Source organism: Tropicibacter oceani (assembly GCF_029958925.1).
GTDB lineage: Bacteria > Pseudomonadota > Alphaproteobacteria > Rhodobacterales > Rhodobacteraceae > Pacificoceanicola > Pacificoceanicola oceani.
Genome location: NZ_CP124616.1, coordinates 3,432,073 through 3,486,867, shown reverse-complemented (window position 1 = coordinate 3,486,867; position 54,795 = coordinate 3,432,073). Strand labels below are relative to the sequence as shown.

The following is a 54,795-nucleotide window of genomic DNA, read 5'->3' as shown; positions in this document are numbered from 1 at the left end:
AGAAGTTCGGCCGCAGCGAGCGGTGGCAAGCCGAGCGCGTGCCCAAGCGCGAGCGCTGCCGACATGTCCCAGCCGATGACCGCGCCCGGCAGAACGCGGAGCTGGCCGCCGAGACGGTCGACCAGGTCCCAGACCTGCCAGCCTTCAATGGTGGTGGGTCGGTTCAGCCGCGCCGGGCAGTCTTTGCACGCTTCCGCGCAGGCTTGGCAGTATCGGTCGCCCCCGCCGAAGGACCACTCGGCAAGGACGCGGAGACGTTTTTTTCCTGTTCCAGCAGCAGGCCCTTCGAGACATAGGTTAGCTGGAAGGCCTCGAAGATCGGCCAGACGTCGAGCAATGCGTCGATGGCCTCGGGGCTCGGGCCTATCGCGTTGCCGTCGGCATCGCCGATGCCGTCCCAAGCGAGCACGGCCCTCCGCGCCAGCGCCTTGGCGAAGGCGACTGCGCGCTCCTCGTCGGAAGCGTCCTCTGGCACGGCCTCGACGGCGGGATCGCTGCGCGTCGCGACCATCAGCGCGGTAGTGAGCGGGCGCAGCTGCACCCGGACGCCGGGCGCGAGGTCATGCCAGCGGGGCGCGTTCGTCAGGTCGAGCGTCAGCATCAGTACGTCTCCACATCGTTCACGAGGGTGGCGGTGCACATCCGGCCGACGGTGCTGTCGCGGGCCGCCTGCCAGTCGAAAGTGGCCTGCACGCCCTGCGGCCCGGAAATTTCGATGCGCGGGCGCGGCAGGTAGACGGCGTGTACGGTGAAGGTGAAGCTCTCACCTGAAGGCAGCGCGTAGGCGAACTCAAGCTCACAGGGATCGCCGTTGATCGCCTGCGTCACCAGTGTGCTGTCGGCAAAGCGCACTTCAATGGAGCCGGTGAGCGCCGCGATGGACGGATCCGCGCCGTCGATGCGGCCGTCACTTCGGATGGTTTCGATGCGGTCGAGATTGTTGGCATAGGTGATGTCGGCCGAGACGACGTTGCCGAGGGCCGTGCTGTTCCGGGTAATGGATCCATTGAAATGGCCGAAGCGCTGTAGTTCGAGGGCGGCTGGCGTGCCTGCGCTGGTCGTCGTTCCGACAGTCTCTCCTTGCGCCACCAGCCGGGCCGTCGCGGTCAGCAGGCCAGACCGCTGCATCTGCCAATTGATCTGGTCGAGCACGCAGCCGGAATACATCGCAAATCGGGGCATCTCAGGCATGCCGGTCTCGATGGACATGCTGGGCAGCGTCCAAGAACCAGACTGAAACTCGTGCGTCCAAGGGCCGGTGCCGGTCGTGGCCGGATCACCAAAGGCAGCCTTCAACCAGAATCCGAAGGCCTCGGCGTCGAGCGGGACGACGACATCGCCATCGGCCGTCACCGCGTCCTTGATCGGTGCCAGCGGATCGCGGCCGTAGCCCAGCAGTTCCGAATTGAGCAGTGGCTGTTCCGCGCCGAGCGAGGTACTCGCAAAGGGCATTTTTGTGAACCCGCCCACCGGCGGCGTTCCATAGGTCGTCTCAAACGCAAGCGCCATTTGCGCCCGCGCCCCTTGGGCTCGTGCCATCTTGTTCTCCTTGGATTGTCGGGATCAGCTGAGTGGTTCAGCCGTTGAAAAGTGCAGGACCACCGGGATGACGGCCGCCTTCAAGCTGGCCGCGCCGTCGATGGGCAGATCGACTGGCCTCGGCGCTTCCGCCTCGACCCAGTCGCAGAGACCGCCCAGCGTCCGGTCGGCGGTGAGTGCCGCGCCGATGCTGGCGGTCAGCGTGTCGAAGGCGAGGTCACGGGTCGCACCCTGCACGATCGCCTCGATCTCGGCGCGGTGCTGGTAGTGGTAAGCGAGCGGCGACAGCGTCACCTCCGGATCGCCAGGCTCGCCGTCGCGCAGGATCAGCAGGCCGTTGGCTGGAATGCGCTCTGGCAAGACCTCACCGCGCAAGGCGGTGGCGGACAACGCCGAAAGCCGCGCGTGCAGCGCGGTGAGGATGGTTTCGCGGATGGTGGGCAACGGAGAACCTCAGTGTAAAGACGTACTTGCTGGATTGCCAAAGTCCCAATTTTCAAGCAGTTTCAGGAACATGCGCGTATCCGATATGATGAAGCCCGATGGGCGAGTGTTTCTTAAGAGCGAGTGGGGTCAGATCAGTGATGAGTGGCCCTGCGTATCCTTCACCAAACGGTCCGTAGGTGACCGGCTCAGGCGTGAGTTCTTGGCTGGGCGGGACGTCCTCGTTTACGTCGGCACAACCAGCACTGAAATGACGCGTCTGCCGGAACACCGCAGCCGCCTCATCTCGGCAGTGACCATCGAGCCCAACCAGATTCTTGAGACGCGCAAGATCGTGCCTCCGGACATCTGGGCGAACTCGAATGCGCACTGGGGCGATCGCTGGCCCCACTCGATGGCGGTGCTGGCAGCGGCCAACATGGTCGGGCCGCCATACCCGGCCGCACATGACACGATCCCAATCGCATACCGATCCTTCGCCGAGATCGCCAATAGGGGCGCTGTTGTCGAGGCGGAGGGCGCCGAGCGAGAGGCCGTTATGGCGCTCGAAATCGAACCAATCAGCCTGAACCTTCGGGAAGACGTTGCCAACTATCTCGAACTGCGCAGCAGTGTGTCGGCAGACGTCGAACCATCGGTCAAGCAAGAAGTCTACCGGATGGCGATGTTGATCATCGATCGCGTCAAACGCGGTGGTGAGACCGGAGTGAAGGTAAATCCGCAGCGATCGGCGCCTAACCTCTCGGATCTCAATTCTCTTCTTGTTCGCAGATGGGGCGAACAAGGCGGACTATGCGCCCTTTGTGGCGGCGCACTGGTCGCCGGTGGAGACAACAAGATGCTCCAGCCGTCCGCGGACCGAACTGACAGCACCAACGGTGCCTACGACGACGGGAATGTCGGGATCACACATCTCGCATGCAACCTGGCCAAGAACAAATTCGGTCTGGATGAGTTCGAGGACTGGCTGACAGTACTCAGGGGCGTCGATCTCTGATTTCCTGGCGCACCAGTTTGTAGCCGCTATCGGATTTTCCCCTCCACCCAATTCGCCACGATCAGCCCCGGCACGCCATCGAGCGCCCGTTCGGCATCCCGATCAAGGTTCAGCCGCTTCGGCAGCTTCACCTGAGGCACCAGCAGGAAGATCGGCGCGGTGACCTGGTTGCGGCCGGTTTTTGAGCGCGAGGCCACCGCTTGACCGCGTTTATTGATGCGGGCTCGGTCAGCGACGAGCAGGCTCGGACCTCGGCGGCGGTAGACGAAGCGCAAGCGCAGACCGCGCCGCCGTTCCCATTCGCCCGGGGTGATACGTCGGCCGCGCAGACCTCGGCCCGCAGCTTCGGTGGGGATCGCGAGATGGCTCTGTTGCACAAATCGGCTGAACGCCGAGTTTCCCCTTTCCCCGGGCGGACTTATCCTACGACTTCCGTGACGGGCATGCCGAGCGCGGTGTAGCCGTTCAGGACGGCAATGCGGACCTGGAGTTCCGCGACCTGGCGGTCGAAGTCCCGCGCCATGAGCCGCTGGCCCAGCAACTTCATACAATGCATTTTTGTCTCGACGCGGCTTCGGCGGTGGTATCCGCTCCATCGTCGCCAGAGTGCGCGGCCCAGGTATTTCGCCGCGCGCAAGGCCTCGTTTCGCGCCACGGCTCCGGCGGTGATCGTCTTCCAGGGCTTCGCGTTTTTGCGGGGCGGGATGACGGCATGGGCGCCGCGATCTGCAATCGCATCGTGGCATTTGCGCGTGTCGTAGGCGCCATCAGCCGTGACGCTACCGATTTCCTGGTCCTGCGGGATTTGGTCGAGAAGGTCGGGTAGGATCGGCGCATCACCGATGTGGCTCCCGGTGATTTCGACGGCCCGAACCTCCAGCGTTTCCTCATCAATCCCCAAGTGGATCTTGCGCCAGACGCGGCGTTTAGGGCCGCCATGCTTGCGGGCGTGCCACTCGCCTTCGCCCTCGACCTTGATCCCGGTGCTGTCTATCAACAGGTGCAACGGCCCCTTGGAGCCGCGGTATGGGATGTTGACGGCCAAGGTCTTCTGGCGGCGAGATAGCGTGCTGAAGTCGGGCACCGTCCAGTTCAGACCGACCAGCTGCAGCAGGCTCTCGACGAACCCGGTCGTCTGCCGGAGCGCCATGCCGAACAGCACTTTCATCGAGAGGCACGTCTGTATGGCGGCGTCGCTATAGCTCTGCTGGCGGCCACGCCTGCCTGTCGGCACGGCATCCCAGATCATCTCAGGGTCGAACCAGATCGTCAGCGAGCCCCGGCGCTTGAGCGCTTCATTGTAGGCTGGCCAGTTTCTGGTCTTGTAGGTCGGGGGTATGGGTCTGCTCATGCATCCCAGCTACCACGCTGGATTCACGAGATGAATCCCTCACGCGATTTGTGCAACAGAGCCCCCATTCTCTCAAGCAAACCATGATGACGAGCTAGAATTTCTGATGCCGTCCATGCTTGACAAGTTCTTCAAAGGCGGGGCCGAGGCAACATAGCAGGCTTAAAAAACTCCTTTAACGCAGAGAAGGCTTTTTCGGTGGTGTGATCCTGTCTCCTTTCGACAGGATGTAGTCAGCGATCTTATAGCCAAGCGGATGGGGCCCAGCCCACAGCATGTAGTAGATGGGAACGCCGCGTGTATTTCGCACGACGCTGGGCGACGAGGCATGTCCGAACAGATCCTTCAGACGACCGACATAGTAATTGAGCAGCCTCTGCGCCGCATCGTCCACCTTGTGGCGAGTTGTGTCCCCAAACAGATCCGTCTGCTCGGCATAGACAAGGTCTTCCCAATCCGTGCTGCCAAAACAGCCATTCAATCCGGTCCGCCAGTTGTCGGGGATATCCCCAGAGCGCGTGATCAGCCGGTTGATTGCCATACCCAGTGGAAAGTTGATGATGACCTCAAAATTCTTGGTGGCAGCGAGCGCTGCGACAGTCTGCCAGTCCAGGTGCGGACCATAGGGATCCAGAAAGGCCACCCCTTTGGTATTTCGGCCGCTGAGCCTCGGTGCCAATCTCTGGATCAGGCCGTTGGCGTCGCCGACATGCACGTTGATCTTGCGTTCAGGAAAGTCTGACTGAAGCCCATTCAACAGTGCGGCCCGTCCAGCGTCGGCATCGAAAAAGTAGTATTGTGAAAAGGGGTTTTCGAGGCCGAGGGCGCGTCGCGGAGATCCTTCGATGAACTCCTCCTCTGACCGCATGAACTCATCGTCGATGAGTTGAATGTCCTCTTCGTCAGCATCAGTCCAGGCGGTGCGAATTTTTGAACGCCCGGCACCGGCGAACGCATCGATGTAGATCAGGTCAAATGACTGCTTCTTGAGAGCCATCGTGTAGGCGTGAAGATAGGCTTCGAGCCCATCCAGCTTTTGCCTGGCCCACGGCCCTACCGTGTTTTCAACATGCGATTTCTTCAAAGAAACTCGTACTCCGCGCAAAATGGTTCATGCTGAAATTTGGTCCAATATCGGCTTTGGCACGATCTGCCATGGGAAGCCGTTCCACTCCTCACCATCAAGAAGGCGACCGCCAGACTTTGGCCGTGGACCACCCCATTGTTTGAAGAAAAACGCCACATCGTCACGCGCACAGATTTCGCGAAGCTGGCGTGCCCAGCTCTCGTCCATCGCGCGTGCGCGCGGGCCGCTTTCGCCACCCACAATAGCCCAGGCAATGCCTCTCAGATCGACATCCCCAATAGCCCCGAGCAAAGGCTCAAACGAAATGAAGCGGGCTTCGGAGTTGATCTGCTGCAAATGCTCAATGCGACTTGCATGCGCCGCGTCCTCTACCGACACGCCCAGCCAGATGTGGCGTGGAACTGGCCCGCCGTCATATCGCTTGCGTATGTAGTTGCGCATGAGTGAACTGCGTTTGGTCAGAACCTGATAGACATGCCAATCCGCGTGCTCCATGGCGTCGAACACCCGGTCGATGTATGCTCGGTCTATTGCCTTGTGGAAGAGGTCGCTCATCGAGTTGACAAAGATCATCCGCGGCTTTTTCCAAAGCGCTGGCTGTCGTAGCCTTGATGGCCAGAGTTTCAGATCGAAACCTTGTTCGTATGGATGGTCTGGTATGCCACGCCAACGCTCTGCAAAACGCTCCGCGTAGCAGTTGTCACATCCCGGACCGACTTTGGTGCAGCCCGTAACCGGGTTCCACGTCGCGTCCGTCCACTCTATCTGTGACTTCTGGGCCAACTGCTCGCCTCATACTTTTTTGACATCTTAGCACGAGGCTGACTCAGCACAAAGCGCGAACGGTTACAGCGTTTTCATTTGGAAGCTGGAGTGGCTACACAATCATCGCAGATCAATTGTTCGATCTCGGTCCCGTCCGGCATCCGGATGAACTTGTGAAATTTCTGAGCTGCGTTGTTCCAGAAAATGCCGCCTCTCCAATGCCTTACATCTGATAACCGGAATGGCTGCGGTTAACAGGTCCGGAGAATATCAGCCCGGAGAGAATGTGTGTGCGCCTTTCGGAGCGTGGGCCGGTTATCAGCCCAACCCGCATAACCCTCGAAAACAACGGAAAATTCCGGCCGAAGCCGGATCGGGAGAACGCTTTCGCTGGGTCAAGTGGCGGAGACGAAGGGATTCGAACCCTCGAGACGGTTTCCCGTCTACTCCCTTAGCAGGGGAGCGCCTTCGACCACTCGGCCACGTCTCCGCCGACGGGTATAGCCAAGCACGCATGGGATTTACAAGGTGAAAAACCCAGAAATTCATGGGCACGGGCGGAAAACCGGAAGTCTTTGAAAAGACGTTGGAAACAGGTGGATTTTCGGACTTTCGTGCAGGGCAGTGAAAAAGCGGGCGCCAAAGGGGCGCCCGCCTGGTTGGAGAGGATCGCAAAGGGCAGGGTTATTGCAGATCGCCCGGCAGCAGCGCGTCGGGCATGTTCTGGTAACAAACCGGGCGCAGGAAGCGGCGGATCGCCAAGGTGCCGACCGAGGTCGCGCCAAAGTTGGTCGAGGCCGGGTAGGGGCCGCCGTGGACCATGGCGTCGCAGACCTCGACCCCGGTGGGAAAGCCGTTGGCCAGCACGCGGCCTGCCTTGCGCTCCAGCACCGGCATCAGTTTGCGGCCCAGATCGGTGTCGCCGTCGTCCATGTGCAGGGTGCAGGTCAGCTGTCCTTGCAGGCTGCGGGCCATGGCCAGCATCTCGGCCTCGTCCTCGACGCGCACGATCAGGCCAAGCGGGCCAAAGACCTCTTCGCCAAGGGCGTGGTTGGCCAGCCATTCCTTGCCCGTCGTGGCGTAAAGGTAGGGCGTGGCATTGCGCAGATCACAGGTGCTGGTCAGCAGTTCCTGAACACCGGCAGACCCGGCAACCCGGTCGCGGCCCGCGCGGTAGGCGGCGGCGATGCCATCGGTCAGCATGGTCTGGGCGCCCATCGGCTCCAACGCCTTGGTCGCGGCCTCGATAAAGGCATCGGCGTCGGGGCCGTTGATGACCACGGAAATGCCGGGGTTGGTGCAGAACTGGCCTGCGCCCATGGTCAGCGACCCGGCCCAGCCAGCGGCCAGATCAGCGCCGCGTGCGGCCAGGGCCGAGGGCAGCAGGAACATCGGATTGACGCTGCCCAGCTCGCCGAAGAAGGGGATCGGATTTTCGCGCTGTGCGCACAGGTCAAACAGCGCGCGGCCTCCGCCAAGCGAGCCGGTAAAGCCCACGGCGTTGATCAAAGGATGCTGGACCAGGGCGGTGCCGACGTCACGCTTGCCGCCCTGGATCAGGCTGAAGACACCGGGATGCATGCCGCATTTCTGGATGGCGGCGTGGACGGCTTCGGCGATGATTTCGCCGGTGCCGGGGTGGGCGCTGTGGCCCTTGACCACGACGGGGCAGCCCGCGGCCAGCGCGCTGGCGGTGTCACCGCCCGCGGTCGAGAAGGCCAGCGGAAAGTTCGACGCGCCAAAGACGGCGACGGGGCCGATCGGGCGCTGGACCATCTTCAGGTCGGGCCGGGGCAGGGGCGCGCGATCGGGCAGGGCCTGATCGTGGCGGCGATCCAGGTAATCCCCGGCAAGGATGTGCGAGGCGAACAGGCGCAGCTGACCGGTGGTGCGGCCGCGTTCGCCCATAAGGCGGGCTTCGGGCAGGCCGGTTTCCTCGGTGCCGATCTGGGTGATCGCCTCGGCGCGGGCTTCGATTTCATCGGCGATGGCGTTCAGGAAGTCTGCGCGCTGCTGACGGCTGGAATAGCCATAGGTCCAGAACGCCTCTTCTGCGGCCTGAACTGCCTTGTCGACCAGCGCCGGGGTGCCGACGCTGAAATCATGCGCCGCGCCATGGGCCGGTTCGGATTGGAAGGTGTTTTCCCCGGCGATCCATTCACCAGCGATCAGGTGTTTTCCGTGCGGTGTAAAAGTCATGTCGCGTCTCCCTTATTTGCCCCATTTCAGGGCAATCAAATCCAATTCCCGGGCCAGTGACAACAGGCGGTCCTTGGTGCGCTGGCTCATGGGTTTCAAAGGATGGCGTACATGGTCGGACCCGATCACGCCACCCTCCATCATCACGGTCTTGGTGGCGCGCAGCCCGCACTGGCGGTTTTCATGGTTGATCAGCGGCAGGCAAAGCTTCCATTGAGCCAGCGCCGCGTCATGGTTGCCTGCAAGGTATTGCGTCACGATGGGGCGGATCTTTTCGGGTTGCAGCCCGCTGGTCATGGTGCCGGTCGCGCCTGCGTCCAGATCGGCCAGCAGGGTCACAGCCTCTTCACCGTCAAACGGCCCGACGATGTCCTTGCCGCCCGCCTCGATCAGCGCCGCCAGCTTGTCGGCGGCGAACGGGGTTTCGATCTTGAAATAGCTGAAATTCTCGATCTGCTTCGCCATCTGTACCAGCAGCGGCACGGGCAGCGACACGCCAGACAGCGGCGCGTCCTGCACCATGATCGGAATGTCGATGGCGTCAGAGACCGCCTGAAAATGTTCCACAATGCCGTCAGGGCCGGGGACAAGGCCGACGCCGTGGTAGGGCGGCATCATCATGATCATGCTGGCGCCCATGGCCTGCGCGGCGCGGGCGCGTTCGATCACTATGCCGGTGTAGAAATGGCTGACGGTGACGATCACGGGCACCCGGCCCGCGACCTGTTCAAGGCTGATGCGCATCACCGTGGCGCGTTCTTCGTCCGACAGCAGGAACTGTTCGGAATAGTTGGCAAGGATGCAGATCGCGTCGACCCCCTGGTCGATCATGCAATCCATGACACGGCGGCAGCCCTCTTGATCAAGCGAACCATCGGCGTGAAAGGGCGTGGGGGCGACGGGCAGAATACCGGTAAGCGGTTGTTTCAAAACTCTCTCCTCAGAAAACGAAGGGGGCGACGGTCTTGCGCTGCCCCAGCATGAAGGCATCGGCCACATGCACGAGCGGGGCCAGATCCATGTCGATGGCGCCGGCCTGCACAAGGGCGGCCATCTGCGCGTAAAGGCGGGGGTATTCGCCGGACGGGGTGGCATCGGTGGCGCTGGACTGGACCGCGTTCAGCACCATGCGCGCGCCGCCGTCCTGCAAGGTCAGGGTGCCTGCGTCGGTTGCCACCTCGATCTGCCAGATGTCGCGGGTTTCCTCGCGCCAGTCGAATTCGGCGCTGGTATGGCCCGAGAACGCCAACCGCGCCGCGATGGGCGTCTGACGGTTTTCCGGGAACTCCAGCAACGCGCCGGTCAGATGCACCGGGGCGGGCAGGATTTCGGTCAGGATCGACAGGGCATTGATGCCGGGATCAAAGACGCCCATGCCACCGGGTTCGAACACCCAGTCCTGCCCGGGGTGCCATTTGCGCACGCTTTCGCGCCAGGTGATATGCGCGCGCGTCACCCTCTTGTCCGCCAGCCAGGCCTTGGCCGCGGGCACCTGGTCGGCGCAGCGCGAATGCCATGTGGCGAACAGGCTGACGCCCTGCGCGCGCGCCATGCTTTCCAGCGCATGGCATTCGGCCAGCGACGCCCCGGGCGGTTTTTCCAGCATCACGTGCCGCCCCGCCAGGATCGCGGCGCGGGCATAGTCAAAGCGCGGCACCGGCGGCATGCAAAGCGAGACGACGCGGATATCGGGCCGCGCCTCAAGCAGCTGTGCGAAATCGGTAAAGGCCTCGACCCCCTCGACCGAGCCGTGGCGCGAACAGGTGGCGGCCAGTTCCCAATCGGGGCTGGCCTTGATGGCGGGCACGTGCTGATCCAGCGCGATCTTGCCCACACCGACGATGGCGATCTTCATCAATGCGAATCCTTTCCCACCGGCGCGCCGCGACAGCCCTTGAGGAAATCCAGATCGGCCCCGGTATCGGCGCCTTCGACATGGGCCTGGTGCAGCCAGGCATAGCCGCTGGGCGCGCGGTCGTGGTTCGGGGTCCATTCCGCCAGACGCGCGGCCAGTTCGCCCTCCGAGATGTCCAGATGCAACCGGCGGGCGGGCACGTCGACCTCGATCATGTCGCCATTGCGCACCACGGCCAAGGGTCCGCCAGCGGCAGCCTCGGGCGAGGTGTGCAGGATCACGGTGCCATAGGCGGTGCCGGACATGCGCGCATCAGAAATGCGGATCATGTCGGTGATCCCCTTTTTCAACACCTTGGGCGGCAGGCCCATGTTGCCGACCTCGGCCATGCCGGGATAGCCCTTGGGGCCGCAGTTCTTCAGGACCATGATGCAGGTCTCGTCGATGTCCAGCGCGTCATCGTCGATCTTGGCCTTGTAGTCGTCGATATCCTCGAACACCACGGCGCGGCCGCGATGCTGCATCAGGGCAGGGGTCGCGGCCGAAGGTTTCAGCACCGCCCCCTTGGGCGCAAGGTTACCCTTCAGCACCGCGATGCCGCCCTGCTGGGTCAGCGCCTTGTCCAGCGGCAGGATCACATCCTCGTTCCAGTTCTTCGCGGTCTTGACCTCGTCCCAGATGGTTTCGCCGGATACGGTCAGCGCGTCCTTGTGCAGTTTGCCGGCCTCGCCCAGCCGTTTCAGCACGACGGGCAAGCCGCCAGCATAAAAGAACTCTTCCATCAGGTATTTGCCCGAGGGCATCAGGTTCACGATGGTCGCCACGTCGCGCCCGCAGCGGTCCCAGTCGTCCAGCGTGATGTCGACGCCGACCCGGCCCGCGATGGCCAGCAGGTGCACCACCGCATTGGTCGACCCGCCAATCGCGCCGTTGCAGCGGATGGCGTTTTCAAAGGCCGCCTTGGTCATCACGTCCGATGGTTTCAGGTCATCCTTGACCATCTGCACGATGCGCCGCCCGGAGATCTGCGCCATCACGCGGCGGCGGCTGTCGACCGCCGGAATGGCGGCATTGCCCGACAGCGCCATGCCAAGCGCCTCGGCCATGCTGGCCATGGTGCTGGCGGTGCCCATGGTGTTGCAGGTGCCGCTGGAGCGGCTCATGCTTTGTTCGGCCTCGAGGAATTCGTCCTGGGTCATCTCGCCGGCCTTGACCGCCTCGGAGAATTTCCAAAGGTGGGTGCCTGACCCGACACGCTCGCCCTGGAAATAGCCGTTCAGCATGGGCCCGCCGGTCACCACGATCGACGGCAGATCGCACGAGGCAGCGGCCATCAGCAGGCTTGGCGTGGTCTTGTCACAGCCCACCATCAGCACGCAGCCGTCCATCGGCTGGCCGCGGATCTGCTCTTCGATCGACAGGGCGGCGAGGTTGCGGAACATCATGGCGGTGGGGCGAAAGGTGTTTTCCGAGGCCGAAAAGACCGGAACCTCGACCGGAAAGCCGCCTGCCTCCCATATGCCGGCCTTTACCTTTTCGGCCAGCTCGCGCAGGTGGCCATTGCAGGGGGTCAGGTCAGACCAGGTGTTGAGCACGCCGATCACCGGGCGTCCGTCGAACAGATCGTCGGGATAGCCTTGGTTTTTCAACCACCCCCGGTGATAGATCACATCGCGGCTGGTGCCGCCGTACCATGCCTGCGAGCGCAGTTTGCGCGGCCATTGTGCCGGTTTGAATGACATGCTGTCCCCCTGGTTGTCCCCATGGGGAATATCAGGGTCTGGGCATATCATTCAAATTCAGTTACGGGGCAGTGGCATTGCAAAAATGGTATGTCCTCTATGTCGCTGCAACATCGTCTGAAACCATCGCACCTGCGGTTGATCCTGCGGATCGCCGAGGCCTCCAAGCTGCAGATCGCGGCCGAGGCGTCCGGCATGTCGCAGCCCGCCGCCTCGCGGTTGTTGTCCGAGATCGAGGCAGAGGTGGGCGCGCCGCTGTTCCAGCGCCTCCCCAGGGGCATGGTCCCGACGCGCGAAGGCGTGGCCTTTGTCAAACACGCGCGGGCGATCCTGGCGCAATATGACACGCTGGAAAGCGAACTGGGCCAGTTGGGACGCGGGCAGGCGGGGGCGGTGCGCATCGGATCGGTCACCGGGCCGGCGGTGGGCTGCCTTGTGCCGGCACTCAAACAGGTTCGCGATGAAGCCCCGGACATCGAGGTCACGGTCGAGGTGGCGCCCTCGGTCGACCTGGTGCGCGGGCTGGAAGAGGGACGGTTCGATTTCATTCTGGCGCGGTTTCCACCGGGGCACGATGCGCGCGCCTTTGCTGCCCAGCCAGCCCGGACCGAGGCGGTGGCCTTGCTGGCCCGCTCCGATCATCCGCTGGCCGCCGCCCCGCGCGCGCGCCTGAAGGACCTGGCGCGGTTCGACTGGGTCATGCAGGAACGCGGGTCGCCGATCCGCCAGGCGGTCGAGGCGGCGTTTCGGGCGCGCGGCCTGGCCGAGCCTGCGCGGGTGACCAACAGCGCATCGCTGCTGGTGGCCCTGGCCATGGTCGAAGCCGGAGAGACCATCGCCCCGATGACCCGCGAGGCGGCCGAGCTGTTGATCCGAATGGGCGCGCGATGTGCCTGTCTGAAGCCCGAAGACAGCATGACGGTCGCGCCCTATTTCGTGATCCGCAACCGGTCGCAGGCCCCGACGCGCGCGGTCGAACGGGTCATGGCCGAGGTGATGCGCAGGTTGTAGCGGGCCCGCTGTCCGGCGCTCTTTCGGCTGCGCCGAAATTCGCCCCGCCCACCGTCCCGCTGGCCGTCGCGCCCGTGGCCCGCGCGGGTCGTCAGACGCCCAGAAGGTCCTGCGCCACATCCGCCGTGATCTGGTCCATGCGCCCGCTCCAGACCGAGCGCCCGCGTTCAAGGATCACCGCCCGGTCGCAGACCTGCCCCAGTTCCCTGAGCGATTTGTCGATGATCAGCAGCGCCATTCCGCTGTCCTGTTTCAGCCTGCCGACGGCCTGCCAGATTTCCTGCCGGACGATGGGGGCCAGCCCCTCGGTCGCTTCGTCCAGGATCAGCAGGCGCGGGTTGGTCATCAGGGCGCGGCCAATCGCCAGCATCTGCTGTTCGCCCCCCGACAGGCTGCGCGCCACCTGATCGGCGCGTTCGGTCAGGCGCGGGAACAGCGCGCCGACGGTTTGCACGGTCCATGGGCCGGGGCGGGCGGTGGCCACAAGGTTTTCTGCGACCGTCAGATCGGCAAAGCAGCGCCGCCCTTCGGGGACCAGTCCGATGCCCAGCCGCGCGGCGCGGTGCGCGGGCAGCGCGTGCAGATCCTGCCCGGCGAACTGCAGCCCCCCGGTCGATGCCATCATCCGGCAGATGCATTTCACCGTGGTCGATTTGCCCATGCCGTTGCGGCCCATCAGCGCCAGGGCTTCGCCTTCGGCCAGGGTCAGGTCGACGCCGAACAGGGCCTGGCTGGCGCCATAGCGTGCGGCCAGGTTTTGCAAGGATAACAGGGTCATGCCTGATCCCCCAGGTAGGCGTCCCGCACCGCCGGATTGGCGCGGATTTCCGCGACCGTGCCGGTGGCGATGATGCGGCCATAGACCAGCACGCTGATCCGGTCAGCCAGGGCAAAGACCGCGTCCATGTCGTGTTCGACCAGCAGGATCGGAGCCTGCCGGCGCAGCCCGTCCAGAAGCCGCGTCAACCGGGCCGATCCTTCGGTGCCCAGCCCGGCCATGGGTTCGTCCATGACAAAGGCGCGCGGGCGCAGGGTCAGCGCCACCGCCACTTCGAGCAGGCGGCGCTGGCCGTGCGAAAGCTCGGCGGTGCGGGTGGCCAGGTGGTCCTGCAGGCCGACCCTCTCAAGCGCGGATGTGGCAGCAGCGCGCAGCGCGGGGTCGCCCAATGCCGGGCGCAGGAATCGCCAGGGCCGGCCGCTGGCCCCCAGCGCACCCAGCAGGGCGTTTTGCAGCACCGTATCCTCCATCGCCAGCTGGCTGATCTGGAAGGTGCGGCCAAGACCGGCGCGGGCGCGCTGCGGCGGCGCGGCATGGGTCACGTCCTGGCCGTTCAGCAGTACCTGCCCGTTGTCCGGCGTCAGGGCGCCGCTGATCTGGCCGATCAGGGTGCTTTTGCCCGCGCCGTTGGGGCCGATGATGGCGTGGATCTCGCCCGGGCGCAGGGTGATCGAAACATCGTCGGTCGCCTTCAGGGCTCCAAAGCTTTTGAAAAGGCTACGGGTTTCAAGGATGGCGTCAGTCATGCGCTTTGCTCCGCCCCGCCAGAAGGCCGATCAACCCGCCCTTGGCGAACAAAACGATCAGCAGCAGCAGAAGGCCAAGGAAGACGTGCCAGTAATCCGACAGGCCGCCCAGCCAGTGTTCCAGCGCGACGAACAGCGCGGCGCCCGCTACGGGGCCAAACAACCGCGCGGTGCCGCCGATGATGATGAACACGATGATTTCGCCCGACAGCTGCCAGCTGAACATGGTCGGGCTGACAAAGCGGTTGAGATCGGCGAACAGCGCCCCGGCCAGCCCGGTGATCGCCCCCGACAGGGTAAAGGCGACAAGGCGCAGGCGAAACGGGTCAAGCCCAACGGCGCGCACCCGTTCCGGCACCTGCCGCGCGGCGTTCAGCGCCAGGCCAAAGGGCGACCGGATCAGCAGGGCGTTCAGCGCCAGCACAAGGCAAAGCAGCCCAAGGCAGAGACCGTAGAACTGGATCGGCACCAGCGTGTTCAGCCCCGGAAACCCGTTGCGGACATAAATCGACATGCCGTCCTCGCCGCCATAGGCCGACCAACTGATCGAGAAGAAATAGAACATCTGGCCAAAGGCCAGCGTGATCATGATGAAATAGACGCCCGAGGTGCGCAATGACAGCAGCCCGATGACCAGCGCAGCAAAGGCCGAGGTCAGCGTCGCCACCAGCCAGATCACGGGCATCGACCTGGTGCCCTGGATCGTAAAGGGCCAGTCCGTCAGCGGGGTGTAGTTCTGCGCATGATAGGCCAGGATACCCATGGAATAGCCGCCAATCCCGAAAAACACCGCGTGACCCAGGCTGACTAGTCCGCCGATCCCCAACGCGATGTTCAGCCCCACCGCAGCCAGCGCCAGGATCACGGCGCGGGTGGCCAGGGTGATGGTGAACGGTTCATCCGCGATGACGGCCCATGCCGGCACGGCGATCAGCCCCAGCAGGAGGGCGGCGTTGATCAGGGCTTCGCGGTTCATGTGCGGGCCCCGTACAGGCCGGTGGGCTTCCAGATCAGCACCATCGCCATCAGGATGTAGATCGACATCGAGGCCAACGAAGCCCCCGTTTGCGTCGCGGCGGCGGGCTGCATGAACAGCTTGAACAGGGCAGGCAGGAAGACGCTGCCAAGCGTGTCGGTCAGCCCTACCAAAAGCGCGCCGACCAGCGCGCCCTTGATGCTGCCGATGCCGCCGATCACGATGACGACAAAGGCCAGGATCAGCACCGGTTCGCCCATGCCGACCTGCACCGACTGGATCGCGCCAACCAGCGCACCGGCAAGGCCCGCCAGCGCCGCGCCAAGGGCAAAGACCACGGTATAAAGCCGGTCGATATCGACGCCGAGGGCGGCAACCATTTCGCGGTCATTTTCACCGGCACGGATGCGGATGCCAAGGCGCGTGCGGGCGATCAGCCAGAACAGCCCGGCGGCGACGATCAGGCCAATGGCGATCAGCGCAAGGCGATAGGCGGGGTACTGGATGCCAAAGGGCAGGGCGACGGGCCCCGCCAGCGCGCCGGGCACCTCGAGGTACAGGGGGAACGATCCGAACAGCCAACGCGTGCCTTCGGAAAAGATCAGGATCAGCGCAAAGGTGGCCAGCACCTGGTCAAGGTGGTCGCGGTTGTACAGCCGCCGGATCACCAGCAGCTCGATCAGCGCGCCCGCCGCCGCGGCGCCCGCCAGCGCCGCCGCCAGCCCAAGCGCAAAGGAGCCCGTCGCCCCGGCCACGGCAGCGGCGCAAAAGGCCCCCACCATGTAAAGCGAGCCATGGGCAAGGTTGATCAGCCCCATGACGCCAAAGATCAGGGTCAGGCCCGCCGCCATCAGGAACAGCATGATGCCGAATTGCAGCCCGTTCAGGACTTGTTCGGCCAGAAGGATCAGGGACATGGGGGGGACCTGTCGGGAGACCGGGGCATGGCCCCGACCTGCAAAGCGTGGTGTTGCGTTGAGCGGTGGTCAGCAGAGGCAAAGGGCGCATCGGCCCGCGTCGGCCGGGGCGATGCCCCGGCCACCGGTGTTACATCTTGCACTCGGCGCCGTAGGGATCGGCATAATCCTCGGCGGCGGTGCCGATGATCTTGTTCGTCACCACGTCGCCTTCCTTGACGACCTCCCGCATATAGATGGTCTGGATCGGGTGGTGGTTGGGCGCAAACTTGAACGACCCGCGCACCGACTGGATATCCCCCTCCATCAGGGCCGCGCGGAAGGCATCCGCATCGTCCACATCCGCCTTGGCCGAGGCCGACACCAAAAGCAGCCCGGTGTCAAAGCCCTGCGCCGCATAAAGCGAGGGCAGGCGGCCGTATTTCTCGGTGAATGCGGCGACGAATTCGGCGTTGCCGGGAACGTCCAGATCCTTGGACCAATGCGCGGTGTTCTTGACGCCCAAGGCGGCATCGCCGATGGCCCCCAGAATGCCCTGGTCAAAGCTGAACGCAGGCCCCATGACCGGCGTTTCGGCGCCCGAGCCTGCGTATTGCTTCATGAAGGAAATCCCCATGCCGCCGGGCAGGAAGTAGTAAAGCAGGTCAGCGTCAGATGCCTTGATCTGCGCGATCTCGGCGGCATAGTCGGTCTGGCCCAGCTGGGTATAGACCTCGGCCGTGACCTCGCCTGCGAAGCCGCGCTTGAAGCCGGTGATCGCATCCTTGCCCGCCGGATAGTTCGGCGCCATCACAAAGACGCTTTTGGCGCCGTCCTGCGCCGCATAGGCGCCGGCCGCCTCGTGAAAGGCATCGTTCTGCCAGGCGATGTTGAAATAGTTCGGATGGCACCCGGCCCCGGCCAGTTGCGACGGCCCCGCGTTGGGCGACAGGTAGAATTTGCCCTGCGCGGTCACCGAGGGCACCACCGCCATGGCAAGGTTCGACCAGATGATGCCGGTCAGCACGTCGACCTTTTCCGATTGCACCATCTTGTCGGCCAGTTGCACCGCGACGTCCGGTTTGCGCTGGTCGTCCTCGATCACCACTTCGATATCGTCGCGGCCCGATTGTTCGATCGCCAGCATGAAGCCGTCGCGCACGTCGATGCCAAGGCCCGCGCCGCCGCCCGAAAGCGTGGTGATCATGCCGACCTTGACCTCGGCCGTGGCCATCGAGGCAAGCGCCGCCAGCGCCGTTCCCAGCGCAACTGTCTTGAGTTTCATGGTTTTCCTCCCAAAGAATTCGCTTTTCAGAACGCGCGGAATGTCAGCGTCGTCAGGGTGCGCTCGATTCCGTCGATGTCCAGCAGCTTGTCATTGATGAATTTGCCCACATCCTCGCCCTCGGGGATGTAAAGTTTGACCAGCAGGTCATATTCGCCGCTGGTCGAGTACAGCTCGGAATGGATTTCGCGAAGAACGATGTCGCTGGCCACCCGGTAGGCGGTTCCGGGACGGCACCGAATTTGGATGAATACGCAGGTCATCTGACTGATCTCCTTGGCCCTGGCATGTCTCAGGGGCGGAGTTGACCGCAATTCGTTCCGGGTTTCCAGCCCTTTATCGGCGCGGGGCTTGTTCCGCGGGCCGGGATGTGGACAGTTGTCCGCAAAACCACGAGGACATGCGCATGACCACCACAGCCCTGTCAGACACCATTTGCGAGCTGGGCGAGGGGCCGCTTTGGCACCCCGAGCGCGAAACGTTCTTCTGGTTCGACATCATGGGCCGCAAGCTGTTCGAACATGACGGCGCGGCGCAGCGGCACTGGGATTTCGACCGAGAGGTCTCGGCCGCCGGATGGGTCGACCGGGGGCGGCTGCTGGTGGCCACGGCGCGCGACCTGATCCTGTTCGATCTGGAAACAGGGCAGGAAAGCCATGTGGTCGATCTGGAGGCGGACAACCCCCTGACCCGTTCGAACGATGGCCGGGCCGATCCACAGGGCGGGTTCTGGATTGGCACCATGGGCTATCAGGCGCAGCCCGGTGCCGGGGCGATCTATCGGTTCTACCGGGGCGAATTGCGCCAGCTTTATCCTGGGATCACGATCCCCAACGCCATCTGCTTTGCCCCGGACGGGCGGCAGGCCTATTTCACCGACACGGCAGACAAGGTGATCCGCCGGGTCGCGCTGGACGGCGATGGCTGGCCAGCGGGCGACCCCGTGGATTGGCTGGACCTTGGCCCCGAAGGCATCAACCCGGACGGGGCGGTTGTCGATGCCGATGGCAATTTCTGGAATGCACAATGGGGCGCCGGGCGCGTGGCCTGCTATGATCCGCAAGGCCGGCTGGAAATGGCGCTGCGGCTGCCCGCGACGCAGACGACCTGCCCGGCCTTTGGCGGGCCGGGGCTGATGCGGTTGCTGGTGACCTCGGCGGCGGGCGGCGCGCCTGCGGATGACAAGGGGGCCGGCAAGACCTATGTCATCGACACGCTGGCGCGCGGCCAGCAGGAACACCGGGTCATTCTGTAAACAAGGGGCACTGCAATGACACATCATGGTGACGCGCTGCGCAGCGGTGAAACGGCGCTAAAGGCGCAATTGCCCGAAAACGCCGGGCTGTCCTTTGTCGGGGTGATCCACACGCCGTTCAAGACGCGTGACGATTGTCCGCGTCAGGGCGACATGGAGGGGCCCGATTGCACGATCGAGCTTGACCCAAGGCTGGAGCCCGCGCTGGAGGGGATCGAACGCTTTGAAACGCTTGAGATCCTGTATTGGCTGCACAAGGCGCGGCGCGATCTGCTGACGCAAAGCCCACGGTCCGACGGCGCGGTGCGCGGCACCTTTGCGCTGCGCTCGCCGCTGCGGCCCAATCCCATCGGCACCTCGCGGGTGCGACTGGTCGCGCGGACAGGCAATGTGCTGACGGTGCGCGGTCTGGATTGCCTTGACGGAACGCCCTTGCTGGACATCAAGCCGGACCGCTGCGGCTATACGGTGCAGGCGCCGCCCAAACCCGCCGGGTGATTTATCGCGCTGCCTGCTTTTTGGGCTTTGCGCCCGTTTTGCGGGCATCAAGGGCGTGCTCCCCCTGCAAATCCCGCCCCGTATCCGGCGAAATCCCCGCCGCGCCTTGAGGCTGGGCATGGGGCGCTGAAACTTCCGGCAACTTGCCGGAGGACCCTGCCATCCCCTACGACCAGACATCCCGCGCGGCCCCGGCCGCCAGCCTGCCGCAAAGGGCGCGCGGACAGGCGCATCTGTCGGTGCGGACGCGCGCAGGGGCGTCGGTGCTGGGTGATCTGCACATGTCCGGTAGCAGCAAACTACTGTTCCCGCGCGCCCGCGGCGCGGAGCTTGACGCGGTTTACCTGAACTCGGCGGGCGGTGTGACGGGCGGCGACCGTTTTGCGCTGTCGGCAACGGTGGACGAGGGCGCGGCCCTGCGCATGACCACGCAAGCGGCCGAGCGGATCTATCGCGCCGCGCCGGGCGCCCCGGGGCATGTCAGCACAAGGCTGACGGCGCATCCGGGCGCGCAGATCACCTGGCTGCCACAGGAAACGATTATTTATGACGGCGCTTCGCTTGACCGGCGGTTGACCATCGACCTGGCGCAGGATGCGCGGCTGCTGGCCTGCGAAGTGCTGGTCTTTGGCCGCCGTGCCATGGGCGAGGCGGTGCACGAGCTGTTCCTGCGCGACCGGATTGACCTGCATATTGGCGGCGCGCTGGCCTTTGCCGACCGGCTGCGGCTGGACGGCGACGCGGCAGCGGTTCTGAACCGGGCCGCCGTGGCGGATGGGGCGATTGCCGTGGCCTCGGTCCTGTGTGCCGCGCCGGGGATCGGCGGGCGGCTGGACCATCTGCGCGAGCTTCTGCCGCCTCAGGCTGGCGGCTCGGCCCTGACCGAAGACCTGGTGTTCCTGCGCCTTCTGGCCCCGGACAGCTTTGAATTGCGCAAGACCCTTGTGCCGCTGCTGCATGAGCTGGCGCAGGACGATCTTCCCCGACCCTGGATGCTGTGAAAGACGAAGCCGATGAACCTGACCCCCCGAGAAAAAGACAAACTGCTGATTGCCATGGCCGCCGAAGTCGCCCGCAAGCGGCTGGCGCGCGGCGTCAAGCTGAACCACCCCGAGGCGATTGCCCTGATCACCGATGCGGTGGTCGAGGGCGCGCGCGACGGGCGCACGGTGGCGCAGATGATGCAGGCGGGCGCGCAGGTGATCACCCGCGATCAATGCATGGAAGGCGTGCCCGAGATGATCCCCGAGGTGCAGGTCGAGGCGACCTTTCCGGATGGGACCAAACTGGTGACGGTGCACCAGCCGATCCGTTGAATTTGAGTATTTGGACCAAGAAGAAGCACGAAGGACAAGACCATGAGCAAACTGATGATTGCCGCCGTTGTCGCATTGGCCGCTGGCCCCGCACTGGCCCATTCCGGCGCGCATCTGCATCCGCATGACGGCGCGCATTGGCTGAGCGTCGTGGCCGCGTTGGCGGTGCTGGCCTTGGCTGGCGGCGTGGCCCTGGCCCGGGCGCGCAAATGATCCCCGGAGAGTTGATCCCGGCCGAGGGCGATCTGACCCTGAACGCCGATCGCGTGGCGATCACCCTGATGGTGGCCAATACCGGCGACCGGCCGGTTCAGGTGGGCAGCCATTACCACTTTGCCGAGGCCAATGCTGCGCTTGATTTCGACCGGGCCGCGGCGCGCGGCATGCGGCTGGACATCGCCGCCGGAACCGCCGTGCGGTTCGAGCCGGGCCAGCGCCGCGAGGTCGACCTGATCCCTGTCGCCGGGGCGCGCAGGATCTATGGGTTCAACCAGCAGGTCATGGGAGATTTGTGATGTGGCCGTTCGTATTTTTGCAATCGTGGATGCAGACCGCAAGCGCCGTGATGGGGCTGGCCCTGGATGCGCAAAGCGTCGTCAACCTGCGCCTGATGGGGCTTGCCGGATTGCGTCCCTCGCCCAGGGGTGAATGCTGGCGGATGATCCAGGAAAAGCCGCAGGCCTTCTGGGCCGCTGGTCTGGCCTGGCAAAAGGCATTGCTTGCGGGCGGCGATTGGCACGCCCAGACGCAGGCCGCCACGCGCCCCCTGGCGCGCAAGGCCCGTTCCAACCACCGGCGTCTGGCACGGCGCTGATCCCCCCCAAGGACCCTGAACAAAGGAAAATCGACATGCAGCCTTTTACGCCATTTACCTTCTCTGCGACCCTGATCCGCACCACTGGCGAGGTCTGGAGCCGCAACCTGCGGTGCATGCAGGTGTTTTTCGATGCGGCGCTGCGACAGCAGATGGCTTTGGCAGGGATGGCGCACCCGGTGGCGGTGTCTGCTTCGGTTCCGGCACCTGCAAAACCCGCCAGCAAAAGCCGCGCGCGCAAGACGCCTTCGACGCCGCCCAGCTATCCCGACATGGAAAACTCTGACCTTCCCGTCTGATCCTACCCCAACAGGAGCCCCAGTATGCCCGCAAGGATTTCGCGCGCCGATTACGCCGCCATGTTCGGCCCCACCACCGGCGACAAGCTGCGCCTGGCCGACACCTGCCTTTTCATCGAGGTCGAGCGTGACCTGACCGCCGAGGCGGCGGGCGGTTACGGCGAAGAGGTCAAGTTCGGTGGCGGCAAGGTGATCCGCGACGGCATGGGGCAGGCCCAGACCACGCGCGCCGAGGGCGCGGTGGATACCGTCATCACCAACGCGCTGATCGTCGACTGGACGGGCATCTACAAGGCCGATGTGGGTCTCAAGAACGGCCGCATCCACAAGATCGGCAAGGCGGGCAACCCCGACACCCAGCCCGGTGTGAACATCATCGCCGGCCCGGGCACCGAGGTGATCGCCGGAGAGGGGCGCATCCTGACCGCCGGCGGTTTCGACAGCCACATCCATTTCATCTGCCCGCAGCAGATCGACGATGCCCTGCATTCCGGGTTGACCACCATGCTGGGCGGCGGCACCGGCCCCGCGCATGGCACGCTGGCCACCACCTGCACGCCGGGCCCGTGGCACATTGGGCGGATGCTGCAGGCGGCGGATGCCTTTCCGATGAACCTGGCTTTTGCGGGCAAGGGCAACGCGTCGCTGCCTGCCGCGTTGGAGGAACAGATCCGGGGCGGCGCATGCGCGCTGAAACTGCACGAGGATTGGGGCACCACCCCCGGCGCGATTGATTGCTGCCTGTCGGTGGCCGACGCCTGGGACGTGCAGGTGATGATCCACACCGACACCCTGAACGAAAGCGGCTTTGTCGAGAACACCGTGAAGGCCATGAAGGGCCGCACCATCCATGCCTTTCATACCGAAGGGGCAGGGGGCGGCCATGCGCCCGACATCATCAAGATCTGCGGCGAGGACTTTGTCCTGCCCAGTTCCACCAACCCGACGCGGCCCTACACGGTCAACACCCTCGAAGAGCATCTGGACATGCTCATGGTCTGTCACCACCTCGACAAATCCATCCCCGAGGACGTGGCCTTTGCCGAAAGCCGCATCCGCCGCGAAACCATCGCGGCTGAGGATATCCTGCATGACATGGGCGCCTTTTCGATCATCGCGTCGGACAGCCAGGCCATGGGCCGGGTGGGCGAGGTGATCATTCGCACCTGGCAGACCGCCGACAAGATGAAGAAACAGCGCGGCAGCCTGCCCGAGGAAACCGGTGACAACGACAACGCCCGCGTGCGCCGCTATATCGCGAAATACACCATCAATCCGGCCATCGCCCATGGCATCAGCCACGAAATCGGCAGCATCGAAGAGGGCAAGCGCGCCGACCTGGTGCTGTGGAGCCCGGCGATGTTCGGGGTAAAGCCTGAAATGGTGCTGATGTCCGGCACCATTGTCTGCGCGCAGATGGGCGACCCCAATGCCTCGATCCCGACACCGCAGCCGGTCTATTCGCGGCCCATGTTCGGGGCCTACGGCCGCAGCGTCGAACATTCGGCCGTGACATTCGTGTCCGAGGCGGCGCAGTCCGAGGGCATCGGCGAAAGGCTGGGACTGGCCAAACAGACCGTCGCGGTGCGCAATACGCGCGGAATCGGCAAGCGCGATCTGAAGCTGAACGACGCGACTCCGCAGATCGAAGTCAACCCAGAGACCTACGAGGTCCGCGCCAATGGCGAGCTGCTGACCTGCGAGCCCGCCAGCGAACTGCCCATGGCACAACGCTATTTCCTGTTCTGAAGGGGATTCAAGATGATCCGAGCCATGCATTTGCCGCATCGCAGCATTGCCAAGTTGGCGGTGTTTGCCTGTTCGCACAGTGCCTATTTGTTGTGCTTCCGAAACGGAAAACCAATGAACAGGACGGTTTCCAATGGCACAGGCCACCACGAATACGGATTTCTACCCCAAGGCCGGGGTGCTGACACGCATCTCTGCATGGTTCTGGGAAGCAATGGCAACGATCTCGGAGAACAATCCGCGACTGCGCCGCGTGCGCGCGCTGCAGGCGCTGAGCGACGCTCAGCTTGCCGAACTCAAGATCAAGCGCGAAGAAATCGTGCATCACGTCTTCAAGGACGTGTACTACGTCTGACGACGGTCTGGGGGCGCGTATGAGCGCCCCCAACCTCACCGCGCGCGCCTATCACGGCCACGCGCACCAGCCTTGCCCGATCGGGCGTGTCGTGCTGGATTACGAGGCGCGGTTCCTGCGCCGCAAGGTGCTGACCCTTGTCGACGGGCGTTCGATTCTGGTCGATCTGCCCAAGACCACGTCGCTGGAACAGGGCGGCGTGCTGCTGACCACCGATGGCGGTGAAATCGTCATCGAGGCCGCGATCGAACCGCTGCTTTGCGTCACCGGATCGGATTTGCCGCGCATCGCCTGGCATATCGGCAACCGCCACACCCCCTGTCAGATCGAAACCGACCGATTGCTGATCCAGCGCGATCACGTGATCGCCGACATGCTGCGCCTGATCGGTGCCAATGTGACCGAGGTCGCAGAAGCCTTCACCCCCGAGGGCGGGGCCTATGGCCACGGGCGCACCCATGGCCACGACCATTCACACAGCCATGGCCCGGAAACCCACAGTCACAGCCACAGCCACGCGCATGACCACTGATCCGCACCTGATCCTGCACCAGTTGTTTTCCCCCGCCTTTCCGGTGGGGGCGTTCGCCTGGTCGCACGGGTTGGAAACCGCGATCCAGGATGGCCAGGTGCAGGACGCGGCTAGCGCGCGCGACTGGGTCGCGGCGGTGCTCGAATACGGCTCAGGCTGGTCCGATGCGGTGATCTGCGCGCGCGCCGCCACGGATGGCGACCCGGGCGCCCTGTCGGATCTGGCGACGGCGCTTTGCCCATCCTCGCAGCGGCGCGCCGAGACGCTGGAACAGGGCCAAGCCTTTGCCAGAACCGTGTCCGAGGTCTGGGGGCTGTCGGTGCCGCCCGCGCCCTATCCAGTGGCGGTCGGCCTTGCCATCAAGGCGCTGGGCCTGCCCGTCGAAGATGCCATAGGGCTGTTCCTGCAGGCTTTTTCCAGCAACCTGACCTCGGCCGCGGTGCGTCTGGTGCCCTTGGGCCAGACCGAAGGACAAAGGATCACCCGTGATCTGGCGCCGCTGTGTCAGGCGCTGGCGCGGCGGGCGCTGGCGGAGGATCTGGACGATATCGGCGGCTTTGCCCCCATGCTGGATATTCAAAGCCAGCGGCACGAAACACTTTATTCGCGGGTCTTCCGCTCGTGATCAGGAGGAATGACATGGCATCTGTGAACGGACCCTTGCGGGTTGGCATCGGCGGTCCGGTGGGCGCCGGAAAGACCACTCTGACCGCGCAGCTGTGCGCGGCCCTGCGCGACCGGGTGTCGATGGCCGTGGTGACCAACGACATCTATACCCGCGAGGACGCAGAGGAGCTGATGCGCCGGCAGGTGCTGCCGCTGGACCGGATCAAGGGCGTGGAAACCGGCGGCTGTCCGCATACCGCGATCCGCGAAGATGCCTCGATCAACCTTGCGGCCATTGCCGAGTTGAACGCGGCCTTTCCCGACCTGGACCTGATCCTGATCGAAAGCGGCGGCGACAACCTGTCGGCCACCTTCAGCCCGGAACTGGCGGATGTGACGATCTACGTGATCGACACCGCAGCAGGCGAGGAAATCCCGCGCAAGGGCGGCCCTGCCATCACGCGCTCAGATATCTTGTTGATAAACAAGACCGATCTGGCGCCCTATGTCGGCGCCAGCCTTGAGGTGATGGAGCGGGACGCAACCCGGATGCGCGCCGGCAAACCCTTTGTCTTTACCTCGTTGCGGGCCGGCAAGGGCGTGCAAGAGGTGGTCGACCTGCTGGTGCAGATCGGCGGGCTGGCCCTGCGCGATGCACAGGCCGAACCGGCCTGAGCAGGCTCAGGCCAGCGCGTCCATTTCATCGCCGTCGTGGATCAGGCGCGTGCCGGGCACGGCGCGCGCAACGAAACAGGCCGAGGCCACGGGCTGGCCGCGATCATGGCGCAACGTGCATTGCTGCACCGACAGCGGCGCAAGACCCGCCTGTTGCAAAAGGTCCTGCACATAGGCACTTGAATGCGCAAAACGGCGCGAATCGCGCAGGGTAAAGGGGGCCTGCTCGTCCAGCTCGACCGTGAAGGCCAGCGTGCCGCCTGGGCGCAGCGAGCCTGCGCACCAGCCGATGATCTGTTCCAGGGCGCCCAGGTAGATGAACACATCGGCAGCGGTGATCAGGTCCCAGCTGCGCGGCTGCAGATCCAGCGCGCCGATATCGCATTTGTGCAGCGCGTCGTAATCGCCCTTGGCCTGCGCCTCGGCCAGCATGTTGGCGGACAGGTCATAGCCTTCCAGCCAGTCACAGCGACTGCGCAGCTGCGCCCCCATCAAGCCGGTGCCGCAGCCCAGGTCCAGCGCCCGGTCCGCATGTGGCGTTTCGGCGGCGCTCAGCGCGTCGATCAGGATTTGCGGCCCGCGATAGGCCAGTTTTTGCGTCAGCGACGTGTCAAAGCGCGGGGCGTACTGGTCGAACAACAATTCGACAAAGGCCGGGGGCATGGTTTCGATCATCGGCGTCTTGCAGGCCAGATCGCGCCTGAGACTGGCGCCCAGCGGATCGCTGGGGTCGGCGGCCACGGCGCGGGTCCAGGCGTCGACCGCAGCGGCGGTTTCGTTCAGACCTTCAAGGTATTCGCCCAGTCGGAACCAGCCTGCGGCCCAGGTCGGGGCAAGATCAAGCGCGGCCTTGAGCGCCTCGACGGCGCCGGGCAGATCGCCCAGATGGGCAAGCGTTTCGGCAAAGCTGGCACGGCGGTCTGCTGCCGGCTCGCCCGAGGGGAAGGGCGTTCCAATCATTCGAAATGTCCAAAAGGGGGCGCAGTTTGGCCTTGCGGGCTACGCGGCGCGATCACGCTGCAGCGCGGCGGCTGCATCGCGGGCGCAGGTAGGCGCGCGGCCGGCGATTGTCAATCGGAGAGGATGCAAAATCGGGTGTGGTGCGGCGGGAAGCGCCCCAAGGGGTCAACAGGTCGGCACCGCGCATTTCCGAATTGGCATCCTGTGCAACCGCAAGCTATGGGTTTCGGGCGGCGAAAGTCGCCTTTGAGTCCAATCCTCGACTTCGTATTTCGAATTCACGATGGCCGTCACGGCGATCGATGCCTCGGGACTCAACCCATAGTTCGGATAGCCACTTTCAGACTGGACACCAGCTACAGTATTTGTCTCAGCGGTTCTTGCCTACCAGACCGAACAGAAATTTCAGCCCACCCACCAGGGCCACAAAGATTACATGGGCGCAGAGCACCAGAAGAGCACCACCAAGCGCCGGAAACGCCGGCCAAAAAATGATTCGAGACATGCCCCGGCGACCTGGCACACTGAATTCTGGGACGTGAACGAACGCGATCAGGAAGAAGATCGCAAAGACCACGAGCAGCGGAAGCACGGCATGCATCGTCAGACGACTGACCCTGCGACAGCGATCCGGCGCTACGACCGTCTTCCAGTAACCAATTCCATTCAACACCAGAAAGGCCGGCAAGATCACCAGTCCAGCAGCAAGCGTGGCCGTATAGGCCCCTTGCGAGGCTTTGTCCTGCACCTCGAAAAAAGCTATTCGACCAGCCGCCGGGGGAAAAACCTCTGACACGCGCGCTGCATCGATCAGCGTTCCGTCAAGGTTCTTCCACGCCATGAAATAGCACAGCGCGACTGCCAGGCCGAAGGCGACCGGCATGAACCACGCCGAAAAGCGCGCGTAATCTTCGGTCTCTTCATGAGGCGCAGGCGCTGCGCCCCTGACGCCAGCCTTGTAGGCTTCCCACTCGCTGCTCATTCAAAAAAGTCTCGAACTGTATTGTCCGAGTGCGCCGACGGTGGCCTCGGACAATACTCGGCAGCCAACGCTCTCACGTCATGCGTGTGTGCGCCCCAATTGTCTGATGTCATGAAGATGTCCCCCAGTTAAATCACACGCGAGGGAAAGGCTTGGTGACGATTACAGTTCGATCAAGCCCTTTGTACAAATTGGCGCTCCGACAAACGCCGAAACGCGCCCTTCATCATCCTCAACGCTGTGATTTATAGTAGAAATCCTGCCTTCAGCACAGCGAAATCAGCGGATCACTTGGGGAGTGCGGGCAGATTGGCGCGAGCACACAAGAAACGCCCCGGTCTGTGCGGACCGGGGCGTGGGTGTCTGGTCGCAAGGTCGCGTCAGGCGGCGGACTTCAGCCGGGTGGCGCGGCCCATGAAGCGATCATGCAGCGCCTTGACGCTGGCGTCGAAATCGTCACGGGCGATGACGAACTGGGCGTCGACCGTGCGCGTGGTCTGGTGGGCGCTGACCACGTCGATGCCGGCCTCGCGCAGGCAGGCCAGCCCGCGTTCCAGCACGTGCAGCCCGCGCAGATCGCGGCCGATGACCGACACGATGGCGGCGGAACGGATGTGGACCTCGGCGCTTGGGTAGACCTTGTTCAGCGCGGCCACCACCTGGCGCACGCGGCCCAGCGGCGCGTCGACGTAGTGGGTGATGGTATTGGCGTTCGAGGTTTTCGACACGATGCGGATGTCAAAGCGTTTGAGCAGGTCCAGCGTGGTGGCGTCATAGCCTTTGACGCCGACCATGTCCTGTTCGAACAACTCCAGCGCGTGCACCTTTAGGCCGGTGACCATTTCGGCCACGCCCTGCTGGGCCTCGGCCTCGTCGATCAGGGTGCCCGGGTCGTCCGGTTCAAAGGCATTGGTGATGCGCAGGGGCACCTGCGACTGGCGCAGCGCCTTGGCGGCGGTGGGGTGGATCGCCTCCATCCCCATGTTGGCCAGCTGGTCGGCGACGTCATAGTTGGTGTGCCCCAGCTTGCGCACATTCGCGGTGCCCACCAGTTTCGGATCGGCCGAGGACAGGTGGAATTCCTTGTGAATGATCGCCTCGCGCGCCTTTGACAGGGCGGCGATCTGGCTGAAGGTGACCTCGGAATAGCCACGGTCGAATTCGGCCATCAGCCCTTCGGTGCACTGGGCATAGCCGGTGACGATGGGCATTTCACGGGTCAGGTCGATGTCGCTCAGCCCGTCGCGGATGCGTTGTTCCAGCGTCAGTTCACGGTCGTCGCGCCAGCCCGACAGATCGACAAAGCGGGCGTTCACTCCGGTGCGGCGCAGGCGCAGCGTGGTGACAAAGGCGGAATGCGCCTCGCCCAGACCGGACAGCAGTTCGCGGGTCAGGCCCATGTGTTCCGACAGGCGGAAATGGCCGTAGGAGCACAGGCGTTGCAGGTCGATCAGGCAGGAGCGCGCGCCTTCGAGCCGTTCGCGCAGGAAATCGCGCGCCTCGGTGCGGTCGGCGGGATGGGTCAGCACCGCGTCCTGCGCCTTGCGCATCGCCTCTTCGACGCGCGACAGGGCGGCGTGCCAGCCGTGATCCTCGGTCTGGTCGGCGAAATGGGCATAGACGCCGGGTTCGCCGGTTTTCTTGTGTTCCAGCAGCAGGTCGGTGATGCCGCCAAAGGCCGAGACGACAAAAACACGGTTGTAGTCCGGATCAGCGGCGCGAAACAGCGGGTCCAGCAGGTCGGGCAGGCGGCTCATCGAGGTGCCGCCGATCTTTTCGACGGTATGGTTGTTGAAATCCTTCACTGTCTTACCCCTCGTCCGGGGCCGCATAGGAGCCATCTTCGCGGTGCACTTCGGTGCCGGTCACCGGCGGGTTGAAGCAGCAGGCCATGACCAGCTCTTCTTCGGAGCGCAGGATGTGACGGTCGTGCAGGTTCAGGGCGTACATGACGCCGGGCGTGATCTGGTGCGTCTCGCCCGTGGACAGATCGGTGATCGAGCCCTTGCCCTGCATGCAGTACACGCTTTCAAAGTGGTTCTTGTACTCAAAGGTATGTTCCGACCCCGCCTGCAGGGTGGTGATGTGGAAGGAAAAGCCCATGCCATCATCGGCCAGCAGCATGCGCACGCTGGTCCACTGCGCGTCTGAGACGACGCGGGCCGGGTCGGTTTTCACGATCTTGTTGAAATCACGGACAATCATTGGGGTTACTCCGCTGCCATGCGTGTTGTTTTGGTGGTTTCCTCGGTGGCGGCCAGCAGGATCACCAGCCCTTCGCGCAGCAGCGCCGAAGAGGTGGTAAGCGGCGCCAGCACCTTGACGACTTCGTCGCCTGCGCCCGAGGTTTCGATGATCAGCCCCTTGTCAAAGCAGCGCGCGCAGATCTCGGTCGCCAGATCACCGCTGCCGACGTCGACGCCCTGCATCAAACCGCGCCCTTTCAGGGTCGCGCCGGGGATCATGTCGGCCACGGCCTGCAGGCCGCTGGTCAGTTGCAGCGCCTTTTCGGCCAGGTCGCGCTGGAAATCATCGGTCTTCCAGAACTTTTCCAGCGCCACGCGGGCGGTGACAAAGGCATGGGTGTTGCCGCGAAAGGTGCCGTTGTGTTCGGCGGGCTTCCAGATATCCAGCCGGGGTTTGACCAGCAGGGCCGCAAAGGGCAGACCCATGCCGCCAAAGGATTTCGCCATCGGGATCAGGTCGGGGTCGATCCCGGCCTTCTCGAAGCTGAAAAAGCTGCCGGTGCGCCCGCAGCCGGCCTGAATGTCGTCGGCGATCAGCAGCGCGCCGTGTTCCTTGGCCAGCTGCGCGATGCCCTGCATCCAGGCGTCCGAGGCGGCGTTCAGCCCGCCTTCGCCCTGCACCGGTTCAAAGATGAAGGCGGCGGGGGCGTCGATCCCCGACGAGGGGTTGGCCAGCATCTGTTCGATCAGCGCCAGCGTGTCGACATCGCCCAGGCTGCCCTCGAACGGCATATGCGTGACGCCATCCAGATCGGTGCCCGCACCGGCGCGTTTGCCGGCGTTGCCGGTCAACGACAGCGCGCCCAGCGTCATGCCGTGAAAGCCGTTGGTAAAGCTGATGATGTTCTTGCGGCCGGTCACCTTGCGGGCCAGCTTGATCGCGGCCTCGACGGCATTGGTGCCGGTCGGGCCGGTCATCATCACCTTGTGGTCCATGCCGCGCGGTTTGAGGATGATCTCCTCGAAGGCGGTCAGAAAGGCGCCTTTGGCCTCGGTGTGCATGTCCAGCGCGTGGGTGATGCCATCGCTTTGGATATGCTCGATCAGGGCGGCCTGCATGTCGGGATCGTTGTGGCCGTAGTTCAGAGACGAACAGCCGGCCAGAAAGTCGATATAGCGGTTGCCCTTGGCGTCCCACAGTTCGGACCCCTTGGCGCGCTGAAAGCTGGTGGGAAAGCTGCGGCAATAGCTGCGGGCTTCGGATTCGCGGCGGGTGTAGATGCTCAGGTTCGTTGTCGTCGTCATGGAAAGCTCCGGTCATAAAGGGGGTGCGCGGGGCCGCCGGGGGGCGGTCCCGTGACTGAATTGCGGGAAATGGCGGGTCAGGCCGCGCGGCGCAGGGCGGCGGGCAGGGTGATCGTCACCATGTGTTCGGTGTCGTGTTCGCCGCGAAAATGCGTGTCGCGGGTGAAATGGGCGTGGTCGTCCACCTGTCCGCCGCGCTTTTGCGCAAAGCGGGTGAACAGCGCCCACGACGCATCGTTGTCCCTGGTGATCGTGGTCTGCAGGCGATGCACGTCGCGGCATTCCTCGCGCTCTAGCAGGTGGGCCAGCATGCGCCCACCCAGGCCGTGCCCGCGCGCCTGTTCCGACACCGCGACCTGCCAGACGAACAGGGTGTCGTCGTCATGCGGCAGGATGTAGCCCGAGACCCAGCCAACGATCTGCCCATCCAGATGCGCCACCACGCAGGTGTCGCGAAAGTGGTCGGCCTGCAGCAGGTTGCAATACATCGAATTCTCATCCAGCGGCTTGCAGCTGCGGATCAGATCCCAGATGGCCGCGCCGTCCTCGCGGACGGGTTTGCGTAAGGTCAGGGTGGATGGGTTGGAAAGGTCGTGAAGGGTGGTCACCTTGGGGGCTCGCTTATTGTTTCGCTTTACTAAGTATAATGGTTCGTGGTGATACTTCAACCAGCGAAGCAGTTATTGGTTCCCCGCTGCGCGCGGTTTTGCCAGTTTTCTGTAAAAAAGGGGGAATTTTTGCGGGTTTTCACTGTGTAGGGCTAAGTGAAGTAGCCGGAAGTGGCCAAGGTTGATGTCAAAGTGGTTAGGTTTACGCAGTTTTGCGGCGCTTGTCGCCGCGCCATTTCCCGGAGTAGATTGACGAACCACGCCCGGAGGGACCCATGGACCGTACCGATGAAAGCCTTGTTGCGATCCGCAGGATCATGCGCGCGACCGAACTTTTTGGTCGTCGCCTCGCGCAAGAGGCGGGGCTGACGGCCGTGCAATTGCGCGTCCTTCAGATCGTCGCGGAACAGGGCCATGCCACGCCGACGGAAATCGCCATGCGCATGGGGGTGACGCAGGCGACGGTGTCGGCGCTGATCAAGAAGCTGGAAAAATTCGGCATGCTGGAACGCAAGCGGTCAGAGGTGGACCGCAGGCAGACCAACCTGCACCTGACCGATCTGGGCCGGGACAAGGTCAAGGGCGCCCCCGACGCCCTGCAACAGCGCTATGTCCAGCAATTCGAGGCGCTTGAGGATTGGGAGCAGGCAATGACCGTGGCGATCCTCGAACGCGTCGCCTCGATGCTGGACGCGGAAAAGCTGGATGCCTCGCCGGTGTTGTCGGTCGGCGAGATTGTCCCGCCTCAGCCCGATGGCGCGGCCCCGGTGAACAAGGACTGATAGGTCTCGCGAAGGACGTTCTTTTGCACCTTGCCCATGGTGTTGCGGGGCAGGGCGTCGACGACAAAGATCCGTTTGGGGTGCTTGAAACGGGCCAGCGCCTTGGTAATCGCGGCCTCGATCTGGCTCAGGTCCGGGGCGGCGCCTTTTTCGGCGACCAGAACCGCAACCGGGCTTTCGCCGAAATCGGGATGCGGCACGCCGATCACGGCGCTTTCCAGCACGCCGGGCTGATCGTCCAGCAGGCTTTCGATTTCCTTGGGATAGATGTTGTAGCCGCCCGAAATGATCAGGTCCTTTCCGCGCCCGACGATGGTGACATAGCCATCGGCCCCCTGTGTAGCGAGATCGCCGGTAATGAAAAACCCGTTTGCGCGCAGTTCTTCGGCGGTTTTCTCGGGCATCTGCCAATAGCCCTTGAAGACGTTGGGGCCGCGCACCTCGAGCACGCCAATCTCGCCCCTTGGCAATTCGTTGCCCTGATCGTCGCAGACCTTGACCTGCACCCCCGGCAGGGGCAGCCCCACGGTGCCTGCGCGGCGCTCGCCGTCGTAGGGGTTCGAGGTGTTCATGTTGGTTTCGGTCATGCCATAGCGTTCAAGGATGCGGTGGCCGGTGCGGGTTTCGAACTGGCGGTGGGTTTCGGCCAGCAGCGGGGCCGAGCCCGAGATGAACAGCCGCATCGAGGCGCAGGCGGCGCGGTCAAAGCCAGGTTCATCCAGCAGGCGGGTGTAAAAGGTCGGCACGCCCATCAGGGTCGTGGCGCGCGGCATCCAGTCCAGCAGGGCCCTTGGGTCCAGCTTGGGAAAGAACACCATCGAGGCCCCGGCGGCGAGGATCACGTTTGTCGCCACGAACAGCCCGTGGGTGTGAAAGATCGGCAAGGCGTGCAGCAGCACATCCTTGTCCGTAAAGCGCCAGTGATCGACCAGCGTCAGGGCGTTGGACAACAGGTTGTCCTGCGTCAGCATCGCGCCCTTGGACCGGCCCGTCGTCCCCGAAGTGTAAAGGAAGGCGGCCAGATCGTCCGGGCCGCGCGGTTGCGTTTGAAAGGCAGGCGGCAGCGTGTCTGCAAGCGCGGGCAGGGTGCCCTGACCGTCCGGGCCCAGCGTCTGGATCGCGGCCCCTGCGGCAAGGGCGACAGGGGTCAGCGCGTCGGCGCGGGCGGGGTCGCAGACCAGCAGGCGCGCGCCGGAGTTTTCGACGAAATAGGCGATTTCATCGGCGGTATAGCCGGTGTTGAGCGGCAGGAACACAATGCCCGCCTGAATGCAGCCAAAGATCAGCGCCAGCGCGTCGGGCGATTTGTCGACCTGCAGTGCCAGACGGTCGCCCGGCTCCAACCCGGCGGTGCGCACTGCGCAGGAAAATTGCGCCACCCGGTCGACGAACTGTCCATAGTCAAGAATGGTGCCGTCCGGCTGATACAGGAACGGCGCCTTGCTGCCTGCGTGGCGGCCCAGCAAACGATCATACAGAACATTGGTCATCGCGGTCTTCCCTGGCTTTTGCGGGATAGTTAAACCATCTGGTGCGCCGCTGCAAAAGCGCTATTGCCCCAGCGGATCAGCAGTCATCAGTCCGGCGGCCCCCAGCGTGGCGCGGGTCTGCCGCCAGCAATCGCGCACCTGTTCGAACTGATCGGCGCGCGCCTGTTCGGGGCTGCCGCCGGGCTGCAATTCGAAACTCTGCAACTGTCCGGCCAATTGCAAGGCGCCGAAAACCCCCGCCGATCCGGCCAGCCGGTGCGCTTCGCGGGCCTGATCCTGCGCGGCGCGCTGCAGGGTCGCCGGGGTCAGAAAGGCCTCCATCTCGGCGGCGAAGGTCGCGACCGCGGCGCGCCGCTGCGCTTCGGTCAGATCCTGCTGCAGCCCGTCCAGATGTGCGAAATCCACGATCGGCGTGTGCTGGGCGCTGGGCTGCGGCGTCGGGGTCCGCGACCGTTTGCCGGTCAGCGCATCCTGCAGGACCTTTCGCAGGGCGGGGCGGGTGATGGGTTTGACCAGCGCGTCGCACATGCCGGCATCGCAAAAGGCCTGAAGCTCTTCTGGCAGGGCATGGGCGGTGGTGGCGATGATCGGGGTGCGCGCATTCGGGCCGTCGCCGGCGCGGATGTTGCGGGTCGCTTCCAGCCCGTCGACACCGGGCATCGAGATGTCCATGAGGATCGCGTCGAACTTGGTTTCCCGGGCGGCGTTTACACCCTGAGTGCCGTCAAAGGCCTCGGTCACATGGTGGCCATCGCCTTCGAGCATGCGTCGCAGGATCAGGCGGTTGACGGCGTTGTCTTCGATGATCAGCAGGTCAAGCGCGGGAATGTCGGTGCGGGTTTCGGGGCCGCTGGCCTGATCGGGCAGGGCAAGGCGGGCGCGGCCTTCGGGGGCGGCCAGAGGCAGGCGCAACCAGAAAACGCTGCCTTCGCCCGGTTCGCTTTCGGCGCCAAGAGTGCCGCCAAGCGCCTTGGCCAGCCGTTCGGAAATGCCAAGGCCAAGGCCGGTGCCCATGCTGCGCCGCTGGTAAGAGGCGTCGAGCGTGACGAAATCGCCAAAGATCCGGTCCAGGTCCTCTTCGCTGATGCCGATGCCGGTGTCGATGACGCGGATCTCGACCTCGTCCAGACCATCGACGCATTCCATTTCGATGGTGATCTGGCCGTTCTGGGTGAACTTGATGGCATTGCTGAGCAGGTTCAAAAGCACCTGCCGCAGGCGTCCGGGGTCGCTGTAGGCTTCGTGCAGGGCGGGGCTGGGCGGTTTCAGGGTCAGGCTGTTGCCATTGGCGGCCGCGGCGCCGATCTGGCTGTCGATCATGTCCTGCACCAGGGCGATCAGGTCAAAGCGCCGCCGTTCGGTCTGCATCTTGCCGGCGTCCAGCCGCGAGATGTCCAGAACGTTGTTGACCTGGTCCAGCAGCATGTTGGCGGAATTGCGGATGATCCCCAGGTAGTAATTGTCACGTTTGGCCAGCCCTTGGGTGTCCATCAGCTCCAGCGTGCCAAGGATGCCGTTCAGCGGTGTGCGCATTTCGTGGCTCATCACGGCCAGCAACTGGGCCTTGGACTTTTCGCCCGCGATCGCGCGGTCGCGGGCCTTGCGCAATTCGTCTTCTGCCTGCACCTGGTCCGAGATGTCGCGGATGAAGGCGACGAACAATTCGCCCTGCGGGGTCATGGCGCTGGAGCGCGACATTTCGACGGGAAACAGGCTGCCGTCCTTGCGCATGGCTTCCAGCTGGGTGACCTCGCGGGCCATCGGGTGGGCCTTTGGGGTGATCAGGTGCCGGGCCATGCCGGCGTTGTGCGCCGCGCGGTACTTGGGCGGTACGATCAGGTCGACCATGTCGGCGCCGATGGCGGCATCGCGCGGATGGCCAAAGATGCATTCGGCCGCGCCGTTGTAATCGACGATCCGGCCGTCGCGGTCGATAACGATCACCGCATCCAGCGAGGTGGCAATGATGGTTTCGATGCGCTTTCGGATATCGCGGTTGCGGCGCGACTGGCTTTCGCGGAATCGCGCAAGGCGGACAAGAAACACCAGCAGGATCAACAAGATGGTGACAAGGACAAGCGTCAGCCAGGCGATGCGGACCAGCGTCTGGGCAACGCTGGCGCGCTGCTCGGCGCTTTGTTGTGCTGATACGGTGATGCCGTTCAGCGCCAGTACGCGGGTCTGTTCACGCATGTCCCGGGCGGCGGTGGCCAGGGCGGGCAGCGCCGCGCGCAGGGCGCTGTCGGGCCCGTCGATCACGTCAGTCCACAGATCCAGAAAGCCAAGCACCGCGTCAAAGGCCGCGCCGGTTTCATCGCCATTGCGCAGCTCGGCGTAATTGGCGCTGGCGACCAGGACATCGGTGCGGCTGTAGAAGATGTCGAACCGGGTGCGGATTTCGACCAGAGGCACCTCGGGGTCATTGATCGCGCGCAGGGTCGTTGCCTCGAGCCGGCTTGCCTCCAGTTCGGCCTGGGTCAGGGCCCAAAGCACCGCCTCGGATGCTGCGGTATCCAGCCGCTGCAACTGTCGCCGCACGTCCAGCACCAGCGTGACGATCACGGCCATGAACAGGGCAAGCGCCAGGCTGGGCAGCACGACCCTGAGAAGGGTACCGCGCCGCATCAGGGGCGCTGCCCGGCGCGCCGCCTATTGCAGCACTTCGATGGTGTCGAGTTGCCAGATGCTGCGCGCATAATAGACCTCGCTGCGGTAGTCGGAGTTGGCGTCATAGGGATAGACCACCCACAAGGGCCCCTTGTCGCGAACCGACATTGCCCTGCCGTCGATTTCATAGGCAATCAGGGCGCCTTCGTCCACAGCGTCCCACAGCGGGATTTCGATGATGTATTCGTTCAGGGCGCTGGCATCCAGCGATCCTTCCTCGATCCCCAGGCGTTCGACCAGGGTTTTCAGCCACAGCCCCGAGAATTCCTGTTCGCCCACGGTCCAGATGGTTCTGGTCCGGATGGTCGCGCGCGGCAGGTCGCGCAGCATCTGAAGATCGAACAAGGCCTCGTCGCCAACATTGGTGACCGGGACATGGCCATGCACCCGAAGGACCACCGGCCCTTGCGGGACGGGCAGCGGGCTGTTGGCCCGGACCCCGGTGGCAAGTCCCGCCAGGCAGATGGCGGACAGGGCGGTCAGCTTGAGCAATGCAGTCGGCAACATCATAAAGGCAGCTTTCGAATTACTTATGGCACAGATGCTTGAAGGTTCTACTGCAGGCATCGGCGTCCTTTAACGGGCAAGTCACAGGTTGAGTTTACACATCTGCCCGAGGATCGAAACACACCTATTCTTTGGTGTATGGTTCAAACAGGGATGGTATGCCGCGCCAAAGCGGGATAAAAGATCGACTTCCGAAGGGTGAGGCCCGTAACCGCGATATGAGAATTCTGGTAGCAGATGATCACGATCTGGTCCGCGAAACCATCGCGGCCTATCTTGATGGTACGGATATCGAAGAGGTCCTGGCCGTTGCCACCCTGCAAGACGCGGTTCAGGCCGCCAGGGATACCGGCAGTTTCGACCTGGTGCTGTTGGACTATTCGATGCCGGGGATGAACGGACTTGAAGGACTGGCGGAAATGCGCCGCGCCAACGAGGACCGGCCCGTGGCGATCCTGTCGGGCACCGCGTCGCGCAGCGTCGCCGAGGCGGCGCTGAAGGCCGGCGCGCAGGGCTTTATCCCCAAGACACTCTCTGCCCGCAGCCTGCTGACCGCCGCCCGTTTCATGGCCGCCGGTGAAATTTATGCTCCGCTGGAATTTATGCGCGGCGAAGGCGCCGAGGCCAAGGTGCTGACGCGGCGCGAAACCGACGTGCTGGGCGGCATTTGCGAAGGCAAGTCCAACAAGGAAATCGCCCGCGACCTTGATCTGCAGGAAGTCACGGTCAAGCTGCACGTCAAGACGCTGAGCCGCAAGCTGCAGGCGCGCAACCGGACCCATGCGGCGATGATCGCCCGGGATCGCGGCCTGGTCTGACCGTCTGGACTGTGCGCCGGGCGCTGGCCCTGGATTGCTGAACATCGTTGATCCGCAGAGCGTTCTGGCACCGCCGGGCGCTGCGGTGTTCCCTTTGGCCGCGTCCTCTGCAAGGGTGGCGCAATCGCAAACGGGAGATACCAGATGATTGAGCGGATCGAGACCGGCACAAGAATGAGCCAGGTGGTGAAATACAACGGCGTGGCCTACCTGGCCGGCCAGGTCGGAGAGGGGGCCACGGTGGCCGACCAGACCCGCGACTGCCTTGCCAATGTCGAGGCCGCCCTGGCCAAGGCGGGATCGTCCAAGGAGCAGATGTTGCAGGCGGTGATCTGGCTGGCCGACATGGCCGATTTCGCCGAGATGAATTCGGTCTGGGATGCCTGGGTGCCCGCCGGCCACGCCCCGGCACGCGCCTGCGGCGAGGCCAGGCTGGCGGCGCCCAAGTACCGGGTGGAAATCATCGTGACCGCCGCCTGTTGAACCGGCCTGAGGGAGAATGCGTTTTCAGGCTGAAAACGCATTCTCCCTTTCGGCGCGTCACGCAAAGCGGATGTCGACGTTGCCGAAGGCGCCGAAATCGGCCTGCACATGGCTGCCGGGCGGGCATTCGATGGGGCGGATGAAGCTGCCCGACAGGATGATCTGCCCCGGCTCGATCCTTTGGCCATAGTGCGCCATGCGCCGGGCCAGCCAGACCACGCTTTGCACCGGATCGTCCAGCACCCCCGCCCCAAGTCCGGTTTCCTCGACCGTGCCATCGCGCCGGGTGATCGCGCCGACCCAGCGCAAATCAAAGGCCTCCACGCCATGCCGCGCCGTGCCCAGCACGATACCGGCGTTCGCGGCATTGTCGCTGATCGTGTCCATGACGGTGCGCGCGCGCCCGGTTTCGGGGTCCTTGCGCAGAATCCGGGTGTCGAGGATTTCCAGCGCGGGGGCGACATGGTCGGTTGCGGCGATCACCTGATCGCGGGTGACAGTGTCCCCGGCGATCGGGGCCTTCATCACAAAGGCGATCTCGGCCTCGATGCGCGGCTGGATGAAGCGGCCCGCCGGAACGGTTCCGCCATTGGCAAAGACCATGTCGTCGAACAGCACCCCTGAATCGGGAATGTCGATGCCCAGGGCCGATTGCATCGCCCTTGAGGTCAGCCCGATCTTCCAGCCGATCACTTTGCGCCCGGCCTCACGCTTGGCGGCCATCAGCGCCGATTGCACCGCATAGGCGTCATCCATGGTCATGTCCGGAAAGCGGCGCGACAAAAGGCCGATCTGCTGCCCTGACCGTTCGGCCTGCAAAAGATCGCTGGCGGCGGCGCGGTGCTGGTCGGGGGTCATATCGCTTCGTCCTGGACGGTGTTGCGCAGGGTGCCGATGCCCTCAACCGTCACGTCGACCACATCGCCGGGCGCCAGGTAGCGCGGCGGATCAAAGCGCGCGCCCGCCCCGGTGGGGGTGCCGGTGACGATGATGTCGCCGGGCTGCAGCGTCGTGAAGGTCGAGATATAGGCGATTTGTTCGCGCACCGGAAAGATCATCCGCTCCAGCCTGTCGTCCTGCCGGACCTCGCCATTCACGCGGGTCACGATGCGCGCGCCGTCCAGTTGCGCGGGGTTGGTGAAGGGCACCAGCCAAGGGCCCATCGCGCCGGAATTGTCCCAGTTCTTGCCTTGCGTGACGTTGAATTTCGCGTGCCGCACCCAATCGCGGATCGTGCCTTCGTTGCACAGGGTCAGGGCGGCGATGTGGTCATAGGCGTCCTGTGCCTTGATCCGGCGGCCGGGTTTGCCGATCACCACGGCGACCTCGCCTTCGTAGTCCAGCGTGTGGTTTTCGGGCGGGCGGATCAGCGGGCGGTCGTGGCCGGTAAAGCTGCTGGCAAAGCGCGGGAACAGCGACATGTATTGCGGCTGGGCGCTGCCGTCCTTGTATTCGGCGTTGCGGTCGGGGAAGTTCACCCCGACACATAGGATCTTGCCGGGGTTGGGGATCGGCATTTCTAGCGTGACCTGATCCAGGCTGTAATCGTCCGCGCGGCCCGCGCCTTGCAGGAACACCTCTTTCAGCGCTCCGGCTGTGATCACGTCGCGCAAGCTGGGCAGCTGCGGGTTGCCGGGGCCAAGGTCGATCACGCCGCTGCCGGTGTGCAGCCCATAGCTTTGGCGTCCCTGCGCGGTAAAGGTGACGAAGTGGGGGGACATCATGGCGCGGTCCTCGCGATTTCCAGAATGGTGTCAAAGGCGGTGTGGGCGTCGCGTTCCTCTGTCCCGAAGGCGCCGGCCTGAAAGCGGATCACGGTCTGCCCGTCCAGCTTGGTCTGGGTCAGGTAGATGCGGCCGTCGGCGTTGATCGCCTCGACCAGGGCCTGGGTCTGCTGGTCGGTGTCGCCTTTGCGCTTGAAGGTGAACAGCGACAGAATCGGCTGGCTGGTGATCTCGAAATCGGGTTCGGCCGCAAGGCGCCCGGCCAGGTCCTGCGACCATTTCACGTGATTGCGGATCATCGCGCGCAGGCCGCTCAGGCCATAGCTGCGGATCAGGAACCACAGTTTGAGCGCGCGGAACCGGCGGCCCAACGGGATCGACCATTCGGAATAATCGGTGACATCGGAATGGCCGTGAGTCTTGAGATACTCGGGGCGGATCGCCAGCGTCTGGCGCAGGGCATCCGGGTCGCGGATGAAATGGGCCGAGCAGTCGAATTGCGCGCCCAGCCATTTGTGCGGGTTGAACACGACGCTGTCGGCCAGGTCAATCCCGTCCCACAGCGCGCGGAATTCAGGGCAGATCATCGCCGCACCGGCCCAGGCGGCGTCAATATGCAGGTACAGGTTTTCGGCCCGGGCAATGGCGGCCAGATCGCTGATCCGGTCACAGGCGCCCATGCCGGTGGCACCGGTCACGCCGATCAGACCGGCAGGCAGGTGGCCGGCGGCGCGGTCGGCGGCAATGGTGGCCTGCAGCGCCCCGGTATCCATGCGGCGCAGGGGGTCGCCCTTGACCGTGGGGATCTTGATCAGGTTGTCCTGCCCGATCCCCGACACCCAGGCCGCCCGGTCGATCGAGGTATGCACCTGGTCCGAGCAGTAGATGCGCGGGGTCGGCCCGCCAGCCAGACCCTTTTGATTGCCCTGCCAGTTCAGCGCGCGTTCGCGCATCACCAGAACGGCGGCAAGCGTTGCCGAAGAGGCGCTGTCCTGGATGACGCCGGAAAAGCCATCCGGCAGACCGATGGATTGCCGCAGCCAGTCCAGCATGCGGATTTCCATTTCGGTCGCCGCCGGTGAGGTCTGCCAAAGCATGCATTGCGGCGCCAGCGTGGTCACCAGCATTTCCGCCAGCATCGAGGGCGGCGCGGCATTGGCCGGGAAATAGGCAAAGAAACGCGGGTGCTGCCAATGGGTCAGGCCCGGCATCACGACGCGTTCGAAATCCTGCATGATCTGCTCCATGCCTTCCGGGGATTCGGGGGGCGATGCGGGCAGCTTTGCGATGATTTCGCCGGGTTTGACGGCGGGGCGCACGGGGCGATCCCGCAGCGTCTTGTGATAGTCGGCGCCCCAATCGGCGATCTTTGCGCCCCATTGGGCGAAGTCATCCCAGTTCATCTGATCCTCACGGCGCTACGATGGGTGTGGCGTTCAGGGTGGCGGGCACCGGGGTGGTGCCTTCGAAGGTTGAACCTTCTTCGAACCAGGAGCGCGGCGCGGGCGCGCCCCACAGGGTCTGGCGCTGCGGGTCCTTGAGATCCCATTTGATCGGTTCCAGGTCGGGGTCGACGGTCTGGTAGTCCGAGCAATAGATTTCGATGCGGTGGCCGTCGGGGTCGCGGACATACAGGAAAAAGGCGTTGGAAATGCCGTGCCGCCCGGGGCCGCGTTCGACGTTGGGCAGCCAGCCGGTGGTGCTCATCAAATCCAGAAGGTCGATGATGTTCAGCGGGGTCGGCACCCAAAAGGCCGTGTGATGCAGGCGCGGGCCAAGCCCGTTGGTAAAGGCCATGTCATGCACGCCGCCCTTGCGGTGGGTCCAGGCGGCCCAAAGCCGGCCGGTTTCGGCATCCTCGGTGTATTCGGTGACGCGAAAGCCCAGTTCGTTGTAAAACGCCACGCTGGCGTCGACGTCGGGCGAGAAACAGTTGAAGTGGTCGATGCGCAGCGGTTTGACGCCCCGGTACAGCGCGTATTGCTGGTGGATCGGCGGCAGGCGGTCCATCCTGGTGTAGAATTCCAGCGGCACGCCATGCGGGTCACGGGTGCGGAAGGTGCGGCCCTGAAAGGGGCGGTCGACCCATTGCACGCCCAGCCCCTTTTGGTCGAAAAAGGCGGCGGCGGCGTCCAGCCCCTGTTCGTCAAAGACCTTGAAGCCCAGATCGCGGGCGCAGGCGGTTTCGGATTTGCGCAGCACGATGGAATGGTGGCCGCGTTCCTCCATGGCGCGCAGATAGATCGTCTGATCATCCTCGTCGGTGACCTGAAGGCCAAGGATATCAACGTAGAAGGCCCGCGATTTCGCCAGATCGGTCACGCCGTATTCGACATGGCTGAGACGGACGATGTTGAAGGGCGGGTAAAGGTTGGGCGCGGGAATGGGCATGGGGGATCCTAACTGTCTCAGACGCCAAGGCGCGTGATCTTGTGCGCGCCGGTGGCAAAGCCGATGTGCTTTTGTTCCATGTAGAAGTCGAACGACCAGTCGCCGCCATCACGCCCGATGCCCGAAGCCTTGACCCCGCCAAAGGGGGTGGGCAGGTGGCGCACGTTTTCGCTGTTGACCCAGATCATCCCGGCCTGAAGCCGGTCTGTAAAGCGCAGGGCGCGGGTCAGGTCGTTGGTCCAGACATATCCGGTCAGCCCGTAGGGCGTATCGTTGGCGATCTGCAGCGCCTCGTCTTCGCTGGAAAACGGGATCGAGGTCAGCACCGGGCCAAAGATTTCCTCGCGGGCGATGCGCATGGCGTTGGTGGCATGGGTGAACAGGGTCGGGCGGACGTAATAGCCGGTGTCATCGGGCAGGGTGCCGCCCGCGGCGATGGTGGCGCCGTCCTGCCGGGCGGTTTCGAAGTAGGAGGTGACCTTGTCGAAATGCGCCTTGCTGATCAGCGGACCGACCTCGGTTGCGGGGTCCAGGGGGTGGCCGACCTTGATCCGGTTCACCCGTTCGATCAGCCGCGCCTCAAAGGTTTCGCGGATGGAGTCCTGCACCAGCAGGCGGCTTGAGGATGTGCAGCGCTCGCCGTTGATCGAGTAGATCATGAAGATCACCGCATCCAGCGCGCGGTCCAGATCGGCATCGTCAAAGACGATCACCGGGTTCTTGCCGCCCAGTTCCAGGTGCACGCGTTTGAGCGTGTCAGCCCCCTGCTTGGTGATGAGGCTGCCGGTGCGGCTTTCGCCGACAAAGGCGATGGCGCGGATCAGCGGGTGTTCGGTCAGCGCCTTTCCGGCGTCTTCGCCAAAGCCGTTGACGGTGTTCAACACGCCCGGCGGCAGGCCCGCCTCTTCGGCGATTTCGACCAGCAGGCGGGCGGTCAGGGGGCTGTCCTCGGCCGGTTTGTGGACCACGGTGCAGCCCGCGGCGAGGGCCGGGGCGATCTTCCATGTGGACAGCATGAAGGGGGTGTTCCAGGGAGTGATGACGCCAACCGGGCCGATCGGTGTGCGGGTGGTGATGTTCATCAAGGTCGGCGAAGGCAGGTTGCGCCCGTCGCGCGCGCTTTCGATCTGGGCGGCGAAATAGCGGAAATTCTCGGCGCCGCGCAGGGCGGCCTTGGACATGAATTTCAACGCCTGCCCGGTGTCGTGGCATTCGCACAGGGCGATTTCTTCGGCGCGCGATTCGATGGCCGCCGCGACGTTGAGCAGGATCGACTTGCGCTGCCTGGCGGGCATGTCGCGCCAGTCCGCAAAGGCGGCATGGGCGGCCTGCGCGGCATCGTCGATGTCGCCCGCATCACCGCGCGCCACGTCGCAGATCACCGATTTGTCGATCGGAGAGATGGTCTGGAAACGGCCAAGGGCGCCGCCCACATCCTGACCGTTGATCCGGTTGCGAATGCCGTCCTTGCGAAAGCGCACCAGCAGGGCGTCGAGCTTTGCCAGATTGTCGTCAAGCGTGGTCATGGCCTAGCCTTTCATGTGATCGCGGATGGTGCCGGTTTTCGGCGACAGATCCGGGTCGATGTCGCGCATCTCCAGCGAGAGCGCGATGGAATGGGTCTGCATCGCATCGGCCAGAAAGCCCTGCGCGGCGTCAAAGATGCGCTGGGTCGCCTCGGCCTTGACGTCCCGCGGACGCCCCGCGCGCAGGCGGATGGAAATGTCGATGAACCCATGCGCGGGGTTGCCATCGGCCAGGGCGCAATGATCGACCCGCACCGCCCGCACCCGGATGCCGGCCAGCGGAAAGGTTTCGATCCGCGCGGCGCAGGCGCGGATCGTTTCGCAAAACGCGGCCATGTCCACGACGGTTTCAAGATTGCCGGAATAGTCGATCTGAAAATGCGGCATCGCCCCCCCTCCCACGGGAAACAGTTGCGATGTTAAGTAAAATCACCCCACTTGCGGAGTCAATGTTTTTATTTAACATGGCAAGTGTTATGAAGGAGCGCCGAAACCCCATGGCCCAGCCGCCTGATCTTCCCGGGACTGCGCGTTCGCTGCCGATCGCGTTGATGCGGGCACGGGAAAACATCATGGCCCCGATCCGCCACATGCTGGCGGATACCGGTGTGACGGAACAGCAATGGCGCGTTTTGCGGGTGCTGGCGGAAACCAGTCCGCTGGACGCCAGCCAGGTGGCCGAGCGCGCCTGCCTGTTACTGCCCAGCCTGACGCGGATCGCGCGGACGATGGCGGACAAGGGGCTGATCGACATGGCGCAGGACGCGCAGGACCGTCGCCGCCAGTTGCTGGCGATTGCGCCGGAAGGGCAGCGCATCCTGACGGACAACCATGCCCAGGCGGTGCGCATTGTCGAAGGCTTCAAGGCGCGGCTGGGCAACGAAGATTACGAACATCTTCTGGACCTGCTGGCCACCCTGTCTGATCTGCCGCCCGACCCATAGGGTCGCCGCGTTCCGCCAGTCGTCGATTTTGGGGGATTAAACAGTGGTGGCGTGGGGGAGACTTGAACTCCCGACCTATCGATTATGAGTCGATCGCTCTAACCAACTGAGCTACCGCGCCGTTCCACTGTGAGGCCGCTGATTACTGTGCAGGGTCTGGGGCGTCAAGGGCAAATTCTGTGAAAATTTCGGATGCCCCGGGACAGGGCCGCGCCTGTGCACATCGGCCGTGCCATCGGTGCAAATGCGGCCGCTTCCGCGCCGGGCAAAGGGCCCGGCAAGGGCCCGCACGCTGGCCCGCGCCATGGCCATATCGGGCCAGGCGCGCAGCTGCGATCATTTCACGATGATCTCGTCCTTGACGAACATGTTGTCCCACGCCCGGTCGACCAGGTCCGGGGTCATCTTGTAGGGGATGCCCTCGAAATCGCAGACGGCAATCATCTGGTCGATCAGAAACACCGGCTGGTAGTTCGCATAGACATTGTTGATCGTCGGATATTTGTTCTTGAGCAGATGGACCAGGCTGGCCTCGTCCAGTTGCATCCGCTTCTTGCGGGCGACCAGGGCAAAGATCTTGAGGAAATCCTCCTGGCCGGGGCCGCCGATCTTGATCTTGAAGAAGATCCGGCGCAGGGCGGCCTGGTCAAAGATCTCGTTCGGGTGGAAGTTGGTGGAAAAGATCACCAGCGTGTCGAAGGGCACCTCGAACTTTTCGCCCGATTGCAGGGCCAGGATGTCCTTGTTTTCTTCCAGCGGAACGATCCAGCGGTTGACCAGCTTTTGCGGCGGTTCGGCCTGGCGGCCAAGGTCGTCGACGATAAAGATGCCGCCGGTGGACTTGAGCTGAAGCGGCGCCTGGTAGGTGCGCGCAGTGGGGTTGTAGACAAGATCCAGCATCGACAGGGACAGCTCGCCCCCGGTGATCACGGTGGGACGGGCGCACAGTTCATAGCGGCGATCATAGCGCGCGGTGCGGCGCAGCCCGTTGGGGTTTTCGGTGTCGGCCTCGGCCTTGGTGTGCACGATGGGGTCGTAGACGGTGATCACCTGACCGGAATATTCGATGGCGCGGGGCACATAGATCTTGTCGCCCATGGCATCGCGAATACCGTTCGAGATCGAGGATTTGCCGTTGCCCGGAGGCCCGTACATCAGGATCGAGCGGCCGGAGCTGACGGCGGGGCCAAGGTTGGCGATCAGGTCGTCGGGCAGGATCAGGTGGCCCATGGCGCCGGTCAGCTGGTCGCGGGTGATCTGGATGTTGCGGATCGACTGGCGCTGGATCTGTTCGCGGTAGACATCCAGCGGCACCGGCATCGGGCCAAAGTATTCGGACTGCGCCAGGGCGTCCAGCGCACGGGCCTTGCCGGTATCGGTCAGCTGATAGGGCATTTCGCTGCTGACGGTGCCGCCGGCGCCCAGGGTGCCCATCGCCTCGAGCAGGCCCTGGCCGCGGGCCATGTCGACGATTTCCTGGGTGATCGGAACAGGCAGGCAGATCGCCTTGGCCAGTTCGGTCACCACGTTGGTGTTCTTGCGGAAAAGGGTTTTCAGCACGATGTCGCGGATCATCACCAGCGACAGGCCGACTTCGTCCAGGGTTTTGGGGGACGGGGGCGCCATGACGGCGCTGGTCTGCATATTCATAACGCGTATCTGCCCTGATTGTTTGCAGGAACGATGACAGCGGTTTGTGGCAGATTGTTGACTGAGCGGGGGAAGTTGCGGGGCAAGGGGCGAACAGGGTCTTTGCCGGAAAGCCTGGTCCGCGTCGGGGCGCGGGGTGTCAGCGGCCCAGGAAAATGCCCATGATCAGGTAGGTGCTGAGCATCAGCGCAAAGCCGGTGCCCATGGGAATGGTGAACCGCTTGCCCTTGCCGACCGACTCTGCGGTATCGGCGCTGGCGCCTTTCCAGGTTTTCCATTCGGGGGCCAGGCGATGCAGCGGCGTCCAGCGCGTGACCAGCACGGTCAGCGTCGCGGCGGCCATGGCGGCGGCGGCAATCAGCAGCATCAGGCGGATGTCGCCAGCATGGATGAACAGCGCCAGCACGGCGGCGAATTTCACATCCCCCGCGCCGATCTGCCGAAAGAACCACAAGAGCAGCCCATAGGCAAAGACCACCGCGTAATGGACAAAGCGCCAGGCAAAATCGATCAGCGGCATGGTAAAGACGCCGATGGCGACAAAGCTGAGGAACAGCGCCCAGACCGTCAGGTTGCTGATCTTTTTCGATCGCATGTCGACATAGAAGGTCAGAATGCAGATCGGTACCACGAGGATCGCGAAAAGCGTCGCCTGAAAAGCCGGGATATGCATGTCGTCCTCGCGGCCGGGGGCGTCAGTTGGTCACCGAGGATTCCAGCGCCTTGAGCGAGCGCGCGGCGCTGTCAAAGTGCTGGGGATGCGTGTCGATGGCTTCACGCAGCAGGCCCTTGCCGATCTCGACATCGCCGCGTTTGACCGCAGCCAGGCCCAGGGTGTGCAGCAACTCGGCGCGTTCGACCTGGCTCATCGGGATCACGGGCATGGTGTAATTGCCTTGCGCCCCGCGCGCCAGGATCAGGTTGTTCTTGGCGGTGAACAGGTTGCGGTCGCGGCGGATGGCGTCATAGAACATCGCCTCGGCTTCGGCATAGTCGCCGCGCGTCAGCTTGGAATAGCCCCAGTTGTTCAGCACGTTCGCCGGTGTCGTCGTCAGGCCCACGGCGATTTCGTAAAAGCTGTCGGCCTTTTTCCATTCCTTGTTGCCATCGGCGATCATCGCCTCGAGCCGGTACCGCTTGAAGGTTTCATGGGTCGGGGGAATGGCGTCCAGCACCTTTTCGGCGGCCGGCCAGTCGTTCGAGCGGATCAGCACATCGGCCAGTTCGACCCGGTCGTCATTGGTGGCGCTTTCGTGGTCGACCACCTTGGCCCAGGCGATCTTGGCCTCGGTGATGCGCTTGGCCTTGACCAGGGAAATCGCCAGTCCGCGCATCAGGTCGATGCGGCCGGGATCCTGCGACAGGGCACGCTGGAAATAGGCCACGGCCTCGTTCGGGTCGCCCACGGTCAGCATGACGTCGTTCAGGTTGGTTTCGTCGACGACATTCACGCCCTGGAATTCGCGATCGACGGCGTCCTTGTCGATGCCTTTCTCACAGGCCGACAACGCGGCAAAGCCTGCCACGGCCAGGGTCACAACTATGGGATGGCGCATGTTTCCTGCGTCCTTATGCTGCTCTGCCTCTTTTACCCGCTTGTCGGCACGATCAGAAACACGCTGCTTCCGCGCCGTACGAGTTTGTATTCTTGTTTCAGGTCCTCATCATAATCGGAATTTTCCAATTTTGCGAGTGCCAAGCGCAGATTGTCCCGAATTGAGTCACTTTCGCCATTGTCGAGTGCATAGGCCCGGCGAAATACCTCGACGGCCTCGGCAATTTTGCCACGCTCGATCAGCACGACGCCCAGATTGTTCCAGGCTTCGGGCCAGTCGCCTTCGGCTTCGATCGCGCGGCGCAGCAGCTTTTCCGACTGGTTCAGCCGCCCCAGCGCAAGGTTGGCCGACCCCAGCGCGGTCAGCACCTCGCTGGTCATGCCGCGGGTGCCGGCGGCGCGGGTAAAGGCCTCGAGCGCGAGATCATGTTCGCCCGCCTCCATCAGCCGATGCCCGACCAGCAGCCCGTCCACTGCCTCGCCGCGCGGGTCCAGCGCGGGGGCATAGGGACTGTCGTCAGACGCGCCAAGGCCGCCCGAAGAACAGGCGGCCAGGACGATCAGCGATAGAACGGACCCAAGGTGGATCAGCTTCATGGATTATTGCCCGATACTTCCCATCTGCGTGATGCCGACGGCCGAAGGACCCACAAGGATGATCAGCAGCGGCGGCACTGTCAGCATCATAGTGGTCAAGGTCATCTTTGTCGGCAACTGGTTTGCTTTTTCTTCGGCGCGCATGACCCTTTTGTCACGCATCTCTCCTGCATAGACCCGCAGCGCATCCGAGATCGAGGTGCCGAAGGTCGTGGCCTGGTTCAGCACGGTCACGAAGCTGGACACATCCTGCACGCCGCAGCGTTCGGACATGTCGTTCAGAACCTGGCTCTTGTCCTTGCCGGCCTTCATTTCGTGGGCGATGATTTCGTATTCATCGGCCAGCGCCGGGTAAGAGGCGCGCAGTTCCTTGGACACGCGGACGATGGACTGGTCCATCGACTGGCCCGCCTCGACGCAGACCAGCATCATGTCCAGCGCGTCCGGAAAGCCGGACTGGATCTCTTCCTTGCGCTTTTCGACCCGCTTGGTGATCCAGTACTTGGGCGCCATGTAGCCCGCGGCGCCGGGGCCAAGGATATACATCAGCTTTTGCTGCATGGTGGCGCTGGCGCCATCGACGAACAACAGGAAATAACCCACGCCCAAGGCCAGCAGGCCAAGGCCCAGGGCGAATTGCGCAAAGTAATAGATCTGCACCGCGTCCTTGGTCCGATAGCCGGCCTGAAGCAGCTTCATCCGGATGTCGGACAGTTCCTTTTCGTCCTGCGGTTCAAGGAACTGGGCGTATTTGTTCAGCTTGTCGTTGCGTTTCTTGTCGCGCAGGATGGCGCGGGTGTCCGCGTTCATCTTTTCCTGCCCGGTCTGACGAAGCTTGTCCATCGGATCGGGCTTGGAATTCAGCAGCATCGGGATCGTGGCAAGGATCATCAGAACCGCCAGACCTGCGACCACGATCAGCGGACCCGCAGGGCCAAGCATTCCGGTGATCATCGTGTTGAGTTGGTCAAACATGGGAACGATACCTCAGACCTTGATGTTAACGAGCGCCTTCATGACGATCATGTTCAGCACCAGCATGACCCCCACGATGATACAGGCGGGAATGAACCACGGGTGATCAAGCACCTCGTCGTAGTAGTCAGGCTTGGCCACCTGGATGAAGACCAGCGCGCCCAGCGGGAAGGCGGACAGGAACTTGCCCGACCACTGCGCCTCGGCGGTGATGGCCTTGACCCGGCGGAACAGGCGGAACCGCGCGCGGATCACCTTGGCCAGACCTTCGAGGATCTCGGCCAGGTTGCCGCCGGCCTGCTGCTGGATCGCGACGGCCACGGCGAGAAAGCGCAAATCCTGCATGTCCAGACGTTCGGCCATGTGTTTCAGGGCCTCGCCGATGTCGCGGCCATAGGTTGCCTCGTCGGCGATGATGCCGAATTCGGTGGCCAGCGGGTCCTTGATTTCCTTGGACACGATGGAAATGGCCGAGGTAAAGGGATAGCCGGTGCGCAGCGACCGCACCATCAGCTCGACCGCGTCGGGCAGCTGTTCCTCGATCATCGACAGGCGTTTCTTGGCCTTGTGGTTGACCCACAGGTAGACACCGCCAACCCCCATGGCCGTGCCCATCAACAGGCGCACGGCGAAACCGGCCTCGGTGCCGATGGAAAGGCCCAGAAAGGCCACGACGCTGACCGCGGCCATGACCATGATCAGCTGCTGCGGCGTAAAGGCGATGGCCGCCTTTTGCGCCTTGTCGGCCAGGATCGCGTACAGCGGCAGCGACCGTGAATTCATGTGCTGGTCCATCTCCTTGCGGAGCTTGGCCAGCACGTCCTCGCGGCCCTCGCCCTTGTCGAGCATGTCGAGCCGGCGATTGACCTTGTTGTTCAGGCTGATGTTCTTGCCAAAGGCGACCAGGTAGACCCCTTCGACCAGAACCAGCACTGCGATGAAGATCATGCCATAGATGATCGGTTGTGCGCTGAGCATTGTGTATTACTCCGGTCTGAAGGGTTCGTAGATCGAGGCAGGAATGTCATAGCCCCACATCCGGAAACGTTCCGAGAAGTGGCTGCGCACGCCCGTGGCCGTGAAATGGCCGATGATCTTGTTTTCGGGGGTCAGACCAACCCGCTGGAAGCGAAAGATTTCCTGCATGGAGATCACGTCACCTTCCATGCCGGTGATCTCGGTGATCGAGGTCATCCGGCGCGAGCCGTCCTGCAAACGGCTGGCCTGGACGATCAGGTTCACAGCCGAGGAAATCTGCGAGCGCACCGCTTTCAGCGGCATCTCGATCCCGGCCATGGCGATCATGTTTTCCAGACGCGCCACACCGTCGCGGGCGCTGTTGGCGTGGATTGTGGTCATCGAACCGTCGTGGCCGGTGTTCATGGCCTGCAGCATGTCGATGACTTCCTCGCCGCGCGTTTCGCCGACGATGATCCGGTCGGGGCGCATCCGCAGGGCGTTCTTCAGGCAGTCGCGCGGGGTGACCGCGCCCTTGCCTTCGACGTTGGGCGGGCGGCTTTCCATGCGGCCGACGTGGGTCTGCTGCAGCTGAAGTTCGGCCGTGTCCTCGATCGTCAGGATGCGTTCACTGTCGTCGATGAAAGACGACAGGGCGTTCAGCGTGGTCGTTTTACCCGAACCCGTACCGCCTGACACGATGATGTTCAGGCGCGTGGCCACGGCGGCCTGCAGGTAGACGGCCATTTCTTCGGTAAAGGCGCCGAAATTCACCAGGTCGTCGATGCCCAGCTTGTCCTTTTTGAACTTACGAATGGACACCAGGCTGCCGTCGATGGCGATCGGCGGCACCATGGCGTTGAAACGCGATCCGTCCTGAAGACGGGCGTCGACGTAAGGGTTGCTTTCATCGACACGGCGACCCACGGCCGACACGATCTTGTCGATGATCCGCATCAGGTGCTTTTCATCCTTGAAGGTGACGTCCGACAGGGACAGCTTGCCCTCTTGTTCGATAAAGATCTGGTGGGGGCCGTTGACCAGGATATCGGAAACCGTTTCATCCTTGAGCAGGGTTTCCAGCGGGCCCAGGCCCTTCACCTCGTCATAAAGGTCGTTGATCATCGCGCGGCGTTCGTCGCGGTTCAGGACAATGCCGCGTTCCTGCAGCGATTCCGTCGCGATGGCGTTGATCTCTTCGCGCAGCTCAAGCTCTCCGGCCTGGTCGATGGCGGCCAGGTTCAGGTTGTCCAGCAGGGCGCGGTGCAATTCCAGCTTGACCTCGGAAAGGCGCTCCTTGCGCTTTTTTTCCTTGTCCTGCGGGGCAGGCGCGGCCGAGCTGACCTTGACCTTGCGCGCCGCGGTCGGCGCGTTCGAGGATACGTTCGGTTTCACAGCCGGCAGCGTGGATGCGGCGGCCGCGGCGGCCGCGGGGGCCGCTGCGGCCGCAACCGGCGAGGCGTCTTTGAGCGAAGGCTTCTTGTATCTTGAAAACATCTGTCAATCTTCCTCAGGCTGCTTCAGCGTCGGTGTCACCCAGCGCGATCAAGCTCGCTGCCAGTTTGGAAATTTCCTTGCGAAGCGGGTTCTTCGCGGCGTGGTTGGCCAGCGGCAGGCCATGGTCGCAGGCCTGCATCACCACCTTGCCGCCATCGGGGAATTGTACATCCAGCTTGATGCCCAGGCTGTCGGCCATGCGCTTGACCCGGGCCTTGCCCTGCAGGTCGGTGAACTTGGGCGCGCGGTTCAGGACAAAGCGCAGCTTGTCAAAGGGCAGGTCCTCGGCCATCAAGGCCCGCTTCAGCCGCAGGGTGTTCTGGGCGGAACGCATGTCCAATTCGACCATGGCGAAATAGACCTGCGCTTCGTTCAGGACGGTTTCGGTCCAGTTCACCAGGGTGCCGGGCATGTCGACGATCACATAGTCAAAGTGTTCGCGAGCCACATCCAGCAGCTTTTTGACCTCTGGCGCGCCCAGCATGTCCAGCGGCAGGATATCGGCCGGCGAGGTGAAGACCTGCAGTTTGTTCTCGAAGCTGACCAGCGCCTGGCCAAAGCTTTCCCCGTCCATCGAGTCGATGTCGGACAGCAGTTCCAGCACGGATTCGCGGCGCGGCAGGTCAAGATAGGTCGCTACCGACCCGAATTGCAGGCCAAGGTCGATCAGGCAGACGCGCGGCGCACGGCCCTTGGTCGCGGATGTGACCAGTTCGTAGGCCAGGTTGGTGGCCAGGGTCGAGGCGCCGCAGCCGCCGGCGATCGACTGCACGGCAATCAGGATGCCGTCGCCGTCGCCTTTCAGCTTGACGCTGCTGGCCTTGGGGGCGGCGCTCTCGGCGGGCTGTTCGGCACGGGCAGGGGGGTGGCGCAGGCGTTCGACCGCCGCGGCCAGCTCGCCCTCGGGCAGGGGATAGGGAATGAATTCATCGGCCCCCTGGCGCAGCAACTGGTGCAGCGACGCGGGGGTGACATCCTCGGCGATCAGGATGACCTTGACGCCGCGCTTCTTGGCGCCGGCGATGATCGCGCCCAGCTGGGCCAGGTCGGGTTCGTCGATGGCGTCGATGGCCAGGGCCACGAATTCAAGGTGCGCCGCGTCGGGTTGCGTCAGGAAGGGCAGGGCCTCGTCAAAGCCCAGATCCCCCCAGAGTTCGCCAAGAATGCCTTCCATGTCCTCGATCAACAGGTCGAAGTTCTGGACGTCACGGCTGATGGTGCAGGCCGCGATGGGGGCGGGGTCTGTCGGCTGGGCGGAAATACTCGTCATAATGCCTCACGTCCTGTTCTTGGTGCAGAGCGGACCTGGCGGACGGTATGGAGTTTTCCCTTTTCGCCACCCAGGTTCCGGACCCTGCAAGCGCCGACTCGGAAGGCGGCGCATTGATCCTTCGAAGGTCAACCTGACGGGTAAACGGGGCAACATTTGGGCCAAAAAGCCGAAATTGTACGGTATTTCTGGACAGCCATCCGGCCTGTGCTTCAGGCAAATGCCATAAAATCAATGACTTGCTTGATTTGGCATTGCGGCGCTGGAAACGCGGAAGGGCCCCGCAAAGGGCCCTTCGGGAAACAGTGAAAATCCGGCTGGGGAACGATCAGCCGCCGCCGCCATCGGTGCCGGTTTCGGTCAGGAAGTCCTGACCGGAGATCCCGGAAAGGCCGGTCTTGGGTTCGCCCGAGCGTACGTATTCGCGGTAAACCACCTCGGCGTATTTGCCATCCATGACGGTGGGGTGACGGCCGACAAAGCCCGATACCTCGGTCACGGTGCGCCGGTTGCGGCGGTCCTGGCCTTCGGTGACGATCAGCGGCTGGCTTTCGCCATAGCTGACCAGTGCCTCGAGCCGCGAGCGTTCAACCCCTTGGGAAACAAGGTAATTCACGACCGTGTTGGCGCGTTTCAGGCCCAGGCTCTTGTTATAGTCGTTGCCGCCGACCTTGTCGGTATGGCCATAGACGTTAAAGCGGACCTCGGGGAACTGGCGGATCCAGTTCGCCTGTTCGCGCAGGGTGTCGCGCGCGCCTGCGTCCAGCTCGGCGCTGTTGAAGGCAAAGTTGACCGTGGTCAGAACCTCGGAGGCAAAGCGTTGCCCCAGATCGTAGACATACTGCTTTTCGCCGGTCTGATAGAGCGTGTTGTTCATCGTCGCGTTGCCGAAATCGCCGGTGTCCGTCAGCGACCCCGCCTCGCGGTTGAACGAGGCATAGACCGGGTCCTGGCTGGTGGCGCTGCATCCAGCCAGAATGCAAAGCCCCAAGCCCGCAAAGGTGATCCTGCTCATGTGCTGACCCCGCATCTGATTATTCCATCACATAGCCATAAGAGCCGCTGAAGTCCTGCTGGGCAACTTCGCCCGCGGCCCCCTTGGGCTTTTTGCGTCCGGTATCGCTGCCGACGCGGCCATAAAGGAACAGATC

Annotated in this window: 61 protein-coding genes, 2 tRNA genes and 1 pseudogene (2 of these 64 cut by a window edge); 19 read left to right on the top strand and 45 right to left on the bottom strand. The window is 63.8% G+C overall.

What is annotated here, in order from left to right:
• The 4 genes from QF118_RS16825 to QF118_RS16810 form a co-directional block, all read right to left on the bottom strand.
• Positions 1-65, bottom strand: the 5' portion of a protein-coding gene (locus QF118_RS16825) for a DUF7697 family protein (RefSeq protein WP_282300198.1). The gene continues 64 nt to the left of window position 1, outside the view; the window shows 65 of its 129 coding nt (coding positions 1-65); its start codon is at positions 63-65; its stop codon lies off the left edge, out of view.
• Between the two features lie 98 nt (positions 66-163).
• On the bottom strand, positions 164-601 hold the full coding sequence (locus QF118_RS16820) for a phage-derived protein YdaY family protein (RefSeq protein WP_282300197.1): 438 nt from the start codon (positions 599-601) through the stop codon (positions 164-166).
• The gene (locus QF118_RS16815; RefSeq protein ID WP_282300196.1) at positions 601-1,539 is read right to left on the bottom strand and encodes a phage tail tube protein; all 939 of its coding nucleotides are present in this window, start codon (positions 1,537-1,539) and stop codon (positions 601-603) included. The genes QF118_RS16820 and QF118_RS16815 overlap by 1 nt, the downstream gene beginning before the upstream one ends.
• Positions 1,540-1,563: 24 nt before the next feature.
• Positions 1,564-1,983 carry an acyl-CoA transferase gene (locus tag QF118_RS16810; protein WP_282300195.1) on the bottom strand — a complete coding sequence of 140 codons (420 nt, stop codon included), beginning with the start codon at positions 1,981-1,983 and terminating at the stop codon, positions 1,564-1,566.
• A gap of 85 nt (positions 1,984-2,068) precedes the next feature.
• On the opposite strand from QF118_RS16810, the gene QF118_RS16805 reads away from it, so the two are divergent.
• Positions 2,069-2,980: a hypothetical protein gene (locus QF118_RS16805; RefSeq protein WP_282300194.1), complete on the top strand. Its 912-nt coding sequence runs from the start codon at positions 2,069-2,071 to the stop codon at positions 2,978-2,980.
• A gap of 26 nt (positions 2,981-3,006) precedes the next feature.
• On the opposite strand, the pseudogene QF118_RS16800 reads toward QF118_RS16805, so the two are convergent.
• From QF118_RS16800 to araD, 9 genes and pseudogenes are all read right to left on the bottom strand, one after another.
• Positions 3,007-3,342: pseudogene (locus QF118_RS16800) on the bottom strand (DUF6441 family protein); the annotation flags it as partial.
• A gap of 56 nt (positions 3,343-3,398) precedes the next feature.
• Entirely contained in the window at positions 3,399-4,331 is a 933-nt protein-coding gene (locus tag QF118_RS16795) for an IS5 family transposase (RefSeq protein ID WP_282299042.1), read from the bottom strand.
• A gap of 175 nt (positions 4,332-4,506) precedes the next feature.
• Positions 4,507-5,415: a three-Cys-motif partner protein TcmP gene (locus QF118_RS16790; RefSeq protein WP_282300193.1), complete on the bottom strand. Its 909-nt coding sequence runs from the start codon at positions 5,413-5,415 to the stop codon at positions 4,507-4,509.
• A gap of 27 nt (positions 5,416-5,442) precedes the next feature.
• The gene (locus QF118_RS16785) at positions 5,443-6,201 is read right to left on the bottom strand and encodes a DUF5131 family protein (protein WP_282300192.1); all 759 of its coding nucleotides are present in this window, start codon (positions 6,199-6,201) and stop codon (positions 5,443-5,445) included.
• A gap of 382 nt (positions 6,202-6,583) precedes the next feature.
• Positions 6,584-6,673: transfer RNA gene (locus tag QF118_RS16780), tRNA-Ser, on the bottom strand.
• A 194-nt stretch (positions 6,674-6,867) separates the two neighbouring features.
• Entirely contained in the window at positions 6,868-8,382 is a 1,515-nt protein-coding gene (locus QF118_RS16775; RefSeq protein ID WP_282300191.1) for an aldehyde dehydrogenase (NADP(+)), read from the bottom strand.
• A gap of 12 nt (positions 8,383-8,394) precedes the next feature.
• Positions 8,395-9,312: a dihydrodipicolinate synthase family protein gene (locus QF118_RS16770; protein WP_282300190.1), complete on the bottom strand. Its 918-nt coding sequence runs from the start codon at positions 9,310-9,312 to the stop codon at positions 8,395-8,397.
• Positions 9,313-9,322: 10 nt separating this feature from the next.
• The gene (locus tag QF118_RS16765; RefSeq protein ID WP_282300189.1) at positions 9,323-10,237 is read right to left on the bottom strand and encodes a Gfo/Idh/MocA family protein; all 915 of its coding nucleotides are present in this window, start codon (positions 10,235-10,237) and stop codon (positions 9,323-9,325) included.
• Entirely contained in the window at positions 10,237-11,979 is a 1,743-nt protein-coding gene (gene araD, locus QF118_RS16760) for an L-arabinonate dehydratase (protein WP_282300188.1), read from the bottom strand. The genes QF118_RS16765 and araD overlap by 1 nt, the downstream gene beginning before the upstream one ends.
• Before the next feature lie 99 nt (positions 11,980-12,078).
• Here araD and QF118_RS16755 point away from each other — a divergent pair, with 99 nt between their 5' ends.
• Entirely contained in the window at positions 12,079-12,990 is a 912-nt protein-coding gene (locus QF118_RS16755) for a LysR substrate-binding domain-containing protein (RefSeq protein ID WP_282300187.1), read from the top strand.
• A gap of 91 nt (positions 12,991-13,081) precedes the next feature.
• On the opposite strand, the gene QF118_RS16750 is transcribed toward QF118_RS16755, so the two are convergent.
• From QF118_RS16750 to QF118_RS16725, 6 genes are all read right to left on the bottom strand, one after another.
• Positions 13,082-13,768 carry an ABC transporter ATP-binding protein gene (locus QF118_RS16750; protein ID WP_282300186.1) on the bottom strand — a complete coding sequence of 229 codons (687 nt, stop codon included), beginning with the start codon at positions 13,766-13,768 and terminating at the stop codon, positions 13,082-13,084.
• Positions 13,765-14,514 (bottom strand): ABC transporter ATP-binding protein, encoded by a 750-nt coding sequence (locus QF118_RS16745; protein ID WP_282300185.1) that lies wholly within the window; start codon positions 14,512-14,514, stop codon positions 13,765-13,767. Before QF118_RS16745 ends, QF118_RS16750 begins: the two co-directional genes overlap by 4 nt.
• Complete coding sequence (locus QF118_RS16740) at positions 14,507-15,490, bottom strand: branched-chain amino acid ABC transporter permease (RefSeq protein ID WP_282300184.1); 984 nt, start codon at positions 15,488-15,490, stop codon at positions 14,507-14,509. Before QF118_RS16740 ends, QF118_RS16745 begins: the two co-directional genes overlap by 8 nt.
• Positions 15,487-16,407, bottom strand: a complete 921-nt coding sequence (locus tag QF118_RS16735) for a branched-chain amino acid ABC transporter permease (protein ID WP_282300183.1) — start codon at positions 16,405-16,407, stop codon at positions 15,487-15,489. The genes QF118_RS16740 and QF118_RS16735 overlap by 4 nt, the downstream gene beginning before the upstream one ends.
• Before the next feature lie 130 nt (positions 16,408-16,537).
• The gene (locus QF118_RS16730) at positions 16,538-17,671 is read right to left on the bottom strand and encodes an ABC transporter substrate-binding protein (protein WP_282300182.1); all 1,134 of its coding nucleotides are present in this window, start codon (positions 17,669-17,671) and stop codon (positions 16,538-16,540) included.
• A gap of 26 nt (positions 17,672-17,697) precedes the next feature.
• Positions 17,698-17,934: an Lrp/AsnC ligand binding domain-containing protein gene (locus QF118_RS16725; RefSeq protein WP_282300181.1), complete on the bottom strand. Its 237-nt coding sequence runs from the start codon at positions 17,932-17,934 to the stop codon at positions 17,698-17,700.
• 143 nt (positions 17,935-18,077) lie between these two features.
• Here QF118_RS16725 and QF118_RS16720 point away from each other — a divergent pair, with 143 nt between their 5' ends.
• The 13 genes from QF118_RS16720 to ureG all read left to right on the top strand — a co-directional run bounded on the left by QF118_RS16720 (position 18,078) and on the right by ureG (position 25,770).
• Positions 18,078-18,926, top strand: coding sequence for an SMP-30/gluconolactonase/LRE family protein (locus QF118_RS16720; RefSeq protein ID WP_282300180.1), 849 nt, complete (start codon positions 18,078-18,080; stop codon positions 18,924-18,926).
• A gap of 15 nt (positions 18,927-18,941) precedes the next feature.
• Positions 18,942-19,424, top strand: a complete 483-nt coding sequence (gene tsaA / locus QF118_RS16715) for a tRNA (N6-threonylcarbamoyladenosine(37)-N6)-methyltransferase TrmO (protein ID WP_282300179.1) — start codon at positions 18,942-18,944, stop codon at positions 19,422-19,424.
• Positions 19,425-19,567: 143 nt separating this feature from the next.
• On the top strand, positions 19,568-20,425 hold the full coding sequence (locus tag QF118_RS16710) for an urease accessory protein UreD (protein ID WP_282300178.1): 858 nt from the start codon (positions 19,568-19,570) through the stop codon (positions 20,423-20,425).
• A gap of 12 nt (positions 20,426-20,437) precedes the next feature.
• Entirely contained in the window at positions 20,438-20,740 is a 303-nt protein-coding gene (locus tag QF118_RS16705) for an urease subunit gamma (RefSeq protein WP_282300177.1), read from the top strand.
• 42 nt (positions 20,741-20,782) lie between these two features.
• Positions 20,783-20,953, top strand: coding sequence for a hypothetical protein (locus QF118_RS16700; RefSeq protein ID WP_282300176.1), 171 nt, complete (start codon positions 20,783-20,785; stop codon positions 20,951-20,953).
• Complete coding sequence (locus QF118_RS16695; protein ID WP_282300175.1) at positions 20,950-21,255, top strand: urease subunit beta; 306 nt, start codon at positions 20,950-20,952, stop codon at positions 21,253-21,255. Before QF118_RS16700 ends, QF118_RS16695 begins: the two co-directional genes overlap by 4 nt.
• Positions 21,255-21,554: an antifreeze protein gene (locus QF118_RS16690; RefSeq protein WP_282300174.1), complete on the top strand. Its 300-nt coding sequence runs from the start codon at positions 21,255-21,257 to the stop codon at positions 21,552-21,554. Before QF118_RS16695 ends, QF118_RS16690 begins: the two co-directional genes overlap by 1 nt.
• Before the next feature lie 35 nt (positions 21,555-21,589).
• The gene (locus QF118_RS16685; RefSeq protein WP_282300173.1) at positions 21,590-21,853 is read left to right on the top strand and encodes a hypothetical protein; all 264 of its coding nucleotides are present in this window, start codon (positions 21,590-21,592) and stop codon (positions 21,851-21,853) included.
• 24 nt (positions 21,854-21,877) lie between these two features.
• Entirely contained in the window at positions 21,878-23,602 is a 1,725-nt protein-coding gene (gene ureC / locus QF118_RS16680) for an urease subunit alpha (RefSeq protein ID WP_282300172.1), read from the top strand.
• Between the two features lie 133 nt (positions 23,603-23,735).
• On the top strand, positions 23,736-23,957 hold the full coding sequence (locus QF118_RS16675) for a DUF1127 domain-containing protein (RefSeq protein ID WP_282300171.1): 222 nt from the start codon (positions 23,736-23,738) through the stop codon (positions 23,955-23,957).
• A 19-nt stretch (positions 23,958-23,976) separates the two neighbouring features.
• Positions 23,977-24,489, top strand: coding sequence for an urease accessory protein UreE (ureE, locus tag QF118_RS16670; RefSeq protein ID WP_282300170.1), 513 nt, complete (start codon positions 23,977-23,979; stop codon positions 24,487-24,489).
• Positions 24,479-25,114: an urease accessory protein UreF gene (locus tag QF118_RS16665; RefSeq protein ID WP_282300169.1), complete on the top strand. Its 636-nt coding sequence runs from the start codon at positions 24,479-24,481 to the stop codon at positions 25,112-25,114. The genes ureE and QF118_RS16665 overlap by 11 nt, the downstream gene beginning before the upstream one ends.
• Before the next feature lie 14 nt (positions 25,115-25,128).
• Positions 25,129-25,770 carry an urease accessory protein UreG gene (ureG, locus tag QF118_RS16660; RefSeq protein WP_282300168.1) on the top strand — a complete coding sequence of 214 codons (642 nt, stop codon included), beginning with the start codon at positions 25,129-25,131 and terminating at the stop codon, positions 25,768-25,770.
• A gap of 6 nt (positions 25,771-25,776) precedes the next feature.
• Here the strand turns inward: ureG and QF118_RS16655 are convergent, their stop codons facing one another.
• The 6 genes from QF118_RS16655 to ectA form a co-directional block, all read right to left on the bottom strand.
• Complete coding sequence (locus QF118_RS16655; protein WP_282300167.1) at positions 25,777-26,730, bottom strand: class I SAM-dependent methyltransferase; 954 nt, start codon at positions 26,728-26,730, stop codon at positions 25,777-25,779.
• A gap of 370 nt (positions 26,731-27,100) precedes the next feature.
• The gene (locus QF118_RS16650) at positions 27,101-27,712 is read right to left on the bottom strand and encodes a hypothetical protein (protein WP_282300166.1); all 612 of its coding nucleotides are present in this window, start codon (positions 27,710-27,712) and stop codon (positions 27,101-27,103) included.
• 380 nt (positions 27,713-28,092) lie between these two features.
• On the bottom strand, positions 28,093-29,517 hold the full coding sequence (locus QF118_RS16645; RefSeq protein ID WP_282300165.1) for an aspartate kinase: 1,425 nt from the start codon (positions 29,515-29,517) through the stop codon (positions 28,093-28,095).
• A gap of 4 nt (positions 29,518-29,521) precedes the next feature.
• Entirely contained in the window at positions 29,522-29,917 is a 396-nt protein-coding gene (locus QF118_RS16640) for an ectoine synthase (protein ID WP_282300164.1), read from the bottom strand.
• 5 nt (positions 29,918-29,922) lie between these two features.
• Complete coding sequence (ectB, locus tag QF118_RS16635; protein ID WP_282300163.1) at positions 29,923-31,203, bottom strand: diaminobutyrate--2-oxoglutarate transaminase; 1,281 nt, start codon at positions 31,201-31,203, stop codon at positions 29,923-29,925.
• 77 nt (positions 31,204-31,280) lie between these two features.
• Positions 31,281-31,811 (bottom strand): diaminobutyrate acetyltransferase, encoded by a 531-nt coding sequence (gene ectA, locus QF118_RS16630; protein ID WP_282300162.1) that lies wholly within the window; start codon positions 31,809-31,811, stop codon positions 31,281-31,283.
• 275 nt (positions 31,812-32,086) lie between these two features.
• Between ectA and QF118_RS16625 the strand changes: the two genes are divergently transcribed.
• Complete coding sequence (locus QF118_RS16625) at positions 32,087-32,593, top strand: MarR family winged helix-turn-helix transcriptional regulator (protein ID WP_282300161.1); 507 nt, start codon at positions 32,087-32,089, stop codon at positions 32,591-32,593.
• Here QF118_RS16625 and QF118_RS16620 read toward each other — a convergent pair.
• Genes QF118_RS16620 through QF118_RS16610 form a run of 3 tightly spaced genes read right to left on the bottom strand, consistent with a single transcriptional unit; the run spans position 32,557 to position 37,260 of the window.
• Complete coding sequence (locus QF118_RS16620; RefSeq protein WP_282300160.1) at positions 32,557-34,083, bottom strand: malonate--CoA ligase; 1,527 nt, start codon at positions 34,081-34,083, stop codon at positions 32,557-32,559. The genes QF118_RS16625 and QF118_RS16620 overlap by 37 nt on opposite strands.
• Before the next feature lie 60 nt (positions 34,084-34,143).
• Complete coding sequence (locus tag QF118_RS16615) at positions 34,144-36,708, bottom strand: hybrid sensor histidine kinase/response regulator (protein WP_282300159.1); 2,565 nt, start codon at positions 36,706-36,708, stop codon at positions 34,144-34,146.
• A 24-nt stretch (positions 36,709-36,732) separates the two neighbouring features.
• Entirely contained in the window at positions 36,733-37,260 is a 528-nt protein-coding gene (locus QF118_RS16610) for a putative pterin-binding protein (protein WP_282300158.1), read from the bottom strand.
• A 215-nt stretch (positions 37,261-37,475) separates the two neighbouring features.
• On the opposite strand from QF118_RS16610, the gene QF118_RS16605 reads away from it, so the two are divergent.
• Together QF118_RS16605 and QF118_RS16600 are read left to right on the top strand one after the other, a co-directional pair.
• On the top strand, positions 37,476-38,075 hold the full coding sequence (locus QF118_RS16605; protein ID WP_282300157.1) for a response regulator transcription factor: 600 nt from the start codon (positions 37,476-37,478) through the stop codon (positions 38,073-38,075).
• A 144-nt stretch (positions 38,076-38,219) separates the two neighbouring features.
• On the top strand, positions 38,220-38,558 hold the full coding sequence (locus QF118_RS16600; RefSeq protein ID WP_282300156.1) for a RidA family protein: 339 nt from the start codon (positions 38,220-38,222) through the stop codon (positions 38,556-38,558).
• Positions 38,559-38,615: 57 nt separating this feature from the next.
• Here QF118_RS16600 and hpaH read toward each other — a convergent pair whose 3' ends face one another.
• From hpaH to QF118_RS16570, 6 genes are read right to left on the bottom strand one after another with little or no spacing between them, the layout of a single operon-like run.
• A complete protein-coding gene (gene hpaH, locus QF118_RS16595) occupies positions 38,616-39,416 on the bottom strand; it encodes a 2-oxo-hept-4-ene-1,7-dioate hydratase (protein ID WP_282300155.1) in 801 nt (266 codons plus the stop codon).
• Positions 39,413-40,279: a fumarylacetoacetate hydrolase family protein gene (locus QF118_RS16590; RefSeq protein WP_282302504.1), complete on the bottom strand. Its 867-nt coding sequence runs from the start codon at positions 40,277-40,279 to the stop codon at positions 39,413-39,415. Before QF118_RS16590 ends, hpaH begins: the two co-directional genes overlap by 4 nt.
• Positions 40,279-41,685: a pyridoxal phosphate-dependent decarboxylase family protein gene (locus QF118_RS16585; protein ID WP_282300154.1), complete on the bottom strand. Its 1,407-nt coding sequence runs from the start codon at positions 41,683-41,685 to the stop codon at positions 40,279-40,281. The genes QF118_RS16590 and QF118_RS16585 overlap by 1 nt, the downstream gene beginning before the upstream one ends.
• A 7-nt stretch (positions 41,686-41,692) precedes the next feature.
• Positions 41,693-42,673 carry a 3,4-dihydroxyphenylacetate 2,3-dioxygenase gene (hpaD, locus tag QF118_RS16580; RefSeq protein WP_282300153.1) on the bottom strand — a complete coding sequence of 327 codons (981 nt, stop codon included), beginning with the start codon at positions 42,671-42,673 and terminating at the stop codon, positions 41,693-41,695.
• Between the two features lie 17 nt (positions 42,674-42,690).
• Positions 42,691-44,199, bottom strand: a complete 1,509-nt coding sequence (gene hpaE, locus QF118_RS16575; protein ID WP_282300152.1) for a 5-carboxymethyl-2-hydroxymuconate semialdehyde dehydrogenase — start codon at positions 44,197-44,199, stop codon at positions 42,691-42,693.
• Between the two features lie 3 nt (positions 44,200-44,202).
• Positions 44,203-44,586: a 5-carboxymethyl-2-hydroxymuconate isomerase gene (locus QF118_RS16570; RefSeq protein WP_282300151.1), complete on the bottom strand. Its 384-nt coding sequence runs from the start codon at positions 44,584-44,586 to the stop codon at positions 44,203-44,205.
• A gap of 164 nt (positions 44,587-44,750) precedes the next feature.
• On the opposite strand from QF118_RS16570, the gene QF118_RS16565 reads away from it, so the two are divergent.
• Complete coding sequence (locus QF118_RS16565; RefSeq protein ID WP_317133883.1) at positions 44,751-45,143, top strand: MarR family transcriptional regulator; 393 nt, start codon at positions 44,751-44,753, stop codon at positions 45,141-45,143.
• Between the two features lie 44 nt (positions 45,144-45,187).
• On the opposite strand, the gene QF118_RS16560 is transcribed toward QF118_RS16565, so the two are convergent.
• From QF118_RS16560 to QF118_RS16510, 11 genes are all read right to left on the bottom strand, one after another.
• Positions 45,188-45,264: transfer RNA gene (locus tag QF118_RS16560), tRNA-Met, on the bottom strand.
• A 215-nt stretch (positions 45,265-45,479) separates the two neighbouring features.
• Positions 45,480-46,793 (bottom strand): DUF8689 domain-containing protein, encoded by a 1,314-nt coding sequence (locus QF118_RS16555; protein ID WP_282300149.1) that lies wholly within the window; start codon positions 46,791-46,793, stop codon positions 45,480-45,482.
• 139 nt (positions 46,794-46,932) lie between these two features.
• Positions 46,933-47,466 (bottom strand): prepilin peptidase, encoded by a 534-nt coding sequence (locus QF118_RS16550; protein WP_282300148.1) that lies wholly within the window; start codon positions 47,464-47,466, stop codon positions 46,933-46,935.
• Between the two features lie 22 nt (positions 47,467-47,488).
• Positions 47,489-48,349 carry a tetratricopeptide repeat protein gene (locus QF118_RS16545; protein ID WP_282300147.1) on the bottom strand — a complete coding sequence of 287 codons (861 nt, stop codon included), beginning with the start codon at positions 48,347-48,349 and terminating at the stop codon, positions 47,489-47,491.
• Between the two features lie 32 nt (positions 48,350-48,381).
• The gene (locus tag QF118_RS16540) at positions 48,382-48,945 is read right to left on the bottom strand and encodes a tetratricopeptide repeat protein (protein ID WP_282300146.1); all 564 of its coding nucleotides are present in this window, start codon (positions 48,943-48,945) and stop codon (positions 48,382-48,384) included.
• A gap of 3 nt (positions 48,946-48,948) precedes the next feature.
• Positions 48,949-49,920: a type II secretion system F family protein gene (locus QF118_RS16535; protein WP_282300145.1), complete on the bottom strand. Its 972-nt coding sequence runs from the start codon at positions 49,918-49,920 to the stop codon at positions 48,949-48,951.
• A gap of 12 nt (positions 49,921-49,932) precedes the next feature.
• Positions 49,933-50,898: a type II secretion system F family protein gene (locus QF118_RS16530; RefSeq protein ID WP_282300144.1), complete on the bottom strand. Its 966-nt coding sequence runs from the start codon at positions 50,896-50,898 to the stop codon at positions 49,933-49,935.
• Between the two features lie 6 nt (positions 50,899-50,904).
• On the bottom strand, positions 50,905-52,374 hold the full coding sequence (locus tag QF118_RS16525) for a TadA family conjugal transfer-associated ATPase (protein WP_282300143.1): 1,470 nt from the start codon (positions 52,372-52,374) through the stop codon (positions 50,905-50,907).
• A 13-nt stretch (positions 52,375-52,387) separates the two neighbouring features.
• Complete coding sequence (locus QF118_RS16520; RefSeq protein WP_282300142.1) at positions 52,388-53,644, bottom strand: CpaE/TadZ family protein; 1,257 nt, start codon at positions 53,642-53,644, stop codon at positions 52,388-52,390.
• A 328-nt stretch (positions 53,645-53,972) separates the two neighbouring features.
• Positions 53,973-54,659 (bottom strand): OmpA family protein, encoded by a 687-nt coding sequence (locus QF118_RS16515; protein WP_394357064.1) that lies wholly within the window; start codon positions 54,657-54,659, stop codon positions 53,973-53,975.
• Between the two features lie 19 nt (positions 54,660-54,678).
• Positions 54,679-54,795, bottom strand: the 3' end of a protein-coding gene (locus tag QF118_RS16510) for a type II and III secretion system protein family protein (protein ID WP_282300140.1). The gene runs 1,320 nt beyond the window's last position; the window shows 117 of its 1,437 coding nt (coding positions 1,321-1,437); its start codon lies off the right edge, out of view; it ends in the stop codon at positions 54,679-54,681.

Bases quoted from the DNA above. Each gene is read 5' to 3' on its own strand.
- QF118_RS16820 (WP_282300197.1), bottom strand. From the start codon at position 601: ATGCTGACGCTCGACCTGACGAACGCGCCCCGCTGGCATGACCTCGCG.
- QF118_RS16815 (WP_282300196.1), bottom strand. From the start codon at position 1,539: ATGGCACGAGCCCAAGGGGCGCGGGCGCAAATGGCGCTTGCGTTTGAG.
- QF118_RS16805 (WP_282300194.1), top strand. From the start codon at position 2,069: ATGATGAAGCCCGATGGGCGAGTGTTTCTTAAGAGCGAGTGGGGTCAG.
- QF118_RS16795 (WP_282299042.1), bottom strand. From the start codon at position 4,331: ATGAGCAGACCCATACCCCCGACCTACAAGACCAGAAACTGGCCAGCC.
- QF118_RS16775 (WP_282300191.1), bottom strand. From the start codon at position 8,382: ATGACTTTTACACCGCACGGAAAACACCTGATCGCTGGTGAATGGATC.
- QF118_RS16765 (WP_282300189.1), bottom strand. From the start codon at position 10,237: ATGAAGATCGCCATCGTCGGTGTGGGCAAGATCGCGCTGGATCAGCAC.
- araD (WP_282300188.1), bottom strand. From the start codon at position 11,979: ATGTCATTCAAACCGGCACAATGGCCGCGCAAACTGCGCTCGCAGGCA.
- QF118_RS16755 (WP_282300187.1), top strand. From the start codon at position 12,079: ATGTCGCTGCAACATCGTCTGAAACCATCGCACCTGCGGTTGATCCTG.
- QF118_RS16750 (WP_282300186.1), bottom strand. From the start codon at position 13,768: ATGACCCTGTTATCCTTGCAAAACCTGGCCGCACGCTATGGCGCCAGC.
- QF118_RS16745 (WP_282300185.1), bottom strand. From the start codon at position 14,514: ATGACTGACGCCATCCTTGAAACCCGTAGCCTTTTCAAAAGCTTTGGA.
- QF118_RS16740 (WP_282300184.1), bottom strand. From the start codon at position 15,490: ATGAACCGCGAAGCCCTGATCAACGCCGCCCTCCTGCTGGGGCTGATC.
- QF118_RS16735 (WP_282300183.1), bottom strand. From the start codon at position 16,407: ATGTCCCTGATCCTTCTGGCCGAACAAGTCCTGAACGGGCTGCAATTC.
- QF118_RS16730 (WP_282300182.1), bottom strand. From the start codon at position 17,671: ATGAAACTCAAGACAGTTGCGCTGGGAACGGCGCTGGCGGCGCTTGCC.
- QF118_RS16725 (WP_282300181.1), bottom strand. From the start codon at position 17,934: ATGACCTGCGTATTCATCCAAATTCGGTGCCGTCCCGGAACCGCCTAC.
- QF118_RS16720 (WP_282300180.1), top strand. From the start codon at position 18,078: ATGACCACCACAGCCCTGTCAGACACCATTTGCGAGCTGGGCGAGGGG.
- tsaA (WP_282300179.1), top strand. From the start codon at position 18,942: ATGACACATCATGGTGACGCGCTGCGCAGCGGTGAAACGGCGCTAAAG.
- QF118_RS16705 (WP_282300177.1), top strand. From the start codon at position 20,438: ATGAACCTGACCCCCCGAGAAAAAGACAAACTGCTGATTGCCATGGCC.
- QF118_RS16700 (WP_282300176.1), top strand. From the start codon at position 20,783: ATGAGCAAACTGATGATTGCCGCCGTTGTCGCATTGGCCGCTGGCCCC.
- QF118_RS16695 (WP_282300175.1), top strand. From the start codon at position 20,950: ATGATCCCCGGAGAGTTGATCCCGGCCGAGGGCGATCTGACCCTGAAC.
- QF118_RS16690 (WP_282300174.1), top strand. From the start codon at position 21,255: ATGTGGCCGTTCGTATTTTTGCAATCGTGGATGCAGACCGCAAGCGCC.
- QF118_RS16685 (WP_282300173.1), top strand. From the start codon at position 21,590: ATGCAGCCTTTTACGCCATTTACCTTCTCTGCGACCCTGATCCGCACC.
- ureC (WP_282300172.1), top strand. From the start codon at position 21,878: ATGCCCGCAAGGATTTCGCGCGCCGATTACGCCGCCATGTTCGGCCCC.
- QF118_RS16675 (WP_282300171.1), top strand. From the start codon at position 23,736: ATGGCACAGGCCACCACGAATACGGATTTCTACCCCAAGGCCGGGGTG.
- ureE (WP_282300170.1), top strand. From the start codon at position 23,977: ATGAGCGCCCCCAACCTCACCGCGCGCGCCTATCACGGCCACGCGCAC.
- QF118_RS16665 (WP_282300169.1), top strand. From the start codon at position 24,479: ATGACCACTGATCCGCACCTGATCCTGCACCAGTTGTTTTCCCCCGCC.
- ureG (WP_282300168.1), top strand. From the start codon at position 25,129: ATGGCATCTGTGAACGGACCCTTGCGGGTTGGCATCGGCGGTCCGGTG.
- QF118_RS16655 (WP_282300167.1), bottom strand. From the start codon at position 26,730: ATGATTGGAACGCCCTTCCCCTCGGGCGAGCCGGCAGCAGACCGCCGT.
- QF118_RS16650 (WP_282300166.1), bottom strand. From the start codon at position 27,712: ATGAGCAGCGAGTGGGAAGCCTACAAGGCTGGCGTCAGGGGCGCAGCG.
- QF118_RS16640 (WP_282300164.1), bottom strand. From the start codon at position 29,917: ATGATTGTCCGTGATTTCAACAAGATCGTGAAAACCGACCCGGCCCGC.
- ectB (WP_282300163.1), bottom strand. From the start codon at position 31,203: ATGACGACGACAACGAACCTGAGCATCTACACCCGCCGCGAATCCGAA.
- QF118_RS16625 (WP_282300161.1), top strand. From the start codon at position 32,087: ATGGACCGTACCGATGAAAGCCTTGTTGCGATCCGCAGGATCATGCGC.
- QF118_RS16620 (WP_282300160.1), bottom strand. From the start codon at position 34,083: ATGACCAATGTTCTGTATGATCGTTTGCTGGGCCGCCACGCAGGCAGC.
- QF118_RS16615 (WP_282300159.1), bottom strand. From the start codon at position 36,708: ATGCGGCGCGGTACCCTTCTCAGGGTCGTGCTGCCCAGCCTGGCGCTT.
- QF118_RS16610 (WP_282300158.1), bottom strand. From the start codon at position 37,260: ATGATGTTGCCGACTGCATTGCTCAAGCTGACCGCCCTGTCCGCCATC.
- QF118_RS16605 (WP_282300157.1), top strand. From the start codon at position 37,476: ATGAGAATTCTGGTAGCAGATGATCACGATCTGGTCCGCGAAACCATC.
- QF118_RS16600 (WP_282300156.1), top strand. From the start codon at position 38,220: ATGATTGAGCGGATCGAGACCGGCACAAGAATGAGCCAGGTGGTGAAA.
- hpaH (WP_282300155.1), bottom strand. From the start codon at position 39,416: ATGACCCCCGACCAGCACCGCGCCGCCGCCAGCGATCTTTTGCAGGCC.
- QF118_RS16590 (WP_282302504.1), bottom strand. From the start codon at position 40,279: ATGTCCCCCCACTTCGTCACCTTTACCGCGCAGGGACGCCAAAGCTAT.
- QF118_RS16585 (WP_282300154.1), bottom strand. From the start codon at position 41,685: ATGAACTGGGATGACTTCGCCCAATGGGGCGCAAAGATCGCCGATTGG.
- hpaD (WP_282300153.1), bottom strand. From the start codon at position 42,673: ATGCCCATTCCCGCGCCCAACCTTTACCCGCCCTTCAACATCGTCCGT.
- hpaE (WP_282300152.1), bottom strand. From the start codon at position 44,199: ATGACCACGCTTGACGACAATCTGGCAAAGCTCGACGCCCTGCTGGTG.
- QF118_RS16570 (WP_282300151.1), bottom strand. From the start codon at position 44,586: ATGCCGCATTTTCAGATCGACTATTCCGGCAATCTTGAAACCGTCGTG.
- QF118_RS16565 (WP_317133883.1), top strand. From the start codon at position 44,751: ATGCGGGCACGGGAAAACATCATGGCCCCGATCCGCCACATGCTGGCG.
- QF118_RS16555 (WP_282300149.1), bottom strand. From the start codon at position 46,793: ATGAATATGCAGACCAGCGCCGTCATGGCGCCCCCGTCCCCCAAAACC.
- QF118_RS16550 (WP_282300148.1), bottom strand. From the start codon at position 47,466: ATGCATATCCCGGCTTTTCAGGCGACGCTTTTCGCGATCCTCGTGGTA.
- QF118_RS16545 (WP_282300147.1), bottom strand. From the start codon at position 48,349: ATGCGCCATCCCATAGTTGTGACCCTGGCCGTGGCAGGCTTTGCCGCG.
- QF118_RS16540 (WP_282300146.1), bottom strand. From the start codon at position 48,945: ATGAAGCTGATCCACCTTGGGTCCGTTCTATCGCTGATCGTCCTGGCC.
- QF118_RS16535 (WP_282300145.1), bottom strand. From the start codon at position 49,920: ATGTTTGACCAACTCAACACGATGATCACCGGAATGCTTGGCCCTGCG.
- QF118_RS16530 (WP_282300144.1), bottom strand. From the start codon at position 50,898: ATGCTCAGCGCACAACCGATCATCTATGGCATGATCTTCATCGCAGTG.
- QF118_RS16525 (WP_282300143.1), bottom strand. From the start codon at position 52,374: ATGTTTTCAAGATACAAGAAGCCTTCGCTCAAAGACGCCTCGCCGGTT.
- QF118_RS16520 (WP_282300142.1), bottom strand. From the start codon at position 53,644: ATGACGAGTATTTCCGCCCAGCCGACAGACCCCGCCCCCATCGCGGCC.
- QF118_RS16515 (WP_394357064.1), bottom strand. From the start codon at position 54,659: ATGAGCAGGATCACCTTTGCGGGCTTGGGGCTTTGCATTCTGGCTGGA.